Origin of the sequence: Arcobacter sp., assembly GCF_050300555.1 — a bacterium.
Classification (GTDB): Bacteria; Campylobacterota; Campylobacteria; order Campylobacterales; family Arcobacteraceae; genus Arcobacter.
Genome location: NZ_JBNKXY010000003.1, coordinates 115,343 through 173,013 on the forward strand (window position 1 = coordinate 115,343; position 57,671 = coordinate 173,013).

Below are 57,671 nucleotides of genomic sequence, written 5' to 3' on the forward strand. Positions count from 1 at the left end.
TGAAAATGCAAATAATGGCATAATAAAAAATGCAGATAAACCATGCAAGTTGTGTTCAAGTCTTATAAGTGGGTTTTGAACTTTATCATAGTTGTATGCAATATTTTCTAATGAATCTATTTGGTGATGATTTAATATTGGAATAGTATCAATATGTTTTTCAAAATTATCTATATCTTTTTTTGATTCACTTATAAAGTTATGTTCATCAATTTTTGATTTAATTGGAATTGCAAAAGCAAGTAATACTCCTGCAATGGTTGCATGAATTCCAATGGAATGAATATAAATCCATAGAGCAATTCCTAGAATTAAATATGGTAATAATTTTGTTACTCCTTTTATATTTAATGCCCAAATTAAAGCATAAATAACTCCAGCATGTAAAAAGTATTCAGTGTGAATTTCACTTGTATAAACTGTTGCTACAACTAAAACTGCACCTAAATCATCCACAACAGCAAGGGCAACTAAAAAAAGCTTAAGAGCAGGATTAACACGCTTACCTAAAAGCATCAAAATCCCTAATGCAAAAGCAATATCAGTTGCCATTGGAATACCAAATCCTAAAGGATTATTTGTATTTAGTCCAACATAAATAAGTGCTGGAATTATCATCCCACCAAGAGCAGCAACAATAGGGAAAAGTGCTTTGCTAACAGATGAAAGTTCCCCAACTAACATCTCTCTTTTAATTTCTAATCCAACCATTAGGAAAAATAGTGCCATAAGAGCATCATCAATCCAATAGGTTAAGGTCATAGAGATACTATTTTCTCCAATATTTATTCCCAATGGCAAATGCCAAAGGTCATAGTATGCTTGACCTAAGCTAGAGTTTGCAACAATTACAGCTGCAACAGTGGCTAAAAAAAGTAATATACCACTTAGAGCTTCTTTATTTATAAACTTCTCTAATGTAATTAGTTTTTGAATCATTAATAAATCCTTATAATAGGCAATTTGGACAAATTCCTTTTATGATTATATTTTCAATTTTGTGATTGATTAATTTGAAGTTTAGTTTTTCGTGTATACATTCAATTTTAGAGCAGTTAGTACATATAAAATGGGCATGTTTTATTTTTTTTATTTCAAAATATCTTTTTTTATCATTTGATTCAAAGGAATCAATAACATTTTCTTCTTCAAATTTAGAGATATTTCTATAAAAAGTCGCTTTGTCCATATTTATTGAAATTTTTATTTCTTCATAACACAGTGGTTTTGAAGAGTTTGAAAGTACTTCTAATATCTCTTTTCTTGAGCTTGTTAACTTTATATTTGTATCTTCAATTAATTCTTTTATTTTGTCCATGTGTTATTATAACATATGAAGCTTGCAACTAAGTTGCGTCAAAGCAAAAATCTATTAATATTTCAAACTGCAACTAAGTTGCAATATTATAGGAGTTATTTTGAAAAAGATTTTTTTTACAAGTTTGATATTAATTTCATCACTTTTTGCACAAAAAACAGTAACAGTTAGTATTCCACCACAAAAATATTTTATAGAAAAGATTGCAAAGGATAAGATTTTTGTAAATATTATGGTTCAGCCAGGCTTTTCACCAGCTACATATGAGCCTAAAACTTCTCAAATGAAAGATTTAATTAATTCTGATATTTATTTTTCTATTGGAGTTCCTTTTGAAGAGTCGTGGTTAAGTAAATTTAGAGATATAAATAAAAATATGCTGATAATTGATACTTCAATTGGTATTAAAAAAATTATGATTGCAAAACATAATCACGGTGAAGAAAAACATGAACACCATGAAGAGAATTTAGACCCACATATTTGGCTAGACCCAATTTTAGTAAAAGTACAAGCAAAAAACATATTTGATGCTTTGGTAAAACTTGATATTGAAAATAGAGAATTTTACTATAACAATTATAAAAAATTTTTAGTAGAGTTGGATGATTTACACTCTTTATTATCAAAAAATTTAAAAAGCCTAAAAGGTAAAAAATTTATGGTATTTCATCCATCTTGGGGTTATTTTGCTAAAAGATATGAGTTGGAGCAAGAGGCAGTTGAAAAACAGGGGAAAGAACCAAAGCCAAAAGAGATTATAAATTTAATTGATGAGGCAAAAGAAGAGGGGATAAAAGTAGTTTTTGTAGCTCCACAATTTTCAAAAAAATCAGCAGAAATTATTGCAAATGGTATTGGTGGCAAAACCATATTTATAGACCCCTTGTCTCAAAATTGGCAAGAAAATTTAATAAATGTATCTAATGATTTGGTAAAAAGTTATAATTAATGAAAGCTATAATTAGCTTAATTTTAATAGCACAAACTATTTTTGCATGTGCTTTATGTACAGTTTACTCACCAAAAACTAGAGTTGTATTGGATATAAAAACAAATGAAAGTGTGATAAGTGAGATTGATGTTAAGTGGATATTGACAAAACCATTTACAGATACATTAAAAAATGTATATGATATAAATCTTGATAATAATTTAGATAAAACAGAATTAGCTACAGTAAAAAATGTTTTTTTATCCTATGTAAAACCTAAAAATTATTTATCACATATATCTTATGGTAAAAAGATAAATAAAATAAAATAAAATCAAATCAAATCAAGGCAAGTGATTTAGATGCTTATATTGATAATGATATTTTGCATTTTAAGTATAAAATAAAATTAAACTATAAAATTGTTAAAGATAATATTTTATATTTTAGTATAGAGGATAATGAACAGTTTTTTTTAATTGAACTAGAAAAAAATGGTATAACATTTGATAAAGAAATATTTCAAGAAAATATTATTGATTTAAACAGTGTTTCTTTTTATATTATAAAAGAGTTTGTAAGTGAGAAAAAAGAAGATCCCTTAGAAGTAAAAAAAGAAAACATAATAAAAGCTGATGAAAATTTTTTAACAAAATTTAATAAAAAGATAAAAGAAAATCTTATAGAAATAAAAAATGGCAACAATATAGCTTTAATTACTTTATTATTTGTTTCTTTTTTATATGGGATAGTACATGCTTTAGGCCCTGGTCATGGAAAATCTTTAGCTTTTTCTTATTTTATGGCAACAAAAAGTTCTTATATCAAAGCTTTTGTTATTTCACAAGTAACAGCATTTATTCATATTGTTGGAGCTTTGATTTTAGTATTAATATCCATATTTATAATTGAGTCTTTTTTTAATAGTTTTGTTAATGATTCTATAAAGTTGATTACTAAATTATCTGCTTTATTTATTATGCTTTTAGCTTTATATCTTTTATATAAAAAATTTAAAAATAAAAGTTCTTCTTCTCCTTCATGTTGTTCCCATCATCATGAAGAAAAAAGTACAAAAAAACAAGATATATTTTTTGTTTTAACTGCTGGTATTATTCCTTGTCCTGGTACAGTAATACTGTTTTTATATGCTTTTATTTTAAAAACATATTTAGCAGTTATTTTAGCTTCTATTTTCATAAGTCTTGGAATGGGAATGGTGATATTTATGTCATCATTTTTTAGTATAAAAATAAATAAGTTAACAAATAACTACCAAAAGGTTAAAAATTTTATTGAGATAGCTTCACCTATTTTTATTTTTATTTTAGGGTTGTTATTATTTTTTAATACAAATATTATCTAAATGAAAGAAGTTTTAAAACCCTTTCATTTATTGGAGTATGAAAGATACTCAAAAGCTACACCACTTGAATTTTTAAACATAATGCTTAGTTATTCTTTATAAATTATACAGCACCCATTAGAGCTTTTTTTGTATTTCCCATAAGAGATAGCATCTCTTCAAAAGTTTTATTAACTGAATCTAATGGTGTTGTAAGTATCTCATCGTAAACTTTTTCAATTTTCTCTTCACTAGATAATTTTTTTAGGTCACCTTTTTCTAATGAAGTGAAATCTAAAACTTCATTCCATACTGAACTTTCATCTAACATAAATGCAGAAAACTTTACCCCTTCATATTCAAATGTTCCATTTGCATCTAAGTCAATTACATAAAGTAAATTGATAGAATCTTTATCAAAATATTCCCCATATTTTGCAAAAAATTCTTTGAAATATCCAAATGTTTCAAGTTCACATGCGAAGAATTTAATCTTTTCATTTTCACTTACCATAATCACTTGTCTAGCCTGTGATTTTGGAGGCATAATTCTTGTTTCAGATAATTTTTTACCCTCTTCAATTATTAATGCACCTCTATATCCATAAAGTGATGAGGTAATTTCTCCACTAAATGAAGGTTGCCATTCTAAATTATTTCCTTTAATGTATTCAATTGGTGTCATACTAAAATCCTTTTTTTATATATGACATATTTATATACAATAATTGTTCCGTTGATTATTTAATTAACTGTTGTTGATGTTATCATTTTTTATAAAGACTTTGTTTCTTCCATTTTCTTTTGCTTTATAAAGAGTTTTATCTGCTTGTTTATATGCTTTTTCTGCGCTTAGATTGTTACTATTAAATACAATTCCACCAATAGAAATAGTAAGTTCTTTAGAGATAAGATTACTACTTTTGTGTTCAATATGTAAGTCTTCAATATTTGTTCTTAATTTTTCTAATAGAAGATAAAAGTTTGTTTCATCTATATCTGTAACTAAAACACCAAACTCTTCTCCTCCTAATCTAAAAACATAATCACTTGCTCTATTAATTGTAGATTTAATACAATTAGCTGTTTTTATTAGTGCTTTATCTCCTTTTATGTGACCATATGTATCATTATATTGTTTAAAAAAATCAATATCCAAAATTGCAAGTCCAATCGTTTTTTTATTTCTTCTTGCCCTTAAAATCTCTTTTTGAATGATAGAGTTAAAATATCTTCTATTAAAAGTTTGTGTAAGTTCATCTGTAATAGACATCTCTTCTATACGCTTTTTATCCGTAATATCAACTGCAACTGAGGCATAACCAATAATTGTATTATTGTTATACATAGGTGAAATTTTTGCATGTACATAATAAACATCTTTGTTTTTCATCATGTTTTTAATTTCACCTTCCCAAGTTTCTCCTGAATATATTTTTTCCCAAATATTTAAATAAAATTTTCTTGTTGTATCAGGATGTTTTAGTATATTGTGGTTTTGTCCTACTATCTCTTCTTTTGAATAACCACATATTCTACAAAAAGCATCTGAAACATCTAAGATTTTTCCATTTATATCCACTTTTAAAGTAATAAGATAATCATTTATAATCTCAAGATATGTTTTATTTTCTTGGAGCTTATCTTCTATAATTTTATTATTTTTTTTAGTCTCTGTGATATCAACAAAAGATGCTATATAATAAAAATCATCTTTATCATCATCAGAGAAAATTTTTGTGATACTAAGCTCTTCTGTATAAGGTGTTCCATCCTTTTTTATATTTGTAATTTCACCTTCCCAATAGTTATAATTATTAACACTTTCCCAAATATTTTTATAGAATTGTTTAGTATGAAATCCAGATGATTTTAATATCTTTGGAGTTTTATTTAATATCTCCTCTTCACTATAACCTGTAATTTTAGTGAAAGATTTATTTACTTGAAGTATTCTATTATCTTTATTGGTAATAATTATTCCATCGTGGGAATTTTCAAATACATTATTTGATATTTTTAATCTAGATTTATTTTCTTTTTCTCTTCTTGAATATTCTGAAAAAATAAATGAGATAATTAGTGCAATTAAAAAGTATAAAATCACAATCCATGCAATTGTTTTTAAATAATTATATATCTTGTTTTTTATAATATTATTATCTATTATACTAAGTAACTTTAATTTTAAGGGCTTTATTTGATTATTTAAATTCATAAATGAAGTAAGATTTATATCTTTTACATTAAGATAGTGTTCATCATTTTTAAATGTACCTTGAAAATCTTCTCTTATAATTGAATAGATATCTTTATAAATATATTCTAATGTTTTATTTTTGTCATATACAAATCCAAAATTATGTTTACTATTTTTAGAATTTAAAATATAGTTTTCATTATTTAAAATAAGAGTTTCAAGCTCAAATTTAGAATAACTAAAAAGTTTAAAAATATCATTAAGTGAGTACTCTATGACTAAAAATCCATCATTAATATCATATTTGTCATATACAGGTGTTATTACACTTATATATGGTACATTTGGAGTTATTATTTGATTTCTATCTTGAAGTAACTTGATTGGGGATAAATATATTTCACCTCTTTTAAGTTTTTTTATATCATTTAAATAATTCTTTATGTCGTCTGTTTGAGATAAATTATTTTCATTTATATCTAAAGATTTATTTCCATCATTATTTAAAAAGTAAACTTCTAAATATGGCTCTTTTAAAGCAATTAACGATGCTATTTCATCTTTTAAAATGTATTGATTTTTATTGAGTTTGTAAATATAAGAGATATAAAGTGTATCTTTTTTTAAGATTTCAAAGTTTTCTTTTAGATTTTCTACTTTAATATCTATTTCTGCTTGGATATAGTTTGTTGTTTCTTTAGTATAAATATTATCTAAATTTTTAATATACGATATTGATACTAATAAAAATATTATGGTAAATAATACAAATGTTTCTAAAAAAGTAAAACTTATTTTTTTCAATTGAAAGATTCCTAACCTAGTAATCTTTGATTATATCATCAATTTAAAAATATTAAATTAATTTTAATGCTAGTTTTGATCTATTGAATATTTCCCTGGTCCAATTAACATGATTAATAATGATGAAAAAATATAAAAATATTGTATTTCTAAAGCTAAACCACCATGTTCACTCGTTGAAAATACTTCTGTAGGATGCACAAGATATATGGCAAAAATAATAGTTACAATAATTAAAGATGCAAAAAATCTTGTATAATAACCAATAATAAGGAAAATTGGAGCAATAACTTCTCCGATATAGACACCATAAACAAGATATTGAGTTATGTTTTTTTCTGCTAAGGTAGATTCAATAAATGAAGTTCCATATTTAAGTTTTGCATATCCATGCATTAAAAATAAAAAACCAACAAACAATCTTAAAAATAATTTTGCAAAATTTTCATTATAACTACTGTTCATAATTTTTCCTTTGGGTAATGGTATATTAAAAAAGTTAACAATTAGTTAATTAAAACTGACTATTGGTCAAGTTAAATAAAAATTAAGATTATATAGTTATACTTTCAAAAATGACCGACGGTCGGTCAAAAATTTTTAAGGAGTTAAATGAGTCCTAGAAAAGTTAATAAAGAAGAGAAAAGAAGAGAAGTAGCTTTAGCTTGTTTTGACTTGATACATGATGTAGGAATGAAAAATATAACAGTAGCACAAGTTGCTAAAGCTGCAGGAATAGGAAAAGGAACTGTATATGAGTATTTTGAAAATAAAGAAGATATTATTTTTGAAATTATTAATATGCACATTGAATATCATCATCAAATGTTTTTAGAAAAAATAAAAAATGTAAAAACTACAAAGGAAAAAGTATTTCATTTTTTTGATTTTGTAATGAATGACACAGAAGAAAATATAAAACATTTTAATGGGTATCGAGAGTATTTATCTATTGTTTTAGCAGAAGAGAACGAATCAATGTATAACTTTAACACTTCATGTTCAGATTTTTTTCAAAATCAACTTAGATTGATAATAGAAGAGGGTATTGAAAAAGATGAGTTACTACCAATAGCTAGAGATTTTGTTGATGGAATTATGTTATTTGAAAAAGGTGTTGTTTTGATGAAAATGACACAAAATGCTTTTGATGCAAAATATTCTTGTGAAAAGTTCATAAATAATTTATTTAAAGCGATAGGAAAAAAATAGTGATTTCTAAAAAATATACTAGAATAGTTTTTGCATTTTTTATGGCTTTATTTATGAGTTTTATAATGAGTGGTGTAATTACATTTATAAATCTTGGATTTATAAATGGATTTATTTTTAGGTGGTTAGAAGCATTTATAAAAGCTTTTATTTTTGCTTTTCCAATCATCTTTGTTGTTGCACCTATTGTGCAAAAAATTACAAGTAAATTAATTAAAATAGAAGGATAATGTATGTTTAAAAAGTTATTTATTTTGATGTTTTCATCTCTTGCATTATTTGCAGCAGGTGCTCCATCACTAGTTGAAACTGCAAAAATAACAAAAGGAGAAGTAAATCCTTTACAAGAGTTTGTTGGGACATTGAAATTTGATAAAAACTCAGTATTGGCAGCACAAAACTCAGGAGTTGTAAAAAATATAAATTTTGAAGTTGGAGATAAAGTAAAAAAAGGAAAAGTATTAGTTCAAATAGATGCAGATTTATTAAATGCACAAGTTGAATCGGCACGTGCAAATGCACTAAGTGCTAAAAAAGATTATGAAAGATATTCAAAATTATTAGAGACAAAATCAGTTTCTCAAAAACAATATGATGATATGAAATTAAAATCTATTACTACTCAAAGTACTTTAAATGAATTAGAAATACAAAAAGATAAAAAAAGTATAAAAGCACCATATAATGGAATAGTTGTAGATAAAAAAATCAATTTAGGTGAATGGGTAAATGCAGGAACTGCCTTGGCTACTATGGTAGATACTTCAAAAGCAGAAATAACGTTTAATGTTCCTCTTGATATTTATAATGGATTAAAAAAAGGTGATATTTATGAAATAAATGTTGGTGGAAATATTTTAAAAGGAAAGTTAAATGGAGCAATTCCAAGTGGTGATAAATTAACAAGAACTTTCCCTGTAAAATTTAAAGCAAATACCGATGATAAATTTGTTTTTGATGGTCAAGAAGCAAAAGTAAATTTGTCAAAAAATGCTAAACAAGAAGCACTTATTGTTCCAAGAGATTCTGTTATAAAAAGATTTGGACAAAATATTGTATTTATCATAGATGATAAGATGAGTGCAATGATGATACCAGTGCAAATAATTGCTTACTTAGGAGATAAAATTGCAATTCAAGGTCAAGGTTTGGCAGTGGGACAAGATGTAGTTAGTAAAGGAAATGAAAGAATATTTCCTAATTCTCCTGTAAAAATAATAAATAAATAGAGATAACTCGTTATCTCCTTTAGTGTTTGTTTCTTTAGATGGAATTTATTTCCATCGCTAAAAGAAATTAGAAATGAAAAGGTTCCCTTAAAATTGGGGAACAATTTAAAGGAATAAGTAATGGATTTAATTAAATTTTCGATTAAAAATCCTGTAACCATCATTGTTTCTGTTTTAATAGTTGTGTTATTTGGTTTTTTGTCACTATCAAAATTACCATATCAATTAACACCTTCAGTTACTAAACCTGAAATTAAAATAACAACAAAATGGCCAGGTGCAACTCCTTATGAGATTGAAAGAGAGATAATAGAAGATCAAGAAGATGCAATAAAAAGTTTAAATAACTTAATAGAGTATGAATCTTCTGCAAAAGATAATTATGGTGAGATAAAATTAACTTTCAAGTTAGGAACAGATTTAAGAGCAGCTTTACAAGATGTTTCAAATAAATTAAATGAAGTAAGTTCATATCCAGATAATGTGGATGAACCAATTATTGAAACAGCTACTGCAAGTCCAGTAATTTGGATGATGTTACAAACACAAGATGATAACCCAAGACATATTGATGAGTATAAAACTTTTTTTGAAGATGAAATAAAACCTGTTATAAAAAGAGTAAATGGTGTTGCTGGTACTATGGGTGCAGGTGGTAGAGAACAAGAGATGCAAATAGTATTTGATGTTAATAAACTTGCTTCATATGGTTTAACAATATCACAAGTAATCTCTACAATACAAAGTGAAAATATAGATGTCTCAGCAGGTATTCAAAATATAAATAGACGTGCATATAGAATAAGAACAGTTAATAAATTTACTTCTATAAAAGATATAGAAAATGTAGTATTAATCTCAACAAGAGATAAAAAAGTAACTGTAAAAGATGTAGCTAAAGTTGACTTTGGATATGAAACACCTAGCACAGTTGCTATGTTCTTAGGTAAAGATGGAATATTTTTAGGGGTTCAACCAAGTTCAGATGCAAATATAGTAAAACTTACTACAGATGTTGAAAAAGTTGTAAATAAATTAAATGCTGGAATTTTAAATGATGAAAAGCTAAAAATACAATGGATATATGACCAAAGACCATATATCGTTGGTTCAGTTGATTTAGTACAACAAAATATTTTAATAGGTGGTGTATTAGCTATCTTTATATTGATATTATTTTTAAGAAGTATTTCTCCAACTGCTGTTGTTTCTGTTGCTATTCCAATCTCTGTAATTGGTACGTTTATCATTTTAGATGCTATGGGAAGAAGTTTAAATACAATCTCTCTTGCTGGTATTTCATTTGCTGTTGGTATGCTTGTGGATTCAGCTATTGTTGTATTAGAAAATATTGATAGACATAGAAAAGAGGGTATGAGTGTGGCAGAAGCTGCATATGTTGGTACAAGTGAAGTATGGGGAGCATTAATTGCTTCTATGCTTACAACAGTAGCAGTATTTTTACCTATTGTATTTTTGGAAGATGAAGCTGGACAATTATTTAAAGATATAGCTATTGCTGTAACTGCTTCAGTAACTTTCTCATTATTTGTTTCTATTTCAGTTATTCCAATGCTTTGGAAAAAACTTGCAGGTCTTTCTAAAAAAGAGCCAAAAGATGCAGGGGCAATAGCAAACTTTGGACATAAAGTAGTTGATTTAATTATGTCTATTGTAGAAGCTTCTTTAAAAAATACTTTTACAAAAGTAGTAACAATAGTTACATTAGCTGTTTTTTCAGTAGTGACGATTTATTTATTATCTCCAAAACGTGATTATTTACCACAAGGTAATAAAAACTTGATTTTTAATATTTTAATAACACCTCCAGGACTTTCTTATCAAGAGAGATACGATATGGGTAGTTATTTGATGAAAGGAATTGAGCCATACGTAAATAAAGATGTTGGAAATGTTCCAGGATTGAATAGAGCCTTTTTTGTTTCATTTGGAGATTTTAATATTTTTGGTGGAACTTCAATACATGAAGATAGAGCAAGAGATTTAATTCCAATGTTTAGACCACTTGTGAACTCTATGCCATCAGTTTTTGGTGTTTCAATTCAATCAGGTGTATTTGAAAGTGGAGTTGGTGAAGGAAATACAGTAAATATTGATATAAGTGGCGAAAAAATAGAAGATATTGCAAATGTTGGAGGTCAACTTTTTGGAGCGACTATGGGAACGCTACAAGGAAGTCAGGTAAGACCTGTACCTTCTGTAGAGTTACTTTATCCAGAGGTAAGAATAAGACCTGATAGAGATGCAGTAAAAGCATTAAATCTTAGTTCAAATGAGCTTGGAATTGATATTGATGTTTTAATGAGTGGTAGAAAAGTAGGTGATTTTGAGCAAGATGGTAAGAAAAAAATAGATTTAGTTTTTAAAGCTGATGATAATATTATAAAAACTCCTGAAGATATTATGTCATCACAACTTTCTTTATCAAATGGAATGATTTTACCTGTTTCTTCTATGGCTACATATAGTTCAACTACAGGTATTTCAGAAATTAGACACTTAAATGGAAAAAGAACTATTACTTTACAAGTTACACCACCAAATGGGATGACTATTGATGAAGCAATGAGAACAATTTCAGGTATGTTAAGTGGAATGAAAGCAAAAGGTATGATAAGTGATAGTGTAGAAATTGGTATTTCTGGAACAGCTGATAAACTAACAGAGACTATTAAATTACTTATGGGGAATTTTATTTTAGCCTTAGCAATAGTTTATTTATTGATGGCTTCACTATTTGGTAACTTTTTATATCCTATAGTAATTATGTTTACTGTACCTTTATCAATAGCAGGTGGAGTGATTGGACTTAAACTTACAAATATGTTTATTGCTCCTCAACCAATGGATATTTTAACTATGTTAGGGTTTATTATTCTTGTTGGGATTGTTGTAAACAACGCTATTTTGATAGTGCACCAAAGTTTAAATTATATAAGAGATAAAGGAATGGAACACAAAAAAGCAGTTATTGAAGCTACAAGAACAAGGGTTAGACCTATTTATATGAGTTCATTAACTTCTGTTTTTGGTATGTTGCCACTTGTGTTAGTACCAGGTCCAGGAAGTGAATTTTATAGAGGTTTAGGTTCTGTTATTACTGGTGGTTTAGCATTTTCAACAATATTTACAATCTTTGTTACTCCTGCACTTTTGATGTTCTTTATTAAATTAGAACAAAGAATAAAAAGAGTTGGTAATGCACCAGTTGATGTTAGTAAAGCATAAGGATAAAAAATGAAAAAAATAAAATATTTAGTATTATCATCTTTAGTAGCAACTAATTTATTTGCAATATCCCTTGATGAGGTATTAAATATCTCTTTAGAGAAAAATTTAGATATTGCAATAAGTAATTATGAATATAAAGAATCAAAGGAAGATTATGACAAAACTAAATCGGCTTTTTTACCAAAAGCTGATTTGTCATACTCTTATAATAATAGAGATAAACTAATACCAAGTCAGATAAAAGAGGATTCAACTGCAAGTGCAACTATTTCTTACAATCTATTCAATGGTTTTAAAGATTATAGTGAATTGTATAGTAGTAAATATCTTAAAAATGCTTCAATGTATTATTTCAATGCAAAGAAACAAGATATTTTATTGGATACGAAAAAAGCGTATGTTGATTATTTAAATAAAAGAAAAAATTTACAAACCCAAGAAGATGCTTATAAACTATTTGAAAAACAATATTTTGATGCAAAGAGTCAATATAATCAAGGGATTATTTCAAAAAATGATTTACTTAAAGTAGAAGTAAATATGTTAAATGCAAAACAAAGTGTTATTCAAGCTAATGGTGATTTAAATATTTCATTGTATTCGCTTAGTAATATTTTGGGTGGTTATGATTTGACAAATGAAAAATTTGAAGAATTAAGTGCAAATAATGATAACAACAATAGTTATGATATAAGCCAATTAGAAAATAGAAGTGAGATAAAAGCATCAGAGCTTACTTTAAAAAGTATCAAAGAACAATCATTTGGTTCAAAAGGTGCATTTATGCCAAAAGTTGATGCAAGTCTTTCTTATAATAAATATGGTGATGATGCAGGCATAGGTGGAAGAACTTCATATCCAGATAGTCAAGAAATAGTAAATGTAACTGCTTCATGGAATTTGTATAATGGAAATAGTGATTATAGTGAAGTAATAAAGAAAAATATTCAAGTGAAAAAAGCAGTTGCTAATTTAGAAAAAGTAAGACTTAGTATTAAGTTACAATATCAAAATGCTTTATCTTATTTAAATGTTTCAAAGGCTAATTTTGAGACTTCTAAGTTAACACTTGAACAAGCTAAAGAAAACTATGAGATAGTTAAAAATAGACTTTATGAGGGATTGTCTGATAATACTGATTTAATAGATGCAAATTATTTATTAAGCTCAGCAAAACAAAACTACTATAAAGCATATTATGATAAGTTTATTTCAATGGAAACATTAAATAGAGTATTAGAAAAGTAGTTTAGAAGTTTTCCAAGATAAAATCTTGGAAAACTATTGATGATTATTTTTTTTCTTTCCAAAATAAAGGTTTGGGAGTTTCATTTCCTGTTGGTTTTACAGGTTCTACTCTTTTGGGTGCTTTGTTATTATCATATTTAAATGGATTTTTAAATTGTAAAGATGTTGGAGTTGGTCCACCACTTTTATCTACAGTTCTAGGTTTGTAATTATCTCCTAAGTTTTCCCAACTTTTTGGCATAAAAATATAAGCAACCGTTAATACAATTAAAATAATTGCAATTATTATATAAGTTCCTAGATTACTTGATTCCTTTTCCATAAAAATCCTTTATTTTTATTGTTTAAAAAAAACTGCTTTTTCATTATTTTTTTCTTCACCATCTTCTTCAAGTTTTTTTTGTATAAAAGTTGGTTTTTTAGGTGGGACATATTTATCGTATTGAAAAGGATGTCTAAATTGTAACTTTATTGGATCACTATTTACTATCGAACTATTTTTAAGACTAAACGCATTTCCTAAATTTTCCCAGTTTTTTGAACTTTGAATATAAAACATAATCAATCCCATTATTAAGATTATAATCACTATATATATCTCAATATGGTTTGATTTTTTTTCCATATAAGTTCCTTTATTTTTTTTGATTCCAAAAAAGTGAATTTTTATCTTCTTCACCATCTTCCATTCTTTGTTGCATAAATGTACTTTTTTTAGGTGGTTTATATTTATCGTATTGGAATCCATTTCTAAATTGTAATTTTATTGGTTCACCATTACTTGCCGTATTTCTTAGTTTGTAAGTATTACTATAATTATTTTGTCCAAATGGAATGAAAAAATAACCTAAAAATAGTATTATTAAAATTATGGCTATTTTAATATAAGTATTCGATTTTTTAGTAGCTTCTTTCATTTTTATCCTTTTCTTGCATTACATTATACAAAAAAAATAATAAAATCTATATAAGGAAACCATTTGCTAACATTATATCTTTCCCATCATCAGTTACTTTACTTTTATCCCAAGGTGGGTCAAATACAAGATTTACATCTACATTTTCAACTTCGTCAATTACTTTCACTGCATAAGTCACGTCATTTACTAAACTATCAGCAACTGGACATCCAGGACTTGTAAGTGTCATATCAATTTTACAATTTATTAGTTTATTTTTTTCTTCTAAGTTTATTTTATAAATCAATCCCAAATCATAAATATTTACAGGAATTTCTGGGTCAAATATATGTTTAAGTTGTGCTACTATTTTTTCTTTTATCTCTTCTAAATTATAATTACTCATTTAATTTTCCTTTGCATACTCTTTTATTTTTTTTATCATACCTTGTACACCACTTTGTCTATTTGGTGTGATTATTTCTGTTAGATTTAATTTGTCTAAGATATTTATATCTAGATTATTTATATCATCTTTTTTTTCATTTGAAAATATTGTTGTGATGATATAAACTAAACCTTTTACAATAGCAGCATTTGAATCTGCTCTAAAAATCAATTTTTCATTTTCATAATCTTTTACAAGCCAAACTTTTGAAGTACAACCTTGAACTAAGTTTTCATCAACCATATCTTTTTCATCTAAAGGATTTAGTTTTTTACCCAAATCTATGATAAATTGATATTTTTCAAGTTCATCATCAAAAAGTTCCAAATCATCTTTAAACTCTTCAATCTTTTTTTCAATACTCATCTTAATCCTTTAACATAGTTATAGCTTTTTTAAGTGAAATAATTAGTTTATCAATATCCTCTTTTTCATTGTAAAAAGCAATACTGGTTCTAATAGTTCCCTCGATAATAAGTTTTTTCATGATAGGTTGAGCACAATGATGACCCACCCTTAAAGCTATACCCATTTTATCAACTAAAATTCCCACATCTTCAGCCATAATATTTTTGAAATTAAAACTAAGTGAGCCAATAGAGTTTTTTATATCACTATAAAAAATGATATCATCTATTTTTGTTAGTTCATTATAAAGATACTCATATATCTCTTTCTCTTTTTTTTCAATATTGTTATATCCAAGTTCTTTTATAAACTCAATTGCCTTTCCAAATCCTATAACTCCTGCTATATTTTGAGTACCTGCTTCAAACTTATATGGAGAATCAAGTAATATACTTCTCTCATATGTTACGTCATTGATTGTTGCTCCTCCAGTTTGATAGGGAGCAATTTCATCTAATAAATTCTCTTTTATATAAATAGCTCCAACTCCTGTTGGTCCAAATGTTTTGTGTGATGATATTGCCAAAAAGTCTATATCTAAATCCTGTACATCAACTTTTTTATGGGTTAAAGATTGTGCCCCATCTATTAGAACTTTTGCTTTATATTTGTGAGCTAAGTTAGTGATTCTTTTTATATCATGTATTTTTCCAAAGGCATTTGAAATATGTGTTATAGATACAAATGAATTAGGATTTTCTTTTAATAGACTTTCAAAATCATCATAATCAAAATCAAGATTTTCATCGCATTTTACTACTTCTATGTCTATATTTGCTATTTGCCAAGGTACAATGTTTGAGTGATGTTCCAAACTCGAAATTATCACTTTTTTAAATCGATTTTTAGCATATGAATTTACTATAAAATTAATACTCTCTGTTACACCTTTTGTAAAAATTATTTCATGGTTTTCTTTTGCATTTATAAACTCTTTTAAAACTTCTCTAGTGTATTCAAATTTTTGTGTTGCTTTATTGGCATTTCCATGATTACTTCTATGGGTATTTGAACAATAAGATGAATAATAATTTACAATTTCATCAATTACTACTTGAGGTTTTTGAGTAGTTGCAGCATTGTCAAGATAGACAATATGGCTATTTTTAAAATAAGGAAAATAATCTTTGTACATCATATCTCCTTTATTATATTTTTAATTTGTTCATTTGATATTTTATCTAAAATGGTGTTTTCTATTGCTTCAAGCATCATTATTGAAGCTTGCTTTTTAGATAATCCCCTTGATTGTAAATAGTATAAAATATCTTCATCCAAACTACCTGTTGTAGCACCATGACTTGCAGTTAATTCATCAATAAATATCTCAAGTCTTGGATTTGCATTTATTATTGCATCATCACTTAAAAGAGTTGTTTTAGAGTTTTGGATAACAGCTGAATTATTTGCTTCATGGTTTACTCTAGCTTTTACTTCAAATATTCCATGGGAATTTTCATCTAAAATATGATTTGCTTTTACGGTACTTGAGCTATTTTTAGCATTGTGTATTGTATTTACTATATTTGCTATTTCTTGTTTTTTAGAAATATTTGTTAATGCTTCCATATTAAAAGTTGAATTTGCATATTCTAAATTTACATTAAATTGATTGTAGGCATTTGATGCTCCAAAATTAAAACTAAAGAATTTCAATTTAGCATTTTCATGTATTATTGGTCTAAATTTAATATTTAAAAAATCTTCAAAAGATAGTTTTTGTAAATAAATATACTCAACATCTATTGAGTTATTTATACTAAACTCTCTTTTTTGATTTATTAGATTTTTTTTATTATTAGAGATAAATATTTCAAATATGCTAATATTTGTTTCAACTATATATGTTAGCTCTTTTTCAAAAATGGTATTTTCATCATCATAATAGTTTAATACAAGTATTGGATTTTTGCACTCTTTATTTATAATTATTCTATTCTCTTTTAAAATTATATTATCAATTATTTTTTGCTCTTTTATTTTTTCATTTGCAAAAACTATTTTATTAAAGCCATCAAGATTTGAAAAGTCAAAATCAAAATTTGTTACATCTTTAAAGTTATTCTCTTTATATTGAAGTTCAGTGATATTTTTTACATTACACTTTCTAAACTCTTCAGTTTTTTTATTTGCAAGGGGAAAGTTTTTGATATCTAAATTTCTCATATTACACTCCTATTGCTTCGTAACCTTTTTCTTGAATACTTTCTGCCAATGAATAATCACCACTTTGTATGATTTTTCCATCTTTTAAAACATGTACAAAATCAGGTTTAATAGCTTCTAACAATCTATCATAGTGTGTAATCATTAGCACTGATCTATTTCCATCAAGAAGTGAGTTTATCCCATTTGCTACAAGTTTTATGGCATCAACATCTAGTCCTGAATCTATCTCATCAAGTAAAATCAAATCTGGTTTTAAAACCAATAGTTGCAATAATTCATTTCTTTTTTTTTCTCCACCACTAAATCCATCATTTAAATCTCTTTTTAAAATCTTATTATCAATACTAAATTGAGCTGTTATTGCTTTTATCTCTTTTAAAAAACTAGCAGCATCAAGTTCTTCTAAACCTTGATACTCTCTTTTTGCATTAAGAGCTGATTTTAAAAAGTACATATTATTAACTCCCGGAACTTCAATGGGGTTTTGGAAAGATAAAAATAGACCCTCATTTGCTCTTTGGCTGGCATCTAGTTTTAATAAATCTTTTCCTTTAAATTCTATATTTCCAGATGTTACTTCACACTCATAGTGATCACATAAAGCTTTTACTATAGTTGATTTACCCGCTCCATTTATCCCCATTAGGGCATGTACTTCACCTTTTTTTATATCTAAATTAAAATCTTTTATTATTTCATTGTTTTCTATTTTTACATTTAAATTTTTTATTTTTAACATTTTCTTTCCTTCAAAATGTTCCATTTTTAAGGGAACCTTTTCTTTTATAATTTCTTTTATCGGTATGGCAAAGCCACACCTAAAGAAACAAACTCTAAAGGAGACAACGAGTTGTCTTCTCTAAATTATCCAACACTACCTTCAAGTGAGATATTTAATAACTCTCTAGCTTCTACTGCAAACTCCATAGGAAGTTCATCAAGTACCTCTTTACAAAAACCATTTACTATTAAAGATACAGCATTTTCTTCACTTAAACCTCTTTGTCTTATGTAAAAAAGTTGTTCATCTGATATTTTTGAAGTTGTTGCTTCATGTTCTATTTTTGAACTTGCATTTCTTACCTCTTGATATGGGTAAGTGTGTGCGGAGCAACTATTCCCAATAAGCAAAGAGTCACATTGTGAAAAGTTTCTAGAATTTTTAGCATCCTTTGCGACTCTTACTAATCCCCTATAGGCATTTGAACCTTTCATTGCTGAAATACCTTTTGAGATAATTGTTGATTTTGTATTTTTACCTATGTGCATCATTTTTGTTCCTGTGTCTGCTTGTTGAGCAAGTGAAGTAAGAGCAACTGAATAAAACTCTCCTACACTATTATCTCCTTTTAGTACACACGATGGATATTTCCAAGTAATAGCTGAACCAGTTTCAACTTGTGTCCATGAAATTTTTGAATTATCACCTTTACAAATACCTCTTTTAGTTACAAAGTTTAGAATTCCACCACGTCCTTCTTTATCTCCTGGGTACCAGTTTTGGATTGTTGAATATTTTATTTGTGAATTTTTAAGTGCAACAAGTTCCACAACAGCTGCATGAAGTTGTCTATTATCTCTCATGGGTGCAGAACAGCCTTCATTGTATGACACATAAGAATCATCATCACAGATTATTAGTGTTCGCTCAAATTGTCCTGTGTTTAGTGCATTGATTCTAAAATACGTTGATAACTCCATAGGACATCTAGTTTTTGGTGGAATATATACAAAACTACCATCTGTAAAAACAGCACTGTTTAAACAAGCAAAATAGTTATCTCCTATTGGTACAACAGAAGCTAAATGTTTTTGTAGTAGTTCAGGGTGATAATTTGCAGCATCACTAATTGAGCAAAATATTATTCCAAGGTCTTCTAATTCTTTGTGAAAAGTTGTTTTAACAGATACTGAATCAAATACAGCATCAACCGCAACTCCTGCTAACATTTTTTGCTCTTCTAGGGGAATACCTAGTTTCTCATATGTTTTTAAAATATTTGGGTCAACTTCATCTAAAGAGTTTAACTCTTTTTTTGGTGCAGAATAGTATGAGATATTTTGATAATCTATTTTATCTATTTGTAAACTTGACCATTGGGGCTCTTCCATTGTAAGCCATTTTTTATATGCTTTTAACCTAAAGTCACAAAGCCATTGTGGTTCATTTTTCTTTTTTGATATGGCTTTTATAACATCTTCATTTAAACCATTTGGAAAAGTATCTGAATTTACAATGGTTTCAAAGCCCAATTTATAGTCATTTTTTATAACTTTTTGAATTTTATTATTACTCATAAATTGCTCCAATTTTTAAATAGGACTAATATTATCCTATTTAAAAATTTATCATATGTTTTTTATATTATTGTTTATTAATTTATGTAGTTATATCCTTTAATTTTAAATTAATATATGAAAATTCATAAATAAAAATAGTTAAACATTCCAATTAAGACTAATTTTATCCTATTTCTTTTATAATTCCAAAAAAAGTATAAAAAAGCTATAATTTACGGAATAGCATTTGCATATTAATAAAGAAAAAAATAGGAATTTAAACATGGAAGTTTACTTAGATAATAATGCCACTACAAAGGTTGATCCAGAAGTATTCAAAGCAATGGAACCATTTTTTTGCCACATTTATGGAAATCCAAACTCTTTACATAAATTTGGTGCTGGAACTCACCCCAAAATGGTTGAGGCATTAAATTACTTATACGATGGTATTAATGCAGCAGATGAAGATGATATTATTATCACAGCAAATGCAACTGAAAGTATTAATACTGTTATAAAAGGTATTTGGATTGATAAAATTTTAAATGGCAATAAAAATCATATAATTACTTCAGAAGTAGAACATCCAGCTGTTACTGCAACTTGTAAATTTTTAGAATCACAAGGTGTAAATGTAACATATTTACCTGTTAATGAAGAGGGAGTTCTAGAAGCTTCATCAATAAAAGAACATATCAAAGAAGATACAGCACTTGTATCAATTATGTGGGCAAATAATGAGACTGGAAAAATTTTCCCTATTAGAGAAATTGGAGCAATCTGTAAAGAAGCGGGTGTTCCTTTTCATTCAGATGCAACACAAGCAATTGGAAAAATTGCAGTTGATGTTCAAGCCTGTAATGTAAATTATATTTCATTTTCAGCTCATAAATTTCATGGACCAAAAGGTATTGGTGGATTATATGTTCAAAAAGGTTATGAATTAACTCCACTTTTACATGGTGGTGAGCAAATGGGTGGTCATAGAGCTGGAACAGTTGATGTTGCTTCTATGGTTGGTATGGGTCTTGCAATGAAACTTGCAGTTGACCATTTAGGTTATGAAAATACAGAAGTAAAAAGATTAAGAGATAAATTAGAAAATGCAATTTTAGAAATACCAGAAACAATTGTAATTGGTGGAAAAGATAATAGAACTCCAAATACTACATTAATCTCTTTTAGGGGTGTTGAAGGTGAATCTATGCTTTGGGATATGAATCAAAAAACAATAGGTGCATCTACTGGAAGTGCATGTGCAAGTGAAGACTTAGAAGCAAATCCAGTTATGAATGCTTTTGGAAGTGATAGTGAGCTAGCTCATACAGGTGTTAGATTTTCTTTAAGTAGATTTAATACTGAAGAAGAGATTGATTATGCGATTACTGTGATTAAAAATGCTGTAACAAGACTTAGAAATATTTCTAGTTCTTATGCTTATACACCAAAAGATCACGTTTCACAATTATAAAAAAAGTAGATAAAAAACAAAATGAGTCCCTTTTTTAATGGGACATTTAAAAAGGATATAAAATGGCTAAAAATGATTTAATAAGTGGTTCAATTTGGGATGAATATTCTAATCAAGTTATAAGAAGAATGGATGAACCTTTACACCAAGGCGAAATCACTGAAGAGATGGCTGCAAAAGCTGGTGGGAAATTAATCGTTGCAGATTTTGGAGCAGAATCATGTGGTGATGCAGTTAGACTTTATTGGGTTGTAAATGAAGAAACAGATGTAATTATGGATTCTAAATTTAAATCTTTTGGATGTGGAACTGCAATTGCTTCAAGTGATGTTATGGCTGAATTATGTATTGGAAAAACTGTTGATGAAGCAGTTAAAATTACAAATATTGATGTTGAAAAAGCATTAAGAGACCATCCAGATGTTCCTGCTGTTCCTCCTCAAAAAATGCACTGTTCAGTTATGGCATATGATGTTATTAAAAAAGCTGCATCAACATACAAAGGTGTAGATATTGACTCTTTTGAAACAGAAGTTATTGTTTGTGAGTGTGCTAGAGTTTCATTATCAACATTACAAGAAGTAATTAAATTAAATAATTTACAAACTGTTGAGCAAGTAACTGATTATACAAAAGCTGGAGCATTTTGTAAATCATGTATTAAGCCTGGTGGGCATGAAGAAAAAGATATTTATTTAGTTGATATTTTAAAAGATGTACACGCAGAAATGGAACATGAAAAATTAAAAGCTGCTGCTGATGCAAGTACTGCTGGACAAGCAAGCTTTGATAAAATGACTATTGTTCAAAGAATCAAGGTTATTGATGACATTTTAGATAATGATATTAGACCAATGCTTGCTATGGATGGTGGTAATATGGAGATTATTGATATTAAAGAAAATACTCCACATTATGATATCTATATTAGATACTTAGGTGCATGTTCAGGATGTGCGTCTGGGGATACTGGAACATTATACGCTATTGAGTCAGTATTAAAACAAAAAGTTGATGAAAATATCAGAGTTTTACCAATTTAATCTAAACTAGAAGAGAAAGAACTTTCTTTCTCTTTTTTGGACTTCTCTCTTTAAAATTTTAAATAGATATCTTTTATGATATAATTCGAACTTCAATCAAAAAATCATGATAATTATAGGAATATTTTTATGCAAAATAGCAATAATCAAATTTTAAAAAATACAAATGCAAAGCTTCTAGATGAATTTAATGCTTCAGTTATGTTCGATAAAGAACTTTATGCACAAGATATAAAAGGTTCAATCGCACACTCTCAAATGTTAAAAGAGCAAGGTATCTTAACTACAAAAGATCAAGAAGATATCGAAAGAGGTTTACTTCAAGTAAAAGAAGAAATCGAATCTGGAAAATTTGAGTTTAAAATTGAACATGAAGATATTCATATGGCAGTTGAGAGTAGATTAACTGAGATTATTGGAGAAGCTGGAAAAAGACTTCATACTGCAAGAAGTAGAAATGACCAAGTTGCTACTGATTTTAGACTTTATGTTCAAGATAAAAATTTATCAATCAAAGCACAATTAAAAGAGCTTGTAAATACATTTGTTGAAGTTGCAAAAAAACATACAGAGACTTTAATTCCAGGAATGACACATTTACAACATGCTCAACCTATAAACTTCGGTTATCACATGCTAGCTTATGCAAATATGTTCAAAAGAGATTTTGAAAGATTTGAAAGTTCATATGAAAGAAATAATTATTGTCCCCTTGGAAGTGCTGCATTAGCAGGAACTCCACACAATATAAATAGATTTTCAACTTCTGAAAAATTAGGCTTTAATTCTCCTACAATTTCTGCACTTGATACAGTTTCTGATAGGGATTTTGCCTTAGAAATTTTATTTAATATTAGTACATCAATGATGCACATAAGTAGAATATCTGAAGAGTTAGTAACTTGGTCATCTTATGAGTTCCAATTTGTAAGAATGAGTGACGAGTATGCAACAACTTCTTCAATTATGCCACAAAAGAAAAATCCAGATGTTCCTGAATTATTAAGAGGAAAAACAGGACGTGTATATGGAAATTTAGTTTCATTGTTAACTGTAATGAAAGGATTACCATTAGCATATAATAAAGATACTCAAGAAGATAAAGAGGGTGTTTTTGATTCTGTTAAAACTATTGAAATCTCTATTTCAATTTTAAATGAAGTTATAAAAACTATGATTGTAAATGTAGAAAAAATGGCAAATGCTTGTAAAATAGGGCATTTATCTGCTACAGATTTAGCTGATTATTTAGTTCAAAAACAAGCTATGCCTTTTAGAACTGCTTATTATATTACTAAAGATGTGGTTGCAGTTGCAAATAGTTTAAATAAAGATATTAGTGAACTAACTCTTGAGGAGATTAGATCTGCTAATGATGAGATAAAAAATATTGATGAAGAGATTTTGATGTATTTAGATTTAAAAGCTTCTATGAATGCAAGAACATCATTTGGTGGAACTTCTACAAAAACTACAAAAGAACAAATTGAGATATTTGAAAAGTGGTTAAAAAATTAGATGATTTAAATCATCTAATTTTTTTAAGCTAAATATTTTTTAGATACGTTATATAAAGATTGAATATCAGTTTTACCAATAAATCCATCTACACCGATTTGATTCATTTTATTTTTAACTGCATCCGTTGTCATTGAAGAGTTTACAATCAATGGAACATTTTCGTATTTACTACTAGATTTTACAAATTGTGCAACTTGGAAACCATCTGTTTCTGGCATTTCAATATCAGTAATTATTAAACCTATTTTTGAAGGATCTAATTCTTGAATTCTAGTAATTAGTTCTGCACCATTGTTATAAATTTCATATTTTACATCTGCTTTTTGGAAGAATTTTCTTAAAACTTCCCTTGCAACATTAGAATCTTCTGCAGCTAAAACAAGTTTTGTACTAGAAAAAGGTGCTTCAATGTATTTATTCATAACATCATCACCATCATTTGTCCAACCTAGGTCTTTTAGTAATTGCTCTGCATTAAATACAGTACATAATTCATTTTTGTCATGAACTTTTACATATGTCGTGTATGTAATTTTAGAGTTTGTTTCTTCAGTATGTCTTAATTCATCAGTAGTTTTTTCTACGATATCAAGCATATCTTTGATTAAAAAACCTATTTTTTTATGGTTAAATTCACAATAAATAATTAACTTATAATCTTCTAATTCAAGACATTTATTACCTAACCAAGCATCAAGCTTAACAAGAGTAACTGGTTCCCCTCTAATTGTCGCAATACCTGCAACAACATCCGTATCAGATGGAGTATCATTAATTGTAACTTCTTCAGTAATTACAAAAGCTTTTACTTTTGCAATATTTATTGCATAGATATTATTCTTTCCAGTATAAAATACGGCTAATTGTTGTACATTTCTAAGATGCCCTTGAGTCATTTGCTCAACACTATTTATACCACTCATGTATTCCCTTTTTTTGCAAATATTCTTATTATATTAATTTTTTTCTTATAGTTTATTGATTATTTCTTCAATTAGCAATTATTTTTTGAATTGTAATTGAAGACATCATTAAACCAAAAGAGCCAGTAACTCCTTCAAAGCTTCCTTTTTCAATACAATTTGGATTTTCTCCTGAAAAAATTACTTTGAATTTCTTTTTAAAACCTCGTTTTTTTAATTCATATCTTATTTTTCTAATAAATGGATCGTTATAAGTTTCCCAAATTGAGATATATTCAATCTTAGATGGGTCAATTCTTTTTGCACTACCACTTGTACTTATAAGTTTATCGTAATATTTTTGAATTAGTCTAACTTTTGGTTTAATATCATCAATTGCATCTAAAATATAATCAAAAGAACTAAAATCAAACTCATCAACCCATGCTTCAGTTATTTTTTCATGGATTATTTCAAGATTTGGATATTTTTCCTTTAAAGCTTCAACTTTAACTCTTCCAATATTGCCTTCACTTCCCATTTGTCTATTTAAATTTGATTCTTCATAGGTATCAAAATCAACAATAGTTATATTTGTAACTCCTGTTCTATAAAGTGAATCTAAAGCAAATGAACCAACTCCACCTACACCTAAAAGTATTATTTTTGTATTTTGAAATTTATTAAAATTATTATCTCCAAATAATTTTAAAGTTCTATCGTATTTTGACATACATATCTTCTTTCGCAAATTTATTTTTTATTTTTTATTTTTTTTGGGTATTATAGCAAATTAAAATAGAAAAAATATTTATGGAGAAATTAATGGAAAAAGAACCAATGACAAATGTTGGCTATGAAAAGATTACAAATGAATTAGATTTTTTAAAAAGTAGTGAACGACCTGAAACTGTCATTGCATTGGATGAAGCTAGACAGTTAGGTGATTTAAAAGAAAACGCCGAATATCATGCCGCAAAAGAGAAATTAAAATTAATAGATATACAAATTGCTGAACTTGGGGCAATCCTTAGTAAAGCTGTAATTATTGATCCTTCAACTTTACCACATGACAGAGTATCATTTGGTTCAACTGTAAAATTACTAAATGTCGATACAGATGAAGAGTTTGAGTATTCAATCGTAGGTGGTGTAGAGTCAAATGCAGACAAAGGGATGATTTCATTTAACTCGCCTTTAGCTAAACAGCTTATGGGAAAAGAAGAAGGTGATGAATTTTCTGCAACTCTTCCAGGTGGTGTAAAAACTTTTGAAGTATTGGAAGTATTTTATAAAGAGTTAGAATTATAGAACCTATGCCCCAGAATATAAAAGAAAATGCAATATTTATTGCTGATTCTCATTTCAATGAAAAACGAAATCAGCTTTTAATTTTTTTAAAAAAGTTAAAAATAAAGGAAATAGAAACTGAACAATTAATTTTGATGGGTGATATGTTTGATTTTATTTCCGGAGAGAGTAAGTATTTTATTAAAAGAAACAATAAGGTAATTACTCTTTTAAATGAATTATCAAAAAGTATTGAGATTATATATTTAGAAGGTAATCACGACTATAACTTAAAAGATTTATTCCCCCATATAAAAGTTTATAAAAGGGAAGCCCAACCTATTTTTATGACTTATAAAAATCAAAGTGTAGCTTTAAGCCATGGTGACATTTATGTAAATGATATTTTTTATGAAATTTACTGTAAGTTTATAAGAAATAAGATTTTTTTATTGTTTATGAATGCAATTGATTTTAATAATTTTATATCTAAAAAGATTTATTATGGACTTTTAGGTAAAAATATTTGTCATAAAATAAAAAATTTTAAAGAAATTGTTTCAAAAAGAGTTAAGCATTATGATGCAAAAATGATAATTGAAGGACATTTTCATCAAGGTAAAGAGTATACTCTTGACAAAAAGCGATATAAAAATATACAATCTTTAAATTGTAGTAATGAATATGTTGTGTTAATTGAAAATGAATTTATAGGAAAAAGTTTATGAGTTTAACTGCTTTTTTATTATCATCTATTGTGTTTCTGGCTCTTTTGTTGGTGTTATTGTTAGTTTATAAAAATAGATTAGAAAGAGGTGAGATTGTAGGTTCTTATCATAAAGAAGAGGAAAAAAAGTCTTTAAATATAAGACTTATTGAACTACCTAGTGCAATAGAATCATTAAATAATAACAGATTACGAGAAAATTCTAAAGAACTTTTTGATGTATATAAAATACTAGATTATAAAAATGATGAAAAAGAGTATCAAAACAATTCTTGGCACTCTTGGCAAGTTAGTTTTTTAGTTGCTATGTATAAAAGGGATTTAGAACTTTTTTTACCAGATATTGAAGAAGTTTTTCATAGAGAAATAATAAATGAAAGCCTTGAAAATTTAGAAGCTGAAATGAAAAAATTTATAAAAAAATATCAAGCTGAAGTGAAAATAGATAAAACAAAAGATGCTTTATGTAAAGATCTTATTTGGAATGCTCAAGAAGTGGCAACTATGATGTGTTATTTGTCTCGATATAAAAATACAACAAAGGATAACGCATAGCAGTATTTAAAGTTGAGAGTCAATATTCTCCAGCTGGAGATCAACCCCAAGCCATAGAAAAACTAAGCAATTCAATTTTAGCTGGAAACCAATACAATACCTTACTTGGAGTTACAGGTTCAGGTAAAACTTATACTATGGCAAAAGTCATAGAAAAAACACAAAAACCAACATTAATAATGACTCATAATAAAACACTTGCTGCCCAACTTTATAGTGAGTTTAAGCAGTTTTTTCCCAATAATCATGTGGAATATTTTATTTCTTATTATGATTATTATCAACCAGAAGCTTATATTCCAAGAAGTGACTTATTTATAGAAAAAGATTCTTCTATAAATGCAGAACTTGAAAGATTAAGATTAAGTGCGACAGCTTCACTTTTATCTTTTGATGATGTTATTGTTATAGCTTCTGTTTCAGCTAACTATGGTTTGGGAAACCCAGAAGAATACAAAGCTATGGTTCAAAGACTTGAAACAGGTTTTGAATATTCTCAAAAACAACTTCTTATGAAACTTGTAGATATGGGTTACAAAAGAAATGATAAGTTTTTTGATAGGGCAGATTTTAGAGTAAATGGAGATGTAATTGATATTTTTCCAGCCTATTGGGAAGATGAGTTTTTGCGAATAGAATTTTTTGGTGATGAGGTTGAATCTATAACTACACATGAATATCTAACAAATACAAAGGTAAAAGAGTTAGACGATATTACAATTTATTCAGTTAATCCTTTTGTTGTTTCAAGTGATAGATTAGCAAATGCTGTTAAAGAGATAGAAAAAGAGTTAGAAGAGAGATTGGCTTTTTTTAAAGCAGAAGATAAACTTGTAGAATACCAAAGGTTAAAACAAAGAGTAGAGTTTGATTTAGAGATGATTGAAGGAACTGGTATGTGTAAAGGAATAGAAAACTATGCCAGACTTCTTACAGGAAAAGCACCAGGAGAAACACCATATTCACTTTTAGATTATTTTGCTCAAATAGATAAAGATTTCTTGCTAATAGTTGATGAATCCCATGTCTCTTTACCTCAATTTCGTGGAATGCACGCAGCTGATAGAAGTAGAAAAGAGGTACTTGTAGAGTATGGATTTAGACTTCCAAGTGCTTTGGATAATAGACCACTTATGTTTGATGAATTTATCAATAAAGCACCATATTATCTTTTTGTAAGTGCAACTCCAAAAGAACTTGAAGTTGAGATGAGTTCAGTTGTTGCAGAACAAGTTATTAGACCAACTGGATTATTGGACCCAATTATTGAGATACAAGATAGTGAATATCAAGTTGAAAAATTGCATGATGAAATTAAAAAAATAGTTGCAAAAAATGAGAGAGTTTTAGTAACTGTTTTAACTAAAAAAATGGCAGAAGAATTGACAGCTTATTATGCAAACTTAGGTATGAAAATAAAATATATGCACTCTGAAATTGATGCTATAGAGAGAAATCAAATAATTAGAGAATTAAGACTAGGTGAGTTTGATGTACTTGTGGGAATAAATCTTTTAAGAGAAGGTTTAGATATTCCAGAAACTTCACTTGTAGCAATACTTGATGCAGATAAAGAAGGATTTTTAAGAAGTAAAACTTCACTAATCCAAACAATGGGAAGAGCAGCAAGAAATCAAAATGGAAAAGTAATACTTTTCGCTAAAAAAATAACAGAGTCCATGCAGTTTGCAATAGATACAACAAATGCTAGACGAGCAAAACAAGAAGCATATAATAAAGAACATGGAATAACTCCAAAAACTACTATTAGAACTTTAGATGAGAATTTAAAACTTGAAGAGTACGATGATTTAGCTTGGAAAAAAGATAAGCTAGAAAAAATGCCAGCAGCTGAGAGAAAGAAAATGTTGGTTGAACTAAATAAAGCCATGACAAAAGCAGCAAGGGATTTGAACTTTGAAGAGGCGATTAGACTTCGGGATGAAATAGAAAAAATCAAAAAATTATAGCTATAAAGTATCATCTTTTTCAAAATCTCTACGTTGAAGTTTGAATTTTAGTCGTCACATACTGCGTGTATGCTCCTCATAAAATTTAAACTTCGCCTTGACCTTTTAAAAAATCTAATACTTTCTAGCTATAATTAAAAGTGTAATAAAGATTTTGAATAGAGTTCAATATACTTTAAAAGTCATTGTCTATAATTTTGTTTTCATAAAAGCCTGTGAAAGTTTCAACACAAAATTTTTCTTCTTCATTGAGAGTAGTATTATTTAATGTTTGTACATCGGCTATTAATGTTTCTACATTAATAAAGTCTTTTATTGCATTATAATTAAGTTCTCTTGTTTTCTTTTCTGTATAGTCACCCATAGTTTGACTATATGAGTAATAAATAAATGTTTTAAGAAATTTTAGTAGTTTTTCATCCGTTTCAATATTATTTTTTATATATTTTAAGCAATTTTCTTCATCTATTCTTTTCCATAAATACATAATTGATAATGCTTTATCATGTTCAAATAAAAGCTTATATTTAACCCAATCATTAATTTTTTGTAATAAAATCTTTTTTAATTCTTGTAAATGTTTTAATGAAATAGTTTTATCATTTTTTTCCTCAGTTTTTTCATATTCTCCATGTTCTTTCATAAAACTTGAAACTTTTTTACATGGTATATAAAGACTTTCTCTAGATTTTTCAATAGATTCTTTAAATAGAATATATTTGTCATTTTCATTATCAAGTTGACTATATAATTGATAAAAAATTCTTGTTATTTCAAGGCTATTACCAAATGAAAACATTCCATTTCTATTTTCTGGAATGTAATCACCAATATTCATTAAAACATTAAAAATAATTTGAAAGTTTTCTTTAGGAATATCTTCTCTTGTGAAATCTTGAATTCTTTGTAAAAATATTGAGATTCTATTATCTTTTATTAACTCAACAATAGCACTACTAAAGTCATTTTCATTTGATGTTTTATTAATTATATTTTTTATTTCATAATTTGATAATGTCTCTGTTAGAGTTAAACTAAAGTAAGCATCAAAATACTCTGGACTTGAAACTTTTGATTTTTTTCTTAAATCAGATAATTCACCCACATAATGAGTATTTGAAAATGTTTCATTTACTTTTAAAAATAGTTCTTGTAATAAACTAGAAAATGAATCTTCATTAAGTTTTTGTAATTTTTCTTTACAATTATCTAATTCTTCTCTTAATTTTTTTTGATTCTCTGATTTTTGACTATAATTATAACTACTATCAGACTCTTGACCACTTAATAAATCTTTATTGTGTTTTAGAAATTCATATACTTTTGGTTCAAAAACTTGAAAAGCACTAATAACTATTAAATCAATAATATTAACTTTTTGTTTGAGTGCATTATGATTAAATCTTAAAATATTAATATATCTTATTACATCCCTTATATTTCCAAAAAAGTTTTTATAACCACTATGAAATATATTACCCCAATAGTATTGATCAAAATCTTTTTCATCAATATCTTTTATTATTTCATTTAATTTAGAAAATAGAAATCTATGTATATCTGACTTTGATAATTGTGGTATTTCAAGAGGTACATTAATAATCTTTTCTAAATATTCATTTCCATCTCCTTGTTGGACTTCTGATAATGCATTAACTACAACATCTTTATCCATTGAAGAAAGATATATAGTATTCGGAAAATTACCTAAAGATTTTATTAATTGAAATATTTGTTTTATTTCTGTATTGTTTAACCTATCTATATCATCAATAATTATTAAAATCTTTTTATCTAACTTAAGTAAATGTTTTTCAATTTCTTTTTTTGTAGTAGATAAATCTTTTTCATAAACCTCACCCATTTTCTTATAAGTCTTACCACCCCATGATAAAACATATGAAATCGCTCTACTTGTTAATGATATTGTTGGATCTGGCACTAATGTTAAAGGTTCAAAAAAACTTGCATAAGCTTCCATTTTAGTACCAATGGATTTCATATCTTCAGATTCATTTGCATTATGATTTATCTTTTTTGCAAACTCTTTAAAAAAATTACTTATTAATTGATTAGTATCTGAAAATAACCAAGGTTCAAAGTTTAAGATAATAAAACCTTTTTCTTCTTTCAAACTTTCAACAACCATATTTATTAAAGAAGTCTTACCTGAACCCCATTTACCATATAAACCAATTGTCAAACTACTTTTATTTTTATCTTCATAATTTTTAATTGCACTTGTCATGTGGTCAGCAAAATGTTTTCTATTTAAAAAATCTTCTTCTCTATTATTTATTGGTTGTTCATTTGATAACATCAATATCCCTTAGACACTAGAATAGCTATTATTGTATTATTTATTCATGTAATAACAAATAAATAGTTAAAATAAGATATTAAATTATGGATTATTTCTTGATGAGTTTTTATAAAGATGTAATGAATAAATTATCCCATCAACCTCTGAAATAAAATATCTTCTAAATTTTGTCTTGAATCAACTACAAGTAAAATATAAACTATTTGGTGTTCTATTTTATAAATGATTCTCCATCGTTTGTGAATAACTTCTCTGTATTTTGTGATACCAATTTCATTGAGTTCTGGTACTACTCTGTTTCGTTCGGGGAAATAGTGTAGTTTTGTACACTCTTCTTTTATTTGTAAGAATACTTTTTTTGCTATATTTATACTATCTGTTTTGATATATTCTATTATGTTTAAAAGGTCATTTTGGGCGATTTCTGTCCATTGGACTTCGTAGTTTTTCATTTAGTCGAATAGGGTACTTTCTAAATTATCAAACATTTCATCTTGTTTTATTAGTTTTTTATTTTCTATGTCTTTTTCACTTAGGATTATTAGTTTCAATAGATTGATTGAATTTTGCATATTTTCGTAGCTTTTAATATCTTGTACCACAGCTTTTGCTTCACCATTTTGTGTAATTATGACAGTTCTTTTATTTTCATTTACTCCATTAATCACATCAGCTGTTTTTGATTTTAGAAAACTTATTGGTTTTATATCTTGACTTAAATACATGATATTCCTTTTTGTATGTAAAATTGTACTTAATTTAGATTTAATTTAGTATTAATGATAAATATTTTTTTATCTTTTAACCCTACATTTAAAATAATCTACTAAAATTCTAGCTATGAAAAAAGCAACCAAAAAAGATATTGAAATAATAAAAGAAGCCTTTGTAGAAAAATACTCCGAGGCTGTTACTGAACTAAATTATAAAAATGATTTTGAACTACTTATTGCTATAATTTTATCTGCACAATGTACTGATAAAAGGGTAAATATAATTACACCAGCACTTTTTGAAAAGTATCCTACTCCTTTTGATTTGGCGGAAGCTAGTTTAGAAGACGTGAAGGATTTATTGAAATCATGTTCTTTTTTTAATAACAAGTCACAAAATATTATAAAGATGGCTAGAAGTGTTATTGAAAATCATGGTGGTGATATTCCACATGATACAAAAGCTTTGATGAAGTTAGCTGGAGTTGGAAATAAAACAGCTAATGTATTTATGATAGAAGCTGAGGGTGCAAACTTGATGGCTGTAGATACTCATGTTTTTAGAGTATCTCATAGATTGGGGCTTAGTGATGGTAAAACAGTTGAGCAAACGGAAGCTGATTTAGTAAAAAAACTAAAAGGGGATTTACATATTTTCCATCAAGCAATGGTTTTATTTGGGCGATATACTTGCAAGGCACTTAATCCTGATTGTGATAATTGTTTGTTTCCTCATGTGTGTAAAACCAAACAGTCATTTAAGCCAGCTTAGACTTAAGTGACTATTGTTCTTTACACTCTTCTGTCCATTTATCGAAGATATATTCATCTTGGATTTTATTAATATTTACATTATTTGCCACACATAAATACTCTTTGTTATTTTTTCTTATTATATAAGTAAATTTATATATAAAATGGTCTTTTGATGAGACTACTTTATTATTTAAAAGTTCACTTGAAAGTTTTAAAATATCGACATTTGTCTCTTTTTTATATTTTTCTTTAAAAGCATTTGGTAAAAAGTTCTTTTGATTTTTTTCATACATTGTAAAAACTAATATTACCACTACAATTATACTTATTAAAATAAGTAACTCTTTTTTTTCAAATTTATTATTTAATTTATAAATAATCGAAGCAATTAAAATAATGATTAGTATTATTGCTATAAATATTTGCATAATGATTTCCTATTTTTATGAAAGTTTACTTTGAATATTTGCTTTATAATCATTTTTTAGACTAATAGCACCTTTTATTGGCTTTTGTACATTTGATACTCTTTTTTTAATACCATTTTTTGGGATATATTTAAATGGCTTTTTTGATAAGGTACTCTCATCTACAGATATATTTGATATAAGTTCTGATTTAATACTTTTTAAAATAGTTAAAACAGTATCTAAATTTTCTTCTTCTATTTCTAACATTACTTTAGGCATATATATTCCATTTATTTTTTTAAAGTATAGCATATTACTCTTGGTATTATTATTTCTAATAAATTAATTTAAAATTAAAAATACGTATTAACACTAAATTAACAGATATATATAATAATCACTTTCAAAAATTAAGGAGAGTATATTGAAAAAATCTATTTATATATTAAGTATAGTTACATCATCTGTTTTATTGGCAAATGAAGTAGAAGTACCTACAGTTAATATATCTGAAAAGGTAAATACAAAAGTTATAAAAAGTATAAGTGACAATGAGATAAAAAGTGCTGATTTAGCAGAAGCCTTAACTCAAAATGTACCTTCTATTTCACTTGTAAGAAGAAGTGGAATTGCAAATGATATTATTTTACGAGGTCAAAAAAAAGATAATATAAATATCATAATTGATGATGCAAAAATCTATGGGGCATGTCCTAATAGAATGGATCCAGCAACTTCACATATATTATCAAACAATGTAGAAAGTGTAGAAGTTATAGAAGGTCCATATGATGTGGAAAATTTTGGAACACTTAGTGGAAAAGTAAAAATAAATACTAAAGAGCCAACAAAAGAATTACAAGGTGAAGTTAATCTAAATGCAGGAAGCTTTAACTATAGAAAAGCAAGTGCAACAATTAGTGGTGGAACTGATAGATTTAAGTTGTTGCTTTCTGCTTCAACAGAAAAAAGTGACCAATATGAAGATGGAAATGGAAATGATTTTTATGAGCAACAAGTTGCAAATGGAATAGCAAGTTCAACAACAAGTGAATACTCTTCTGATAATAGAAATCATGAAGCATATACTAAAAAAACACTTTTATCAAAAGCTATTTTTAATATAGATGATAGTTCAGAAGTAAAACTTTCATACACAGCAAATAGAAGTGATAATGTTCTTTATCCTAATACTCCAATGGATGCAGATTATGATGACTCAAATATTTATACTTTTGGTTATAGTAAAAGGGATTTAGGTAAGTACTCAAAAGAGTTAAATCTTGATTATTATTACTCAAATGTTGACCATCCAATGAGTACAAAATTAAGAGATTCTGGTAAGATGATGTATATGACTAATCATATGAAATCATCTATTTGGGGAACAAAACTTAAAAATGGTATGGATATTTCTGATTATTATATTACCTTAGGTTTAGATACAAGTGTAAGAAATTGGAAAGGTGAGAGTCATATGACTTCAGTAGCTACAGGTGCTGAATCAGCTTTTACTACAACACTAACATCAACAGACACTACAAATAAAGCTATATTTGCAAAAGTTGAAAAAGATATTGGGAAATTGAACTTAGAGTTTGGTTCAAGATATGACCATACAAATATTGATCCAGATTCAAGTGCAAAAACAAATAAAAAGTACAATTCATTAAGTGCAAATATTTTTGCTACGTATAATTTTGATAGTAGTACCAAGTATTTTGTTGGTATTGGAAAATCTTCTAGGGTTCCAGATGCTAGAGAGCTTTATTATGGAAGTACAAATAATGATTTAGACCAAACAAAAAATTATGAAGCTGATATTGGTTTTGAAAAGACTATTGGTGATTTTAATATAAAAACAAAACTTTTTTATTCAGTCTTAAAAGATTATATTTACAATAAAACTACAAGTCCTACAACAACACAATTTGAAAATATTGATGCAAAAATTTATGGTGCAGAGATAAATGGATTTTATTTAATGGGTGATTTATTCTCTTTAGATTATGGTATTGCATATCAAAGAGGGAAAAAAGATGAGCCACTTAAAGGACAAAGTGATAAAGACTTAGCAGAAATTACTCCACTAAAAGGAAATCTTGCTTTAAATTATGAGTATTCAATTCATAAATTAACCGCAGAGATGATTGCAGTTGATAATTGGGGTAATAATGATAGTGATAATGGTGAACAAGAGTTAGGTGGTTATACAATATTTAATTTAAAATATAAAAATAGCATAACTAAAAATTTTGAAATCACTTTAGGTATTGATAATATTTTCGATAAAGCATATGCTTCAACAAATACTTATAATGATATAAGATATGTGGGAAATGGGAAAACTGAGCTTTTAAATGATCCAGGTCGATATGCTTATATTAACTTAAGGTATAAATTCTAATAAAAGGAAGTGATTCTTCCTTTTATTCAAAATCCATTCTAACTTGAGTTTGTCCTGTAGTTCCAAATGCTTCATCAATTTTTGTGGCAATTTCTTTAAAATCAACATCTTGAATAGTTTTAAGAGTTTTGATAATCTCTTTTTTCCCATTAACTAACTCTTTTGATTTGATACCATGTGAGATTGATAAACTAGCTTCTATAAACGCTGATAATTTATCACATTGTTTAAGTGCTAAGCCGTCTATTGCATTGTATTTATCAACATTATATGCTGCTAAACCATCTTTTATTATTTTTATGCCATCTTCATTTATTTTATCTAAGAATTCATCTTTTACACCATCATAAAGCCCTAAAAGATAAGAAAACTCTTCTTTTATTTTTTCTGGAACATTAGGCATAATATCATCTTCAATTTTAATAATTTCATATTCACTAATAATTTCAGATAAGTCATCTACACAATATTTTACAGGGGAAATAATATCTCTAGTTAAAGCTTCTGGTAAATCATGAAATAAAGCAGTATAAAAATTATTTTGAAGTCTTTTATCACAAGCATTTACATCAAGTGAGAAAAAGTAACCAAAAAGTGCAACTGTGAGCATATGACCTAAAACTGAAGTTTCAGGGATTCTTGGAGTTTGTGCCCATCTTTTTTGAAATCTCAATCTTCCACTTAAATCTATGATTTTAGATAGCTTTTTATTTAGTGCTATTTTTCGCACCCCTATTAATTCATAATAATCTTCAATCTCTTCTTCAACACTTTTTTTAACATCTTCAATATCACTTAAAAAAGTACTTGTTTGATATACAATTGAAAACTCCCATTTTGTAGAGAGATAAGAGGCAGCTTTATTTATAAATCTCTCTTTTTTGTACATATTTGGATTTGATAGATATTCTTCAAATTTTTTTAGAAAATTACCACCATCTATATCTTTTATAGAATCATAAAGTTTTGCTATTACCCAAGCATTTATCTCTTTTGATTTTTTTTGTAGGGCATTTCTAAATACATCTGGACGTATATCAGTTACAACAACTCGTCTAAGAAACTCAAAAATTCCTGCTTCTATTAGATGAGTATAATTTATATCATCTTCTAGTTTTGCAATAAAATATGCAATTATAAATTTATGAGCTTGTTTATCAAGTTCAACAAGTTCGACCATTCTTGGATAGTCATTCCATCTTTGAATGGATGCTGAAGAGAAAATATAATCTATAATTTTATGGTTAATCATCTTTTTTAGCTCTCTTTTTTGAGTCATCATTAAAAAACATCATTTTTTTACCTATCATCATACATGTAACTACTGTTCCAACTACCATATAAGCAACCCAAGGTTCGTGCATTTTAGACTCTTAATTTTTCTTTTGATTATCCCATAATATTGATAAATAGGCACTTAGAAAAAACATTTTTAAAATTTGATGCAAAGTTTAAAATTAGATGTATAATTCCAAAAATTAACACAAGGAAAAAGAAAAATAATGTCAACTTTGACAATAAGCAACTACACGCTAAAACATTTTGATTTAAAAGCTAAAGATACAATGATGGAGTATTTAGAACTTATCAATGTAGATGTAAGTGATTATACTTTTGCAGGAAATTATATATGGTTATCAACGGCAACAGGATTTTATACTATTGTTAATGATACATTTTGTCTGTTTATTTTAAATTCGGGTGAATTATCTATGCTTTTACCTCCAATTGGTAAAAAAAATAATACCTATGATGCTATGTTACAATGTTTTGAGATTATGAATACCCATAATAGTAATAGAAATTACTCAAAAATAGAGTATGTACACGAAGAGTTATTAGAAGGGTTTGTTGATTATTTAGAAGAAGGTACTTTAGTTTATGAGATGCTAAAAGACTTTATTATTGAAAAAAAACTTGTTGATTATATTTATAAAGTTGAAGATTTAATTGATTTAAAAGGTGATGCTTATAAATCAAAAAGAAATGAAATTAATAAATTTAAAAAGATTTATCCTGACCATAGAATTGAAATTCTTGATAAACAAAAGCACGGTGCTGAGGTTTTAAGTCTATTTAATAAATGGGTAAAAGATAGAACAACATATATGCCAAAAGAGGAAGTAGAAGTCTTTTTAGATGGTATCTATTTTGAAAGATTTGCTATCAAAAGATTGATAAATGACTATGAAAATCTAGATATTATTGGTTTAGTAATTTATATTAATGATGAGTTAAAAGGGTTTACTGTTGGTGAACAAATCAATGATTTAACAGCTAGTGTAATTATAGAAAAAACAGATTTTGAAATACTAGGTTGTGCGCAATTTATTTTTAGAGAGTTTACAAAAATTTTAAAAGATAAGTTCGATGTAGAGTATATAAATGTAGGTGATGATATGGGATTTGAGAACTTGAAAAAAGTAAAAATGTCATATAGACCAAATAAATTAGTACCAAAGTATACAATTTATCAAAAATGAAAATAGAAAAAGCAAATTTAGATGATATTAAAGAGCTTCTTTTTATAGAAGAGAAGCTTTTTTTAAATGATAGTTCAGCTTTATCAAAAGCTTCTTTTTCTTATCACTTAAAAAGAAATATAATTTATAAAATAAAAATTGATAAAAAAACAGTAGCTTATATTTTATGGCTAAAAAGAAAAAACTATTATAGACTTTATTCTTTGGCTATTTTAAAAGAGTTTCAAGGAAAAGGTTTAGGTAAATCATTGCTAGAGTTTTCTTTAAATACTTTAGATAAAGATTGCTTTGAACTTGAAGTAAGAGTTAGTAATCAAACAGCAATAAATTTATATGAAAAATTTGGATTTAAAAAAGTAAAAGTTTTAGAAGAATTTTATGATGATGAAGATGGAATAAAGATGAGACTAAAGAGATAACTCTTTAGTCTTTAAGCTCTACAGCTTCCAAAAAGATTGTTGATTTTTTCAACTCTTTGTTCGTGTCTTCCACCTTGGAAAGTTGCTTTGTCCCAAGCATCAACAATAGCTTCAACCATACCATAACCAGAAACTCGCTCACCTAGGCAAATTACATTTGCATCATTGTGTTCTCTTGCCATTGTAGCACTATATTCATTGTGGCATAAAGCTGCTCTAATACCATCAAATTTATTAGCAGCCATAGACATACCAATACCAGAACCACAAATTAAAATTCCCTTTGAACCCTCATTTGCTAAAACTTCTTTACATACTTTAGCAGCAAAATCAGGATAATCAACTCTATCTTTTGTATTTGGACCTAAATCAATAACTTCATGACCTCTTGCTTCAAAAAGTTCTTTTACATATGCTTTTATATCAATACCTGCGTGGTCTGCACCAATAAAATACTTCATTAATAAATTCCTTTTTCATGGTTAATTTCAAGCTCTTTGCTATCCATTTCTTTTTCTATACTTTCAACTGTTCTAAAAACTCTATCCCATCTAACTTCATAGTTTTTATCCCAAGAAAAATAGATAAACCAAGGAGTTCCTACTATATATTTGTATGGAACTGTTCCCCAAAATCTAGAGTCATTTGAGTGTTCTCTATTGTCACCCATCATAAAATATTCATTTTCAGGTATTTTAATTGGATTCATATCAAATAGTTGTCTAAATGGAGTAGCATTTCTTGTAATTGTTGGATCATTATGAACACCTGGATGATCTTTTCTATATGGATCCATAACAAATAGTTTTCCATCCACTTCAGTTACATGATAACCTTCGTAATTTTTCTTTACGTATTCATTTCCTTCATGGGGATGTAAAAATAAATGTTTATCTTGAAGCGCAACAATATCTCCACCAACAGCCACACATCTTTTTACATAATGAATAGTCTCTTCTTTTGGATATCTAAAAACAACTATATCACCTCGACTTGGTCCATCTCCCGTTATAAGATGCCCATTATCATTAAAATCAGGAAGAACTTTTACTTCAAGCCAAGGAATTCTTGGGGTTGGAATACCATAAGTAAATTTTTTTACAAAAAGCATATCACCTATTAAAAGTGTATTTTTCATACTTCCACTTGGGATTACAAAAGCTTGAGCAACAAAAAATATGATACTAAGAACAATTACAATAGTCCCAGTCCATGAACTAGACCAGTTATATAGTTTTTTTAACATTTATTTACTTTCTCTTTTATCTCTTAACTTTGCAGCTTTAAGAGTATTTTTTAATAACATACCAATAGTCATAGGTCCAACTCCACCTGGAACTGGAGTAATAAATGAACATTTATCTTTACAATCTTCAAAGTCAGCATCACCTGTTAATTTACCTGTATCAAGTCTATTAATACCTACATCAATAACCACTGCACCATCTTTTATCATATCAGCTTTTAATAAATGTGGAACACCTACAGCAATAACCACTATATCTGCTTCTTTTGTATGAGCTTTTAAATCTTTTGTTCTTGAATTACAAACTGTAACTGTAGCTTTTGCATTGATTAAAAGTGATGCCATTGGTTTACCAACAATATCACTACTTCCAATAACTACAACATTTTTACCACTTAATTTTATTCCATACTCTTCAAACATTCTCATAACACCAAATGGTGTTGCAGGTAAAAAAGCATCAAGATTTGAGACCATTCTTCCAACATTGTAAGGGTGGAAACCATCTACATCTTTTAAAGGATTAATTGCTTCTAAAACAGTTGTAGTATCAATATGTTTTGGAAGTGGTAATTGAACTAAAATACCATCAAGTTTTGGGTTATTGTTCATTTCTTCAATTAGTGCCAATAACTCTTCTTGAGTAGTTGATTCATCTTTTGTGTGAACTTCAGAATAAATACCTACAGCTTCACATGATTTATGTTTACTATTTACATAAGTTGCACTTGCTGGGTCATTTCCTACTAATACAACTGCAAGACCTGGCGTGATTTGTTTAGTGTTTACTAGCTCTGATACTTCAACTTTAACTTCTTCTTTTATTTTTTCCGATAATGCTTTACCATCTAATATAACCATGTAGTTACCTTATAACTGTTTTAATTTTAGCTTGCTATAATACCCAAAAAGAATTTACACAAAGGTTAAGTTTGAGAATAGCCAAGTTTGCAATATTATTTTTACTTTTAAATATAAGTTTTGCAAAAGATATTATAAATAACTCATTTATCACTGAATATGAATATGGTGCAATGTTATATGAAAATCCTAGGGGAATAGGGTGTAACAAGTGTCATGATAGGGGAGATAAAAGTGTTGTTATTGCAAAATATAAAGATAAAAAAAATGAAACTAAAACTTTAAAAGCACCACCAATTAATAAGGTCTCTTATGAAAAATTTGTTGATGTCTTAACAACTAAAAGAGGAAGCTCAAATATTATGCCCTCTTATTTTTTGACTGATGATGAAATTAAATCCATATACTTCTACATAAAAAATCTTAAAAAATAAAATTCAACTTAAACTTAATTTAAATAATACTTTAGTATAATCCCCAACTTTAAATTAAAACAAGGAAGAAAAATGTTAGAGGGTATCGTAAGAGATAGTATAACTAAGCAAAATGCTAAGCAACTTAAAAGAGAAGGTTACATTTTAGCTAACATCTATGGAAAAGGTGTTGAAAATATCAACGCTGCATTTAAAAGAAATGATTTCATTAGATTTTTAAAAAACAAAACAACTGTTGCATTTGATGTAAAAGTTGGAGATACTACTTGTAAAGTAGTTGTAAAAGAGTACCAAAAACACCCTATTACTTCTGAATTATTACATGTAGATTTAATGATGGCATTACCAGGTGTAAGAGCTAATTATTTAGTACCAGTAACTGTTTCAGGAACTCCAAAAGGTTTAAAAAACAAAGGTCTTTTTGTTTTCCATAAAAAAAGAGTTGCAGTAAAATGTACAATTGAAAATTTACCAGAAAATTTCCACATTGAAATTGCTGATTTAGATACTGGTGATAACGTTTTAGTAAGAAATCTTACTATGCCAGAAGGTGTAGATTGTTATTTAGACCCAAGAGTACCAATTGTTGGTGTAATTAAAGCTAAGTAGTAAACTATGTTTTTAATAGTAGGACTTGGAAATCCAGGGACTAAATATGAAAACAACCGTCACAATGTAGGTTTTTTAGTTATCGATGAGATAGCTAAAAACCTTACAACCTCAAATATAAACAAATCAAACTTCAATGCTGATGTTTTAAAATCATCAAATCAACTTTTAGTAAAACCAACAACATATATGAATAATTCTGGACAAGCTGTTCATGCGATTAAAGAGTATTATAAATTAAATCTTGAAGATATAATTGTAATCCACGATGATTTAGATTTGCCTTTTGGAACTGTAAAGTTCAAAGTTGGTGGTGGTCATGGTGGTCATAATGGTTTAAGATCAATAGATGCTCATGTTGGAAATATGTATATTAGAGTTCGAATAGGAATTGGAAAACCTCAAGATAAAAATGATGTTGCTAATTATGTATTATCGGACTTTTCAAAAGAAGAATTAAATAAATTAGAAGGTATAATCTCTCATACTATCAAAGCTATAGAATCATTAAAAACTGATTCAATAGATGAAGTAAAATCCAAATTTACAATGAAATAGATGAGAATAATTACAAAATATTTATTACAAAAATTTATTAGAAACTTTGTCATAGTTTTAATATCTTTAGAGATATTTTTTGTAGGAATTGATTTTTTACAAAATTATGATGAAATACCAAATTCTGCAAACTTACAATTACTATATATTTTATATAATGGATTTTTTACACTAACACTTACTTTACCTTTGTCATTAGTTTTTGGTTGGATTATAACTATTGTAATCATGGTTAAAACAAATGAAATGGTTGCTTCTTTATCTTTAGGAGTAGGGAATAGACAAATTTTTATGCCAGTTGTTTGGGTATCTATGGTTTTAATTATTTTATTAATAGCTATACAAAGTACACCTTTAGCTTATGCTTATGATTATAAAGAGAAGATTTTAAAGGGCACATATTTTACAAGTTCAAAAAGTGATATCTTTGTAAAATATAATGATTATTTTGTATATTTTAAAAAGTTATACCCTTTGCAAAAGTATGCGGAAGATATTCATATTTATAAAGTTGTTGATGCTGATATAGAAGAGGGTATTGTTGCTAAAAAAGCCTATTTCCAAAATAATAGATGGTATATTATTGATGCCAAAATTACTAAAAAGCCAAAAGAGATTGATTGGAATAATTCTAAAGTTGAAATACATTATGAAAAGTTTTTATATACCCTAGAAGGATTTAAACCAAAAATTTTAGATAATGTGTACGAATCTACCTCTTCATTTTCAATAATTGATGCAGTATCTGCGCTTATACTTCTAACAGATCAAGATGTAAATACGGACAAAATCAGAGCTTCTTTATACTATGAAATTGTGGGACCATTATATTTTATTCCGTTGATTATTTTGATTTTTTCATATACATCTTTTAATAGTAGATTTTTTAATATTGGTAAATTTACTTCATTGTCAATTGCCTCAACTTTAGTAATTTGGGGTTTATTTTTTATGCTTCATAAATTTTCTTCTGGAGGAGTTTTAAATCCAGAGTTTTCAATTCTTTTACCAATTATTTTATGGTATATTATTACGTATATTTTAATAAACAAAAAAATAGGTTATAAATAATGGCAAAAAAGTATGCTTATGGTGTATGTTTATATAAGATTGATAATAATGATATAAAAATATTATTATGTAAATCAGTAAAAAGTTTAAACAAGTGGGGTTGTTTAAAAGGTGTTAAAAATAGTGGTGAAAATGCTTTGGAATGTGCTAAAAGAGAGTTTTTTGAAGAGTGCAATATAAATGTCGAGATTTCAGATTTTGAAGAGTTTTTTGATCAAAATAATTTAGAAAAAGATATTGGTGTTTGGTTAGTAAATGCAAACAAAGTTTCAAATTTGGATAGCTATTTTTTAGATGAAAAACTTTTAGATAATAACCTATCATGGGAAAATTCAAAAGTTAAATTTTTCTCAATATATAAACTACCGAAGATAAGAGCAAAGCAAGTTAAATTGATATCAAAAATTACTGATTTTTTGCGAAATAAGCATCAACTCCGTCTGCAATACCACTAGCTAAAAGTTTTTGGTAATCTTTTTCAAAAAGCCTTTTCCCTTCTTCTTTATGGGTAATATAACCAATTTCTATAAGTATTGATGGCATTTGTGCACCAACAAGTACCCAAAATGGTCCTTCTCTTACTCCACCATCAACCACATCTTTATATTTTTTTCTAGCACTATATAAAAGATGTTGTTGTACATCTATACCCAATTTTTGGCTAGAGGTAATTTTACTTTGGTTAAGAATCGTTAATAATGTATTTTGAGAACTATCGTTCATAGCATTCATATCTGAGCTATTTTCTAAAGCTGCGACCCTTTTAGCTCTTTCACTTCTTGCTGGGCTTAGGAAATAGGTTTCAATACCTTCTGCTTTATAACTAACTGATTTTGGTGCAGCATTGGCATGTATTGAGATAAAAATATCAGCCTTTTTTCTATTTGCAAGGACAGTTCTATTTTTAACCTCAATAAATTTATCTTTATTTCTTGTAAGGTAAACTTTATATCCCCTTTTCTTTAAATCGTTATAAAGATATTTACTTACAGTAAAAACAGTGTTTTTTTCATATCTATTTTTATTTCCCACTGCACCAGAATCTTTTCCCCCATGTCCTGAATCTATAACTATCACTTTGTTGTTATAATGTAATGTTTTTACTGGAAGAATTGTAGATTCTGTTTTTCTTGGTTTTTTTAAATTAAGAATTTTTATAATGATTCTTTTTTTATTTATTATATAGATTGCTTTTAAATTTTCTTTGTTGATTAGTTCTATTCTAAGTGTTTTATATTTATATTGTAGTATTCTAATTCTATCTATACCATCTATTGTAAGTTTTGTTGGAGAAGCGTCTTTAAATCTACCATATAAGTCAAATATATCGTAATATTTATCTCCTCTTTTTTCTTCAATATATTTTATATACTCTTTTTTAATATAATGTTTAAAATCTATAATAATTTGGTCATCATCAACATATACTTTATCTATGTTATAAGCACTATTTTTGTATTCAGTTTTTTCATCTTTGAGTGATTTTATTTTTTTTATTGGTTCTATTTTATCAATTTTTTGAATAGGTATTATTTTTGTATTTAATTTTGCAAGTTCTTTTTCATAAGTAGTTGTATTTTTATTTAATTTTTTACCAATTTTGATTAATTCTTGAAGATTAGTTTTTTCAGCTTTTTTGTCACTATTTAAGACAGCTCTTAAATAGTCCATTTTTACAGAGTTAAATTTTGAATTTAATTCTGTAGATGTTGCTAAAAGTGTAATTGAAAAGAGAATTGAGAGAATAAATTTTTTTAAAATTTTATTCTCCTTTTGTTAATTTTTCCATAAGTTCATGAACTGAAATTATTTTGTCAATTCTATATCCATTAGAACCTGTAAAAAACAATCCAGTATCTGTGTCCCCTTGATATGCAGCACCAAGTCTATCTGCAATACAATATCCAACAGCTTTCGCTTCTACCCCTCTATGGCAAGGTGCAACACAGTTTGATATACATACAACCTTTGGTGCAGTCCCTTCTAACATTGATTTTTGTAAGTTAGTTTGAACACCCCTTGCTGGTAAACCAACAGGTGATTTCATTAGTTTAATATCATCTTCTTTAGCATTGATTATAACTTCTTTAAATGAATCAGCTGCATCACACTCAAATGTTCCTATAAATCTTGTAGCCATTTGAACACCGGCACAACCCATTGCTAAAAATTTATCGATATCATTTTTATCCCAAATACCACCAGCAGCAATAATTGGAGGATTACCCCAGTTTTTAGCTTCTTCAATAACGGGAGGTACAATATTTTCCAATTGAAACTCTTCTTGAAAACATTGTTCATAACTAAATCCTTGATGCCCTCCACTTAATGGACCTTCTACGATTACTGCATCAGGAAGTTTATTATATCTTTTCCATTTTTTACAAATTAGTTTTAATGCTCTAGCACTTGATACAATTGGTACTAAAGCTACATCTGGATAATCTTTAGTAAATTCAGGCATATTAGTAGGAATTCCAGCACCTGTAATAATTATATCAATACCTGCTTCACAAGCATCTTGAACTATTCTTCCATAATCATTACATGCGTATAAAATATTACAAGCTAATGGTGCATCACCACAAATTTTTCTAGCATTATCAATAATCTTTTTTAGGGCATCTTTATTATAAAAATTCATAACATCAACAGGTTTTTCTTTTTTCATTTTTATTACAAGATCTTCATTCTCTTTGTAATAACCTGTACCAACCCCAGAGATTACTCCTAATCCACCTTCTAAACTTACAGTTCCAGCTAATTTATCCCAACTAATACCAACACCCATTCCACCTTGGATAATTGGATGTTTTATTTCATATTTACCTATTCTCAAAATTAGCCCTTTATTTTATTACTATCTTAGCGAAACTTTTTTTACCTTTTTGTAAAATGTATTCACCTTTTGACAAATTAAGTTTGTCATCACTTGTTTTTTCTTGATTGATTTTAACTGCACCTGCTTGTATATCTCTTCTTGCTTGTGAAGTAGAATTAACCAAATTTGTATCAACCAATGCTTGACAAATCCAAGTACCATCAGCTAATTCAAATTCTGGAATATCTGTAGGAATATCTTTTTTTGCAAAAACTTTTTTAAACTCTTCTTGTGCTTTTAAACCTTCACCTTCTCCATGAAATCTATCAACAATTTCTATTGCTAAAGAGTCTTTTACAACTTTTGGATGAAGTGTACCATTTTGGACACCATTTTTTAACTCTTCTATCTCTTTTAGTGATTTAGAAGATAGTAGTTCAAAATATCTCCACATAAGTTCATCTGAAATAGATAATACTTTTCCAAACATATTATTAGCTTCATCGGTTACACCAATATAATTATTTAAGGATTTTGACATTTTTTGAACGCCATCAAGTCCTTCTAAAATTGGCATCATTAAAACAGCTTGTTGCTTACCTACATTGTATGCTTTTTGTAAAGTTCTACCCATAAGCAAGTTGAATTTTTGGTCAGTTCCACCAATCTCTATATCTGATTTTAAATGAACAGAGTCATATCCTTGAAGTAGGGGATATGTAAATTCACTCACTGCAATTGGTGTATTTGAAGCATATCTTTTAGCAAAATCATCTCTTTCTAACATTCTTGCAACTGTTAAGTTAGAAGCTAAAGCAATAATACCTGCTGCCCCTAAATCATTTAGCCAATTTGAATTAAATACTACTTCTGTCTTATTTTCATCCAATATTTTAAAAACTTGGTCTTTATAACTTTGAGCATTTAATAAAACTTGCTCTTTTGATAAAATTTTTCTTGTTTCACTTTTACCAGTTGGATCACCAATACTTGCAGTAAAGTCACCTATTAAAAATTGAACTATTCCACCAAATTTTTGAAAAACAGATAATTTTTGAAGAAGCACTGTATGACCTAAATGTAAATCAGGAGCTGTAGGGTCAAATCCTGCTTTTACATAAAAATGTTTTCCAGTTTCATAATAATCTTTTAGTAATTTTTCAATTGATTCTATGTCAATTATTTCAGAGCTTCCTCTTTGTATCTCTGCTAATGCTTCTTTTACTTTGTTTTCCATTGTACCTCTTTAAATAATCGCTTATTATACTTTTTATTTATTAAATAAAAATTTAGTTTTTATTATAAGCATCTTTTTTTGAAAAAAACTCAATAACTTTTACTTTTTGTTCTATTAATTTACGAACTTCATCTCTATTTTTTTTATTTATTTCAAACTCTATATCACAATATTGGATATAACTATGTGGTTCTCTTCCATAACTTACAGATAAAATATAACCTTCATATTGACTCATATATGTCAATAATTTTGCTAACTCACCTTTTGTATTTGGTAAGCTTACAACCATTTTATATTGGTAAAGTTTATTATCAATCCATTTACAAAAAAGCATCTCTTTGCCAATTTTTATTTTCTTATATGCTTTGTCACACATCTTATGATGTATAATTGCTTTATTGCCCTCTTTAAAAGTGACAATATCATCTCCAAATTTAGGATGACAACAGTGCTCAAAAGAGATAGAGTTTATTGAGTAATTTGAGTAAAAAAGTATATTTTCAAATTTGTATTCTTTTATTTTTGTTGTTGGCATTTTGAACCTTGCAACAAAGTTCATATTTTCTTGAATTTTCTTTTCAATTTGTTTTTTAGTATGTTTAAAAAAATCTAATAATAAAGGAATCTTATAAACATTATCAACTTTATATAAATCAACTATATTAGGTTTATATTTTGCAAAGATTGTATTTATGATATTTTTACCACTAAATTCATTTATCTCTTTTTCTCTTTGCGTACATAAAATTTTTATTTGTTTTTTTGCTCTATTTGTTTTTACCATATCAATCCAAGAACATCTTGGTATATTATGGTCTGTAGTATTAATTGAAACGATATCACTACTTTGAAGTTCAGTTAGTAGTGGTTTTCGCACTTTATTAATAAAACAATCAACTGCTCTGTTTCCCACGTCTGTATGAATCATATAAGCATAATCATATGCAGTTGCATTTCTTGGAAGAGTAAAGGTATCTCCCCTAGGAGAATAAATTACCATATCTTCAGAATAAAGATCTTCTTTAGCTTCACTATAAAATTCTTCGATATTCTCATTTGAATATTCTAATGATTTTAGCCAATTTAGATTTGGAGAGTGTTTCATCCCACTTTTATATTTCCAGTGTGCTGCAATCCCAAACTCTGCAACTTTGTGCATATCATATGTTCTAATTTGAACTTCGTGAATTTTGGAGTTATAAAAAACTGTTGAGTGAATTGTTTGATAACCATTCTCTTTAGGTGTTGCAACATAATCTTTGAATCTAGAAATTAAAGGTTTATATTCTAAGTGAATATGTCCTAAAACTTTATAACAATCAATCTCTTTTTCCACAAGAATTCTAATTGCCATAAGGTCTAAAACTTCATCAATAGTTACACCTTTTCTTTGCATTTTCATATAGATTGAGTAGTAGTGTTTAACCCTTGAAAAAATTTTGATTTTGCTATCATCATAACCATTTTTTTCTAAAAGAATTTTAGTTGATGATATAAATTGATTAAAGCTTACTTGGATTGTTTGTTGATGCTCTTTCATAAAATCATCAATTTTTTTATATTCATCTGGATAGATATAATAAAATGCTAAATCTTCAAGTTCATTTTTAATAGTAGAAATACCAAGTCTATGAGCAATTGGAACATAAACAACTAAAGTCTCTTCTGCTATTCTAAACTGTTTATTTTCAGGTAAAGCTGAAAGGGTAAGCATATTATGAAGTCTATCACAAAGTTTTACTACTAAAACTCTTGGGTCATCTATTGATGCAATTAACATTTTTCTAAAAGAAAGAGCAGATGTTATAAGTTTTTTATTTGAAGTTGAGGGTAGTAACTCATGTTCTCTTATTTCATCAATTTTTGTTAAACCATCAACAACATGAGCAATATCTTCTCCCCATTTATCTTTTACAAAATCTAAGTCATATTTAGTATCTTCAACCACATCATGTAAAAGTGCAGCGGCTACTATTGTCTCTTCCGCTGAAAAATGTGCTGCAATACTAGCAACTAAAACTGGATGAACAGCATATGGTTCTCCACTTTTTCTATATTGCTCATCATGAGCTTTTATTGTAAAATCGACAATCTCTTTTAGTTTAGGGGTAATTTCAATTTGTGAGCTTAATTCAGCATAAGCACTTTTTATAGTGTTTATACGCTGAATTTTATTGATATATGAATCCATATAATTATTTGTGTACTAAACCTTCAATAACTAATAGTCCTTGACCAATTTCATCAATTGCAATATCTGTATATTTCATGTGTTGAGTATTTTTTTCTAAAAGTGGTTTTGCACCTTTACTTAATTCATCAGCTCTTTGACCAACTGCCAATGAAAGGATATATCTATCATTGTTTACTCTTTTTAATGCTAGCGATAATCTCTCTTCTAATCTCATACTATTCCTTTATTTATTTTACTATTGAACATTGACTTAAATCACCATTGATGATTTTAAGTAAATTACCTTTTGTGTACATATCAGCTACAACTATTGGAAGGCTATTATCTTTTGCAAGTGCAATAGCTGTATCATCCATAACTTTAATTGAATCTTCTAAAGCTCTATCATACGACAATGTATCTAATTTTACTGCATCATCATATTTTGCTGGATCTTTATCATAAACACCATCAACTTTAGTAGCTTTAATTAGCATTGAAGCACCAATTTCTGTTGCTCTTAATGTTGCTGCTGTATCAGTTGTGAAAAAAGGATTTCCCGTACCAGCACTGAAAATTACAACTCTTCCTTTTTCTAAGTGTCTTTTTGCTCGTCTAACAATAAATGGTTCAGCAATTTGTTCCATTTTAATTGCAGTTTGTAATCTTGCATTTAGACCTTTATGTTCTAGTGCTTCTTGCATAGCAATACCGTTTACTACAGTTGCTAACATACCCATATAGTCTGCACTAGTTCTTTTTATAACACCATCAGCAGCTGCAGTTACACCTCTAATAATGTTACCTCCACCAATAACGATACCAACTTCAATACCGTTATCAACTAATTCTCTTATCTCTTCTGCAATGTAATCTAGTATCTTTGTATCAATACCATATCCATCACTACCAGCTAAAGCTTCACCTGAAAACTTAACAAGTACTCTTTTGTTCATAGGTATGTGTCCTTATTATAATTTTTGGATTATATCTAAATAAAACTAAATACTCATTTAAATAAATTATTGGACTGCCCATTCATAAAAAGGTAATATATTTATTTCGATTTTTTGGTATTTTAGATTTTCACTATTTCCTGCTGTTATTATGTACACATGTTGTATATTTAATTCATCAATAAAGGAGTGAATTTTTTTGATTATAGAGCCATGAAGCATGGTATTAAAAAAGGGAATTGATAAAACTAAAGTTCTATTATCTTCAATAAAAAAATCAATTTTATCCAAATAATATATGCTTTTATATTCTTTTTGTAAGTGTAAAAAAACCATATTTGTAAACTCATTTTTAAACTTTTTATTATGGGAAATTGAACTTAAAAAAGCATGGTTATAAGCATAGATTTTTTTTGTTGATTTTTCTTGATTATATTTTTTTAGAAAAAATATAAGTTGATTTGATTCATAAAATTTACAAAGTTCATAAAATCTATCTTTAGATATTTTGATACTTTTTTTTAATATGGTAAAGAGTTGATTAATAGATTTATTTTCATCAATTGAGGATAATAATAGCTTTAAAACTTCAATTTCTGTTTTATCTTTACAAAAAAGTTTAATAATCTCTTGTAATCTATTTATCTTTTTATTCTCATCTAATACAATCATTTCTGGTAAATTACCATATTTTAAAAAATAATTAAAAGAGGCAATAGTATTTTGATGTTTTGAGTCATGGAGCAAATATTCTTCAAAATCCAAAGCATGCACAAAGATTGTTTTGAATCCATATATCTCTTTGTAATTTGAGGTACTAATAAGTACGCTATCGGTAGTAGGAATTTCAAAATCAAAATCAAAATTTTCTAAAACTAAAACTTTGATTTTTTTCTCTTTGATAAAGTCATTTAAAAAAAGAACAATTTCATCTTTTTGATTTCTAAAATCATCAAGATTTATATATAAATAATCCTTTGAATCAAAATTTGATAAATAATCATAAATCAGATAACTTTTACCTGTTTTAGGTGGTCCACAAACAATTGTTTTAGGATGAGTAATTTTTTCTTTTCTCTCTTGAAAATTTATTTTATTAAATTCTATTTCATAACATGAGTCTAAAATTTTCATCTAATTATTTACTTAAATTAATGGCTTCTTTTACTGCATTTATATAACTTTTTAAAGATACTTTATTTTTTTTGTATGCTATATCAAATGCTGTACCATGGTCAACTGATGTTCGTATAATTGGTATATTTAAACTAACATTAATACTTTCTTCAAAGTATAATGCTTTTAAAGGAGCTAAACCTTGGTCATGATACATACAAACATAATAGTTATAATTTTTTCTATTCATTGGTGAAAAGGCAGTATCAGGTACAAGTGGACCTTTAAAAATATTTTCTCCTAGTTGCTTATTTGCTTTTTTTATTGCCTTTATAATATGTATTTCTTCATCTCCTAAAACACCATTATCACTGGCATGGGGATTTAGTCCAAGAACAGCAATATTTGATTGTTTTACATTTTTATAAAAATCAAGTAAAAAATTTAATAATTTATCTTCATCTATTTTTTTTGCTACTTTTCTTAGTGCTATATGTTCAGTGTAAAGAGCGACAAAGAGTTTAGGACAACCTAACATCATAATTGCATCTTTACCAAAATAATCCCTTAATACTTCTGTATGGCCTTTATAGTGAACATCAGCCTTATTCCAAGACTCTTTATTAATAGGAAGAGTAACTATAGCATCAACTTTCTTTTTAGATGCAAGTTTAATAGCAGTAGTAAAAGAGTCAAAAGAATAAGCACCTGCTTCTTTAGTTACAGTTCCTGGCTTAATAATAAATTTACCTTTTACTTTTTCTAGTTCAAAATCTTTTGGAATATCAAGATCTAATAGTTTTGCACCTTCTTTTAATAAATCCTTATTTATGCAATATATTGGTTTACATATTTTCTTTATTTTTTCGTGTGCTTCTAGGGCTATTTGTAATCCAATACCATTTAAATCACCAATTGATATCGCTATTTTTTGCATAAATTTAATCCTTAATAAGATTTTTCATATCAATTATTGCATCTTTTAGACCTGTAAAAACAGATCTTGCAATTATGCTTTGACCAATATTTAACTCACTTATTTGTTTTATTCTTGATATCATAGTTACATTTTGATAATTTAAACCGTGACCGGCAGCAACTTTAAGATTTAATTCTTCCGCAAGTATTGCAGCTTTTTTTATCTCTTTTCTTGATTTTGTAAGAAGTTTTTTTAACTCTTCCCTTGATAGTTCTAACTCTTTTATACTGTGATGAGTATTGATTAAATTACCATGAAGCATTGCATAAATATTTGCAAAAGTTCCAGTATGAAGTTCTACCCATTCAACTTGTAGTTGTTCTGAAAGTTCTATCATATCTTTAGATGGGTCAATAAAAAGTGAAACTTCAATCTCATTTTCATGTAGTTTATCTACAGCCTTTTTTATTTTCTCAAAGTTTGATTTTAAATCTAATCCACCTTCAGTTGTAACTTCTTCTCTATTTTCTGGAACAAGTGTAGCTCGAGCTGGTTTTAATTTACACACTATATCAATTATTTTTTCATTTATTGAACACTCTAAGTTAACAGGAAGTGTAGAAAGTTTGATTATATTTTTTGCATCACTATCATGGATGTGACGTCTATCTTCTCTTAGATGTATAGTAATTTGGTCAGCACCTGAAAGTTTACAAATTCCAAGTGCATCAAGTGGGTTGGGGTCATTTATTTTTCTAGCTTCTCTTAAAACAGCGATATGGTCAATATTTACACCCAATAACATAAATAGTCCTTTAAATCTTTTTGAAATAGTATCAAAAGTTTGATAAATATGTTAAAAATACTATGTATGTTTATCTTTTACCTTTGAAAACACCGCCAATCACGTTATCTGTCATAAAGCCAATTTTGAAATCACCTCCAACAGAACTAGCATTAGTTCCATAAAATTTACCATTTCCACTTCCCCATGCAGAGCCACCTCCACTTACATTATTAAAAGAGAAACCACTAGAAGTGACACTTGAACCACTTACGTTTACACTTGTCCCATCAAAATTAAAAGTTCCTGTTACACAAGAACATCCAAAATTAATAGTAAGTGCAATTGATGAGTTTGAAGCATTGTAATTAGTACCAGTTGTATTATGTGCTAAAACATAACCATTGTAAGTTGCAACAGTGTTATTATTTATAAGTGCTTGTACTTCTGCTTCAGGTGTTTGACTACCTACTAACCATAATCCATTTAAGTTAAAAGTTGCATTACTATTATTATGGTCTATAAAAGTTGCATTCCAACTTCCCCATTGTATATCATCATTTGTATCAAATCCTGATGCGGTATTAGCTATAGAAGTATAAGTTCCAGATGAAAATGAGATATTTGTAGCATTATATAATGATTGAGTTCCTGCTGAAGACAAACTACTACTATATGAGCCACCTACAGTATATTTTGTATCTATATCATCTAGATTTAAATTAATTACATTTCCACTATCATCATAAGCCAATTTTTTCTCACTATATGTTCCTGTAATTAAAGAATTAAAATAATCTCCAGTAATATCGTACATTACTGTAGTTCCACTTAGATTTACTGGAGTCGTAGTAGTAACAGAAGGATTATCTGGATCATGGTATTGAGGTTCATTAGGTTCAATTGGATCAGTTGGGTTTGTTTCTGGATTTGTTTCAGGTTTCTTAGGTTCTTCTTCAGGCTTATCTTCTTCTAATTTAAATTTAGTTGCTTCATCATCATTTTTTATTATTTTTGCATTAAATTCTTGTTTTTCTAATTTTTCACCTTTTTTTAATTTTATAAATTCACCTGCTTTTAGAACAATTTTTTCTCCTGTGATTTTTGATATGATTTCTATTTGTCCCTCTGTACAATAAATAATATCTCCATCAATTTGTACATTACTTATTATTTGTGTTCCTCTAATACCTATTGTTGAACTTTTTGAATTAAGTTTAAATCTATCAGGAGAGATTTTTCCTATTTTCCCAGTAATTGTTCTAAAGGTACCTTTTAAGAGTCCAAAATCTGCCTTGTATTGATTGTTTTTTTCATCAAATACATAGTCACTTATAGCTAATTGTGAATTTTTACCTATGGTTATAATCGTATTATCTGTAAAAATTATTTGAATTTTTGAGTTATCTTTTGTTTTTACAATGTCATCTTTTAATATTTTTGTTAGAAGATCCAATTTAATTTCTTGTTTTCCTCTTATAATATAAGCATCACCCTTTAAGGCAACTACTTTTGCAACATTTGCATATATGTACAAATTTATAAAAAGTAATAATAATAAAATTTTTTTCATAGTTTAAATCTCCATGTATAATTTACACTTAGGATATTTCTATCATAGGTATAGGCTTTTTGATTTGAATTGTTGTTTGTATTGGTATAAGAAAATGTCACAAAATCTCTTTTTTCTATTACTTTAGTTAAACCTAGGTAAAAATTTCGTGATATATCTTTTCTTTTAGTTGTAAAAAGAACATCCTCATCTTCATAGTTTATCTGTTTGTATTGAAATTGTGTATTTAAAATTATACTTGGTTGTATGTCATAATTATAAGCAATAGAATTTGTTATAATTTTTTTATTTAGATCAGTTCTTGTTCCAAAATCTCTAGAATCTTTTTCATAACTTAGGCTATATTTTAATTTTTTATAATCCCAACTAACTCCCAAACCTTTTTTTGCATAATTTCTAGTTTTATGTTCTTGTTTTGAGTAATGAATATCTTTATATTGTGTAAAGATATCTATACTATTATCTTTATCAATAATCTTTTTGTATGCTGGCATTATAGAATATGCAATAAAGTCTAAATTATCACCAGGAAGAATATCTTCTATCCCTAGTTGTAGAGAGTATTCAGCTTTATTTTTAGAATCATTATAATATAAAGTTGGCTTATATGAAAGAAAGTTAAAATTGTATGTATCATTTACTGTTTGATTTTTATAAAAATAGTAACCTGTATGTTTTAAGAAAAGTTTAGAGTTTTTATTTAAGCTGTGTAAATGATTTATCATAAAAGATGCTATATAAGAACTACTTGATTGAGGTGGAGTTCCATTTACTTGGAAATTACCAAATCCTGGTAAGTTATAGGTGTCATAATCAATACCACTGTTAATATTATCATCATACATCATACCTAAACTTAAAGAGATAAATGTTGAACTTGAAGTATTATCAATTTGTTCTAAATATTTTTGAATATTTATTCTTACATTTTCAGGAATAGGTGACATTGAAACTTTTAAAAACTCTTTTTTAGCTTCTTCTTTAAAACCTAAAATAAGTAGAACTCTTGCATATTCTAGTCTTGCCCTATGAAAGTCAGGTTTTTTGATTAAAACTCTTTCAAATGCTGCTGTTGCATCATCATATAATTTTAAATTTATAGCATTCATAGCCAAATAATAGTTTATTTGTACATTATCTGTATGTTCTAAAAATAGTTTATTGAACATTTTATACGAAGTTATATAATTACCTAGTTTATACTGTGCTTTTGCAAGGATATAAGCGTTGGAAGTTAAAACTTTGTTATTCTCTTCAACTGTTTGTTTTTCATTTGCAAAAACTAAAGTTAGTAAGAAAAAAATATGATGAAATAAGCTTTCAAATTGTATGCCTTATGGTTATTTTTTTATTGAAGAGCCCATTATACAATAATTTGAGATTATTTAAAAGATATTTTTAATTATTTTTTTATGAAGGCAACTCTTTCAGAGTTGCTATATTAGCAGCTAGCTTATTTTCAAGGAAACTTCGCTTGTTATTAAAATATTACGCTAAATCCTTTAGCGTGGCAATGTTTGCCGCAAGCTTGTTTTCAAAAGAAATCGCTAGCACTAACTTTCGTTAGTTAACTCTTTCAGAGTTGCTATATTAGCAGCGAGCTTATTTTGAACTTCTAAGTACTCTAGTTCTGGAATAGAATCAGCTACAACTCCTGCACCAGCTTGGAAAATAACTTTGTCATGTGTTAACATTGTAGTTCTAATAGTAATTGCACTATCCATGTTTCCATCAAAACCAAAGTAAGCAATACTTCCAGAGTAAAAATTTCTTTTTATTCCTTCAAATTGTGCTATTAATTCCATGGCTCGTATTTTGGGAGCACCTGTCATTGTTCCTGCTGTGAAAGTTGCAGCAAAAAGGTCAAACATGTCATATTTATCATCAATAATAGCTTCAACATCTGATACCATGTGCATTACATGTGAATATTTTTCTACTCTCATCAAATCTGTTACTTTTACACTTCCAGGTTTTGCACATCTTCCAACATCATTTCTACCAAGATCAATCAACATTATATGTTCAGCTCTTTCTTTTATATCAGAGATAAGCTCATTTTCCATCTCCAAATCTTTGTCGATAGTTTTTCCTCTTTTTCTTGTACCAGCAATTGGACGTAAAAGTATATGCCCATCCACAAGTCTAACCATAACTTCTGGCGAACTTCCTGCAATTGAGAAATCTTCAAATTGTAGTAAAAACAGATAAGGACTTGGATTTTTACTTCTTAATGCTCTATAAAAGCTTAAGTGGTCAACAACAGCTTTTTGTGTAAATCTATTTGAAATAAGTATTTGGAAAATATCTCCACTTTTAATCATCTCTTTTGATTTTGAAACCATTTCAAAAAATTTATCTTTAGTATAGTTAAATTTCCCTTCATCTAGGAGTTTTGCTTTATTTAAAGGCAAAAATTCATATGGAGTAAAAAGTTCTTTTTCAATTAAATCCAAATCATTTTTGCATTTATCTAAAGATGTAAGAAGCACTAACTTAGATGTTTTATGTGAAAATCCTAAAATTATTTTAGGTCGTATTAAATCCAAATCAGGAATATTTAATTCATCT

61 protein-coding genes (2 of these 61 running past the window's edge) are annotated in these 57,671 nt (G+C 27.4%); 24 read left to right on the top strand and 37 right to left on the bottom strand.

Annotation, left to right across the window (positions count from 1 at the left end; all coding sequences use genetic code 11):
- Together nhaA and ACQY5W_RS03430 are read right to left on the bottom strand one after the other, a co-directional pair.
- Nucleotides 1–939, bottom strand: the 5' portion of a protein-coding gene (gene nhaA, locus ACQY5W_RS03425; protein WP_428023540.1) for a Na+/H+ antiporter NhaA. It extends 351 nt beyond the left edge of the window; the window shows 939 of its 1,290 coding nt (coding positions 1–939); it begins with the start codon at nt 937–939; its stop codon lies off the left edge, out of view.
- Between the two features lie 10 nt (nt 940–949).
- A complete protein-coding gene (locus ACQY5W_RS03430) occupies nt 950–1,318 on the bottom strand; it encodes a Fur family transcriptional regulator (protein WP_428023541.1) in 369 nt (122 codons plus the stop codon).
- Between the two features lie 100 nt (nt 1,319–1,418).
- On the opposite strand from ACQY5W_RS03430, the gene ACQY5W_RS03435 reads away from it, so the two are divergent.
- From ACQY5W_RS03435 to ACQY5W_RS03445, 3 genes are read left to right on the top strand one after another with little or no spacing between them, the layout of a single operon-like run.
- Nucleotides 1,419–2,270, top strand: coding sequence for a metal ABC transporter solute-binding protein, Zn/Mn family (locus tag ACQY5W_RS03435; RefSeq protein WP_428023542.1), 852 nt, complete (start codon nt 1,419–1,421; stop codon nt 2,268–2,270).
- Entirely contained in the window at nt 2,270–2,584 is a 315-nt protein-coding gene (locus tag ACQY5W_RS03440) for a hypothetical protein (RefSeq protein ID WP_428023543.1), read from the top strand. The genes ACQY5W_RS03435 and ACQY5W_RS03440 overlap by 1 nt, the downstream gene beginning before the upstream one ends.
- A 53-nt stretch (nt 2,585–2,637) precedes the next feature.
- The gene (locus ACQY5W_RS03445; RefSeq protein WP_428023544.1) at nt 2,638–3,618 is read left to right on the top strand and encodes a nickel/cobalt transporter; all 981 of its coding nucleotides are present in this window, start codon (nt 2,638–2,640) and stop codon (nt 3,616–3,618) included.
- A gap of 103 nt (nt 3,619–3,721) precedes the next feature.
- Here the strand turns inward: ACQY5W_RS03445 and ACQY5W_RS03450 are convergent, their stop codons facing one another.
- From ACQY5W_RS03450 to ACQY5W_RS03460, 3 genes are all read right to left on the bottom strand, one after another.
- Nucleotides 3,722–4,282, bottom strand: coding sequence for a hypothetical protein (locus ACQY5W_RS03450; RefSeq protein WP_428023545.1), 561 nt, complete (start codon nt 4,280–4,282; stop codon nt 3,722–3,724).
- Between the two features lie 63 nt (nt 4,283–4,345).
- Nucleotides 4,346–6,601: a sensor domain-containing diguanylate cyclase gene (locus ACQY5W_RS03455; protein WP_428023546.1), complete on the bottom strand. Its 2,256-nt coding sequence runs from the start codon at nt 6,599–6,601 to the stop codon at nt 4,346–4,348.
- Between the two features lie 69 nt (nt 6,602–6,670).
- Complete coding sequence (locus ACQY5W_RS03460; protein WP_428023547.1) at nt 6,671–7,066, bottom strand: DoxX family protein; 396 nt, start codon at nt 7,064–7,066, stop codon at nt 6,671–6,673.
- 147 nt (nt 7,067–7,213) lie between these two features.
- Here ACQY5W_RS03460 and ACQY5W_RS03465 point away from each other — a divergent pair, with 147 nt between their 5' ends.
- The 5 genes from ACQY5W_RS03465 to ACQY5W_RS03485 all read left to right on the top strand — a co-directional run bounded on the left by ACQY5W_RS03465 (nt 7,214) and on the right by ACQY5W_RS03485 (nt 13,542).
- Nucleotides 7,214–7,813 (top strand): TetR/AcrR family transcriptional regulator, encoded by a 600-nt coding sequence (locus tag ACQY5W_RS03465; RefSeq protein ID WP_428023548.1) that lies wholly within the window; start codon nt 7,214–7,216, stop codon nt 7,811–7,813.
- Nucleotides 7,813–8,043 (top strand): DUF2798 domain-containing protein, encoded by a 231-nt coding sequence (locus ACQY5W_RS03470; RefSeq protein ID WP_428023549.1) that lies wholly within the window; start codon nt 7,813–7,815, stop codon nt 8,041–8,043. Before ACQY5W_RS03465 ends, ACQY5W_RS03470 begins: the two co-directional genes overlap by 1 nt.
- 3 nt (nt 8,044–8,046) lie before the next feature.
- A complete protein-coding gene (locus ACQY5W_RS03475) occupies nt 8,047–9,042 on the top strand; it encodes an efflux RND transporter periplasmic adaptor subunit (RefSeq protein WP_428023550.1) in 996 nt (331 codons plus the stop codon).
- A gap of 120 nt (nt 9,043–9,162) precedes the next feature.
- On the top strand, nt 9,163–12,291 hold the full coding sequence (locus ACQY5W_RS03480) for an efflux RND transporter permease subunit (RefSeq protein WP_428023551.1): 3,129 nt from the start codon (nt 9,163–9,165) through the stop codon (nt 12,289–12,291).
- Nucleotides 12,292–12,300: 9 nt separating this feature from the next.
- Complete coding sequence (locus ACQY5W_RS03485; RefSeq protein WP_428023552.1) at nt 12,301–13,542, top strand: TolC family protein; 1,242 nt, start codon at nt 12,301–12,303, stop codon at nt 13,540–13,542.
- 43 nt (nt 13,543–13,585) lie between these two features.
- On the opposite strand, the gene ACQY5W_RS03490 is transcribed toward ACQY5W_RS03485, so the two are convergent.
- The 9 genes from ACQY5W_RS03490 to sufB all read right to left on the bottom strand — a co-directional run bounded on the left by ACQY5W_RS03490 (nt 13,586) and on the right by sufB (nt 19,764).
- Complete coding sequence (locus tag ACQY5W_RS03490) at nt 13,586–13,864, bottom strand: hypothetical protein (RefSeq protein WP_428023553.1); 279 nt, start codon at nt 13,862–13,864, stop codon at nt 13,586–13,588.
- A 15-nt stretch (nt 13,865–13,879) separates the two neighbouring features.
- Complete coding sequence (locus tag ACQY5W_RS03495) at nt 13,880–14,167, bottom strand: hypothetical protein (protein ID WP_428023554.1); 288 nt, start codon at nt 14,165–14,167, stop codon at nt 13,880–13,882.
- 10 nt (nt 14,168–14,177) lie between these two features.
- Nucleotides 14,178–14,459: a hypothetical protein gene (locus tag ACQY5W_RS03500; protein WP_428023555.1), complete on the bottom strand. Its 282-nt coding sequence runs from the start codon at nt 14,457–14,459 to the stop codon at nt 14,178–14,180.
- A gap of 46 nt (nt 14,460–14,505) precedes the next feature.
- Complete coding sequence (locus ACQY5W_RS03505; RefSeq protein WP_428023556.1) at nt 14,506–14,847, bottom strand: metal-sulfur cluster assembly factor; 342 nt, start codon at nt 14,845–14,847, stop codon at nt 14,506–14,508.
- The gene (locus ACQY5W_RS03510; RefSeq protein ID WP_428023557.1) at nt 14,848–15,255 is read right to left on the bottom strand and encodes a SufE family protein; all 408 of its coding nucleotides are present in this window, start codon (nt 15,253–15,255) and stop codon (nt 14,848–14,850) included.
- A gap of 1 nt (nt 15,256) precedes the next feature.
- Nucleotides 15,257–16,432, bottom strand: coding sequence for an aminotransferase class V-fold PLP-dependent enzyme (locus ACQY5W_RS03515; protein WP_428023558.1), 1,176 nt, complete (start codon nt 16,430–16,432; stop codon nt 15,257–15,259).
- Nucleotides 16,432–17,463, bottom strand: coding sequence for a SufD family Fe-S cluster assembly protein (locus ACQY5W_RS03520; RefSeq protein WP_428023559.1), 1,032 nt, complete (start codon nt 17,461–17,463; stop codon nt 16,432–16,434). The genes ACQY5W_RS03515 and ACQY5W_RS03520 overlap by 1 nt, the downstream gene beginning before the upstream one ends.
- Before the next feature lies 1 nt (nt 17,464).
- On the bottom strand, nt 17,465–18,205 hold the full coding sequence (gene sufC, locus ACQY5W_RS03525; protein WP_428023560.1) for a Fe-S cluster assembly ATPase SufC: 741 nt from the start codon (nt 18,203–18,205) through the stop codon (nt 17,465–17,467).
- Between the two features lie 125 nt (nt 18,206–18,330).
- A complete protein-coding gene (gene sufB, locus ACQY5W_RS03530) occupies nt 18,331–19,764 on the bottom strand; it encodes a Fe-S cluster assembly protein SufB (RefSeq protein ID WP_428023561.1) in 1,434 nt (477 codons plus the stop codon).
- 265 nt (nt 19,765–20,029) lie between these two features.
- Between sufB and ACQY5W_RS03535 the strand changes: the two genes are divergently transcribed.
- The 3 genes from ACQY5W_RS03535 (at nt 20,030) to argH (ending at nt 23,781) form a co-directional block, all read left to right on the top strand.
- Entirely contained in the window at nt 20,030–21,220 is a 1,191-nt protein-coding gene (locus ACQY5W_RS03535) for a NifS family cysteine desulfurase (RefSeq protein ID WP_428023562.1), read from the top strand.
- 62 nt (nt 21,221–21,282) lie between these two features.
- Nucleotides 21,283–22,263: an iron-sulfur cluster assembly scaffold protein gene (locus ACQY5W_RS03540; RefSeq protein ID WP_428023563.1), complete on the top strand. Its 981-nt coding sequence runs from the start codon at nt 21,283–21,285 to the stop codon at nt 22,261–22,263.
- Between the two features lie 129 nt (nt 22,264–22,392).
- Nucleotides 22,393–23,781, top strand: coding sequence for an argininosuccinate lyase (argH, locus tag ACQY5W_RS03545; protein ID WP_428023564.1), 1,389 nt, complete (start codon nt 22,393–22,395; stop codon nt 23,779–23,781).
- 23 nt (nt 23,782–23,804) lie between these two features.
- Here argH and ACQY5W_RS03550 read toward each other — a convergent pair whose 3' ends face one another.
- Nucleotides 23,805–24,707, bottom strand: a complete 903-nt coding sequence (locus ACQY5W_RS03550; protein ID WP_428023565.1) for a chemotaxis protein CheV — start codon at nt 24,705–24,707, stop codon at nt 23,805–23,807.
- A gap of 67 nt (nt 24,708–24,774) precedes the next feature.
- A complete protein-coding gene (locus tag ACQY5W_RS03555; RefSeq protein WP_428023566.1) occupies nt 24,775–25,419 on the bottom strand; it encodes a ThiF family adenylyltransferase in 645 nt (214 codons plus the stop codon).
- 92 nt (nt 25,420–25,511) lie between these two features.
- Between ACQY5W_RS03555 and greA the strand changes: the two genes are divergently transcribed.
- Genes greA through uvrB form a run of 4 tightly spaced genes read left to right on the top strand, consistent with a single transcriptional unit; the run spans nt 25,512 to nt 29,228 of the window.
- Entirely contained in the window at nt 25,512–25,997 is a 486-nt protein-coding gene (gene greA / locus ACQY5W_RS03560; RefSeq protein WP_428023567.1) for a transcription elongation factor GreA, read from the top strand.
- 5 nt (nt 25,998–26,002) lie between these two features.
- Nucleotides 26,003–26,704 (top strand): UDP-2,3-diacylglucosamine diphosphatase, encoded by a 702-nt coding sequence (locus tag ACQY5W_RS03565; RefSeq protein WP_428023568.1) that lies wholly within the window; start codon nt 26,003–26,005, stop codon nt 26,702–26,704.
- A complete protein-coding gene (locus ACQY5W_RS03570) occupies nt 26,701–27,258 on the top strand; it encodes a hypothetical protein (protein ID WP_428023569.1) in 558 nt (185 codons plus the stop codon). Before ACQY5W_RS03565 ends, ACQY5W_RS03570 begins: the two co-directional genes overlap by 4 nt.
- Nucleotides 27,255–29,228, top strand: coding sequence for an excinuclease ABC subunit UvrB (gene uvrB / locus ACQY5W_RS03575; protein WP_428023612.1), 1,974 nt, complete (start codon nt 27,255–27,257; stop codon nt 29,226–29,228). The genes ACQY5W_RS03570 and uvrB overlap by 4 nt, the downstream gene beginning before the upstream one ends.
- A gap of 175 nt (nt 29,229–29,403) precedes the next feature.
- On the opposite strand, the gene ACQY5W_RS03580 is transcribed toward uvrB, so the two are convergent.
- The 3 genes from ACQY5W_RS03580 to ACQY5W_RS03590 form a co-directional block, all read right to left on the bottom strand.
- Nucleotides 29,404–31,548, bottom strand: a complete 2,145-nt coding sequence (locus ACQY5W_RS03580; RefSeq protein ID WP_428023570.1) for a KAP family P-loop NTPase fold protein — start codon at nt 31,546–31,548, stop codon at nt 29,404–29,406.
- A 131-nt stretch (nt 31,549–31,679) separates the two neighbouring features.
- Nucleotides 31,680–32,003 carry a type II toxin-antitoxin system RelE/ParE family toxin gene (locus ACQY5W_RS03585; protein WP_428023571.1) on the bottom strand — a complete coding sequence of 108 codons (324 nt, stop codon included), beginning with the start codon at nt 32,001–32,003 and terminating at the stop codon, nt 31,680–31,682.
- Nucleotides 32,004–32,276: a type II toxin-antitoxin system Phd/YefM family antitoxin gene (locus ACQY5W_RS03590; RefSeq protein ID WP_428023572.1), complete on the bottom strand. Its 273-nt coding sequence runs from the start codon at nt 32,274–32,276 to the stop codon at nt 32,004–32,006.
- A gap of 115 nt (nt 32,277–32,391) precedes the next feature.
- On the opposite strand from ACQY5W_RS03590, the gene nth reads away from it, so the two are divergent.
- On the top strand, nt 32,392–33,036 hold the full coding sequence (gene nth / locus ACQY5W_RS03595; protein ID WP_428023573.1) for an endonuclease III: 645 nt from the start codon (nt 32,392–32,394) through the stop codon (nt 33,034–33,036).
- 10 nt (nt 33,037–33,046) lie between these two features.
- Here nth and ACQY5W_RS03600 read toward each other — a convergent pair whose 3' ends face one another.
- Complete coding sequence (locus tag ACQY5W_RS03600; protein ID WP_428023574.1) at nt 33,047–33,448, bottom strand: hypothetical protein; 402 nt, start codon at nt 33,446–33,448, stop codon at nt 33,047–33,049.
- Nucleotides 33,449–33,463: 15 nt separating this feature from the next.
- A complete protein-coding gene (locus tag ACQY5W_RS03605) occupies nt 33,464–33,709 on the bottom strand; it encodes a hypothetical protein (RefSeq protein WP_428023575.1) in 246 nt (81 codons plus the stop codon).
- Nucleotides 33,710–33,854: 145 nt separating this feature from the next.
- Between ACQY5W_RS03605 and ACQY5W_RS03610 the strand changes: the two genes are divergently transcribed.
- Nucleotides 33,855–35,837, top strand: coding sequence for a TonB-dependent receptor (locus ACQY5W_RS03610; RefSeq protein ID WP_428023576.1), 1,983 nt, complete (start codon nt 33,855–33,857; stop codon nt 35,835–35,837).
- A gap of 22 nt (nt 35,838–35,859) precedes the next feature.
- On the opposite strand, the gene ACQY5W_RS03615 is transcribed toward ACQY5W_RS03610, so the two are convergent.
- Nucleotides 35,860–37,089, bottom strand: coding sequence for an HD domain-containing protein (locus ACQY5W_RS03615; protein ID WP_428023577.1), 1,230 nt, complete (start codon nt 37,087–37,089; stop codon nt 35,860–35,862).
- A gap of 250 nt (nt 37,090–37,339) precedes the next feature.
- On the opposite strand from ACQY5W_RS03615, the gene ACQY5W_RS03620 reads away from it, so the two are divergent.
- Together ACQY5W_RS03620 and ACQY5W_RS03625 are read left to right on the top strand one after the other, a co-directional pair.
- Nucleotides 37,340–38,320, top strand: coding sequence for a DUF2156 domain-containing protein (locus tag ACQY5W_RS03620; protein ID WP_428023578.1), 981 nt, complete (start codon nt 37,340–37,342; stop codon nt 38,318–38,320).
- On the top strand, nt 38,317–38,739 hold the full coding sequence (locus tag ACQY5W_RS03625) for a GNAT family N-acetyltransferase (protein WP_428023579.1): 423 nt from the start codon (nt 38,317–38,319) through the stop codon (nt 38,737–38,739). Before ACQY5W_RS03620 ends, ACQY5W_RS03625 begins: the two co-directional genes overlap by 4 nt.
- Nucleotides 38,740–38,750: 11 nt before the next feature.
- On the opposite strand, the gene rpiB is transcribed toward ACQY5W_RS03625, so the two are convergent.
- Genes rpiB through folD form a run of 3 tightly spaced genes read right to left on the bottom strand, consistent with a single transcriptional unit; the run spans nt 38,751 to nt 40,846 of the window.
- Nucleotides 38,751–39,200, bottom strand: a complete 450-nt coding sequence (gene rpiB, locus ACQY5W_RS03630) for a ribose 5-phosphate isomerase B (protein ID WP_428023580.1) — start codon at nt 39,198–39,200, stop codon at nt 38,751–38,753.
- On the bottom strand, nt 39,200–39,985 hold the full coding sequence (lepB, locus tag ACQY5W_RS03635) for a signal peptidase I (protein ID WP_428023581.1): 786 nt from the start codon (nt 39,983–39,985) through the stop codon (nt 39,200–39,202). Before lepB ends, rpiB begins: the two co-directional genes overlap by 1 nt.
- Nucleotides 39,986–40,846, bottom strand: a complete 861-nt coding sequence (folD, locus tag ACQY5W_RS03640; protein ID WP_428023582.1) for a bifunctional methylenetetrahydrofolate dehydrogenase/methenyltetrahydrofolate cyclohydrolase FolD — start codon at nt 40,844–40,846, stop codon at nt 39,986–39,988.
- Between the two features lie 71 nt (nt 40,847–40,917).
- On the opposite strand from folD, the gene ACQY5W_RS03645 reads away from it, so the two are divergent.
- From ACQY5W_RS03645 to ACQY5W_RS03665, 5 genes are all read left to right on the top strand, one after another.
- Entirely contained in the window at nt 40,918–41,280 is a 363-nt protein-coding gene (locus ACQY5W_RS03645) for a c-type cytochrome (protein ID WP_428023583.1), read from the top strand.
- Between the two features lie 72 nt (nt 41,281–41,352).
- Nucleotides 41,353–41,889, top strand: coding sequence for a 50S ribosomal protein L25/general stress protein Ctc (locus tag ACQY5W_RS03650; protein WP_428023584.1), 537 nt, complete (start codon nt 41,353–41,355; stop codon nt 41,887–41,889).
- 6 nt (nt 41,890–41,895) lie between these two features.
- Entirely contained in the window at nt 41,896–42,447 is a 552-nt protein-coding gene (pth, locus tag ACQY5W_RS03655) for an aminoacyl-tRNA hydrolase (RefSeq protein WP_428023585.1), read from the top strand.
- The gene (locus tag ACQY5W_RS03660; protein WP_428023586.1) at nt 42,448–43,518 is read left to right on the top strand and encodes an LptF/LptG family permease; all 1,071 of its coding nucleotides are present in this window, start codon (nt 42,448–42,450) and stop codon (nt 43,516–43,518) included.
- Nucleotides 43,518–43,973 carry an NUDIX domain-containing protein gene (locus tag ACQY5W_RS03665; RefSeq protein WP_428023587.1) on the top strand — a complete coding sequence of 152 codons (456 nt, stop codon included), beginning with the start codon at nt 43,518–43,520 and terminating at the stop codon, nt 43,971–43,973. The genes ACQY5W_RS03660 and ACQY5W_RS03665 overlap by 1 nt, the downstream gene beginning before the upstream one ends.
- On the opposite strand, the gene ACQY5W_RS03670 is transcribed toward ACQY5W_RS03665, so the two are convergent.
- The 12 genes from ACQY5W_RS03670 to ACQY5W_RS03725 form a co-directional block, all read right to left on the bottom strand.
- A complete protein-coding gene (locus tag ACQY5W_RS03670; RefSeq protein WP_428023588.1) occupies nt 43,924–45,189 on the bottom strand; it encodes an N-acetylmuramoyl-L-alanine amidase family protein in 1,266 nt (421 codons plus the stop codon). The two genes, ACQY5W_RS03665 and ACQY5W_RS03670, sit on opposite strands and share 50 nt — an antisense overlap.
- A gap of 91 nt (nt 45,190–45,280) precedes the next feature.
- On the bottom strand, nt 45,281–46,357 hold the full coding sequence (locus ACQY5W_RS03675; protein ID WP_428023589.1) for a nitronate monooxygenase: 1,077 nt from the start codon (nt 46,355–46,357) through the stop codon (nt 45,281–45,283).
- A gap of 10 nt (nt 46,358–46,367) precedes the next feature.
- Entirely contained in the window at nt 46,368–47,576 is a 1,209-nt protein-coding gene (gene tyrS / locus ACQY5W_RS03680) for a tyrosine--tRNA ligase (RefSeq protein WP_428023590.1), read from the bottom strand.
- Nucleotides 47,577–47,628: 52 nt separating this feature from the next.
- Nucleotides 47,629–49,770 (bottom strand): RelA/SpoT family protein, encoded by a 2,142-nt coding sequence (locus tag ACQY5W_RS03685; RefSeq protein ID WP_428023591.1) that lies wholly within the window; start codon nt 49,768–49,770, stop codon nt 47,629–47,631.
- 4 nt (nt 49,771–49,774) lie between these two features.
- A complete protein-coding gene (locus ACQY5W_RS03690; RefSeq protein ID WP_428023592.1) occupies nt 49,775–49,987 on the bottom strand; it encodes a DNA-directed RNA polymerase subunit omega in 213 nt (70 codons plus the stop codon).
- Nucleotides 49,988–50,000: 13 nt separating this feature from the next.
- Complete coding sequence (pyrH, locus tag ACQY5W_RS03695; RefSeq protein ID WP_428023593.1) at nt 50,001–50,708, bottom strand: UMP kinase; 708 nt, start codon at nt 50,706–50,708, stop codon at nt 50,001–50,003.
- A 66-nt stretch (nt 50,709–50,774) separates the two neighbouring features.
- Nucleotides 50,775–51,842, bottom strand: a complete 1,068-nt coding sequence (locus ACQY5W_RS03700) for an ATP-binding protein (RefSeq protein WP_428023594.1) — start codon at nt 51,840–51,842, stop codon at nt 50,775–50,777.
- A 4-nt stretch (nt 51,843–51,846) separates the two neighbouring features.
- The gene (pdxA, locus tag ACQY5W_RS03705) at nt 51,847–52,761 is read right to left on the bottom strand and encodes a 4-hydroxythreonine-4-phosphate dehydrogenase (RefSeq protein ID WP_428023595.1); all 915 of its coding nucleotides are present in this window, start codon (nt 52,759–52,761) and stop codon (nt 51,847–51,849) included.
- Between the two features lie 4 nt (nt 52,762–52,765).
- Nucleotides 52,766–53,548 carry a pyridoxine 5'-phosphate synthase gene (locus tag ACQY5W_RS03710; RefSeq protein WP_428023596.1) on the bottom strand — a complete coding sequence of 261 codons (783 nt, stop codon included), beginning with the start codon at nt 53,546–53,548 and terminating at the stop codon, nt 52,766–52,768.
- Between the two features lie 70 nt (nt 53,549–53,618).
- Nucleotides 53,619–55,100 carry a FecR family protein gene (locus tag ACQY5W_RS03715; RefSeq protein WP_428023597.1) on the bottom strand — a complete coding sequence of 494 codons (1,482 nt, stop codon included), beginning with the start codon at nt 55,098–55,100 and terminating at the stop codon, nt 53,619–53,621.
- Nucleotides 55,097–56,269 (bottom strand): tetratricopeptide repeat protein, encoded by a 1,173-nt coding sequence (locus ACQY5W_RS03720; RefSeq protein WP_428023598.1) that lies wholly within the window; start codon nt 56,267–56,269, stop codon nt 55,097–55,099. The genes ACQY5W_RS03715 and ACQY5W_RS03720 overlap by 4 nt, the downstream gene beginning before the upstream one ends.
- Before the next feature lie 384 nt (nt 56,270–56,653).
- A protein-coding gene (locus tag ACQY5W_RS03725) for an anthranilate synthase component I family protein (protein WP_428023599.1) crosses the window boundary here: on the bottom strand, nt 56,654–57,671 show its 3' portion. Its footprint extends 401 nt past the window's final position; the window shows 1,018 of its 1,419 coding nt (coding positions 402–1,419); its start codon lies off the right edge, out of view; it ends in the stop codon at nt 56,654–56,656.

Excerpts from the sequence above, each read along its gene's own strand:
- ACQY5W_RS03430 (WP_428023541.1), bottom strand. The coding sequence starts at position 1,318 with ATGGACAAAATAAAAGAATTAATTGAAGATACAAATATAAAGTTAACA.
- ACQY5W_RS03440 (WP_428023543.1), top strand. The coding sequence starts at position 2,270 with ATGAAAGCTATAATTAGCTTAATTTTAATAGCACAAACTATTTTTGCA.
- ACQY5W_RS03450 (WP_428023545.1), bottom strand. The coding sequence starts at position 4,282 with ATGACACCAATTGAATACATTAAAGGAAATAATTTAGAATGGCAACCT.
- ACQY5W_RS03460 (WP_428023547.1), bottom strand. The coding sequence starts at position 7,066 with ATGAACAGTAGTTATAATGAAAATTTTGCAAAATTATTTTTAAGATTG.
- ACQY5W_RS03465 (WP_428023548.1), top strand. The coding sequence starts at position 7,214 with ATGAGTCCTAGAAAAGTTAATAAAGAAGAGAAAAGAAGAGAAGTAGCT.
- ACQY5W_RS03475 (WP_428023550.1), top strand. The coding sequence starts at position 8,047 with ATGTTTAAAAAGTTATTTATTTTGATGTTTTCATCTCTTGCATTATTT.
- ACQY5W_RS03480 (WP_428023551.1), top strand. The coding sequence starts at position 9,163 with ATGGATTTAATTAAATTTTCGATTAAAAATCCTGTAACCATCATTGTT.
- ACQY5W_RS03485 (WP_428023552.1), top strand. The coding sequence starts at position 12,301 with ATGAAAAAAATAAAATATTTAGTATTATCATCTTTAGTAGCAACTAAT.
- ACQY5W_RS03490 (WP_428023553.1), bottom strand. The coding sequence starts at position 13,864 with ATGGAAAAGGAATCAAGTAATCTAGGAACTTATATAATAATTGCAATT.
- ACQY5W_RS03495 (WP_428023554.1), bottom strand. The coding sequence starts at position 14,167 with ATGGAAAAAAAATCAAACCATATTGAGATATATATAGTGATTATAATC.
- ACQY5W_RS03500 (WP_428023555.1), bottom strand. The coding sequence starts at position 14,459 with ATGAAAGAAGCTACTAAAAAATCGAATACTTATATTAAAATAGCCATA.
- ACQY5W_RS03505 (WP_428023556.1), bottom strand. The coding sequence starts at position 14,847 with ATGAGTAATTATAATTTAGAAGAGATAAAAGAAAAAATAGTAGCACAA.
- ACQY5W_RS03510 (WP_428023557.1), bottom strand. The coding sequence starts at position 15,255 with ATGAGTATTGAAAAAAAGATTGAAGAGTTTAAAGATGATTTGGAACTT.
- ACQY5W_RS03515 (WP_428023558.1), bottom strand. The coding sequence starts at position 16,432 with ATGTACAAAGATTATTTTCCTTATTTTAAAAATAGCCATATTGTCTAT.
- ACQY5W_RS03520 (WP_428023559.1), bottom strand. The coding sequence starts at position 17,463 with ATGAGAAATTTAGATATCAAAAACTTTCCCCTTGCAAATAAAAAAACT.
- sufC (WP_428023560.1), bottom strand. The coding sequence starts at position 18,205 with ATGTTAAAAATAAAAAATTTAAATGTAAAAATAGAAAACAATGAAATA.
- sufB (WP_428023561.1), bottom strand. The coding sequence starts at position 19,764 with ATGAGTAATAATAAAATTCAAAAAGTTATAAAAAATGACTATAAATTG.
- ACQY5W_RS03535 (WP_428023562.1), top strand. The coding sequence starts at position 20,030 with ATGGAAGTTTACTTAGATAATAATGCCACTACAAAGGTTGATCCAGAA.
- ACQY5W_RS03540 (WP_428023563.1), top strand. The coding sequence starts at position 21,283 with ATGGCTAAAAATGATTTAATAAGTGGTTCAATTTGGGATGAATATTCT.
- argH (WP_428023564.1), top strand. The coding sequence starts at position 22,393 with ATGCAAAATAGCAATAATCAAATTTTAAAAAATACAAATGCAAAGCTT.
- ACQY5W_RS03550 (WP_428023565.1), bottom strand. The coding sequence starts at position 24,707 with ATGAGTGGTATAAATAGTGTTGAGCAAATGACTCAAGGGCATCTTAGA.
- ACQY5W_RS03555 (WP_428023566.1), bottom strand. The coding sequence starts at position 25,419 with ATGTCAAAATACGATAGAACTTTAAAATTATTTGGAGATAATAATTTT.
- greA (WP_428023567.1), top strand. The coding sequence starts at position 25,512 with ATGGAAAAAGAACCAATGACAAATGTTGGCTATGAAAAGATTACAAAT.
- ACQY5W_RS03565 (WP_428023568.1), top strand. The coding sequence starts at position 26,003 with ATGCCCCAGAATATAAAAGAAAATGCAATATTTATTGCTGATTCTCAT.
- ACQY5W_RS03570 (WP_428023569.1), top strand. The coding sequence starts at position 26,701 with ATGAGTTTAACTGCTTTTTTATTATCATCTATTGTGTTTCTGGCTCTT.
- ACQY5W_RS03580 (WP_428023570.1), bottom strand. The coding sequence starts at position 31,548 with ATGTTATCAAATGAACAACCAATAAATAATAGAGAAGAAGATTTTTTA.
- ACQY5W_RS03585 (WP_428023571.1), bottom strand. The coding sequence starts at position 32,003 with ATGAAAAACTACGAAGTCCAATGGACAGAAATCGCCCAAAATGACCTT.
- ACQY5W_RS03590 (WP_428023572.1), bottom strand. The coding sequence starts at position 32,276 with ATGTATTTAAGTCAAGATATAAAACCAATAAGTTTTCTAAAATCAAAA.
- nth (WP_428023573.1), top strand. The coding sequence starts at position 32,392 with ATGAAAAAAGCAACCAAAAAAGATATTGAAATAATAAAAGAAGCCTTT.
- ACQY5W_RS03600 (WP_428023574.1), bottom strand. The coding sequence starts at position 33,448 with ATGCAAATATTTATAGCAATAATACTAATCATTATTTTAATTGCTTCG.
- ACQY5W_RS03605 (WP_428023575.1), bottom strand. The coding sequence starts at position 33,709 with ATGCCTAAAGTAATGTTAGAAATAGAAGAAGAAAATTTAGATACTGTT.
- ACQY5W_RS03615 (WP_428023577.1), bottom strand. The coding sequence starts at position 37,089 with ATGATTAACCATAAAATTATAGATTATATTTTCTCTTCAGCATCCATT.
- ACQY5W_RS03620 (WP_428023578.1), top strand. The coding sequence starts at position 37,340 with ATGTCAACTTTGACAATAAGCAACTACACGCTAAAACATTTTGATTTA.
- ACQY5W_RS03625 (WP_428023579.1), top strand. The coding sequence starts at position 38,317 with ATGAAAATAGAAAAAGCAAATTTAGATGATATTAAAGAGCTTCTTTTT.
- rpiB (WP_428023580.1), bottom strand. The coding sequence starts at position 39,200 with ATGAAGTATTTTATTGGTGCAGACCACGCAGGTATTGATATAAAAGCA.
- lepB (WP_428023581.1), bottom strand. The coding sequence starts at position 39,985 with ATGTTAAAAAAACTATATAACTGGTCTAGTTCATGGACTGGGACTATT.
- folD (WP_428023582.1), bottom strand. The coding sequence starts at position 40,846 with ATGGTTATATTAGATGGTAAAGCATTATCGGAAAAAATAAAAGAAGAA.
- ACQY5W_RS03650 (WP_428023584.1), top strand. The coding sequence starts at position 41,353 with ATGTTAGAGGGTATCGTAAGAGATAGTATAACTAAGCAAAATGCTAAG.
- pth (WP_428023585.1), top strand. The coding sequence starts at position 41,896 with ATGTTTTTAATAGTAGGACTTGGAAATCCAGGGACTAAATATGAAAAC.
- ACQY5W_RS03660 (WP_428023586.1), top strand. The coding sequence starts at position 42,448 with ATGAGAATAATTACAAAATATTTATTACAAAAATTTATTAGAAACTTT.
- ACQY5W_RS03665 (WP_428023587.1), top strand. The coding sequence starts at position 43,518 with ATGGCAAAAAAGTATGCTTATGGTGTATGTTTATATAAGATTGATAAT.
- ACQY5W_RS03670 (WP_428023588.1), bottom strand. The coding sequence starts at position 45,189 with ATGGACTATTTAAGAGCTGTCTTAAATAGTGACAAAAAAGCTGAAAAA.
- tyrS (WP_428023590.1), bottom strand. The coding sequence starts at position 47,576 with ATGGAAAACAAAGTAAAAGAAGCATTAGCAGAGATACAAAGAGGAAGC.
- ACQY5W_RS03685 (WP_428023591.1), bottom strand. The coding sequence starts at position 49,770 with ATGGATTCATATATCAATAAAATTCAGCGTATAAACACTATAAAAAGT.
- ACQY5W_RS03690 (WP_428023592.1), bottom strand. The coding sequence starts at position 49,987 with ATGAGATTAGAAGAGAGATTATCGCTAGCATTAAAAAGAGTAAACAAT.
- pyrH (WP_428023593.1), bottom strand. The coding sequence starts at position 50,708 with ATGAACAAAAGAGTACTTGTTAAGTTTTCAGGTGAAGCTTTAGCTGGT.
- ACQY5W_RS03700 (WP_428023594.1), bottom strand. The coding sequence starts at position 51,842 with ATGAAAATTTTAGACTCATGTTATGAAATAGAATTTAATAAAATAAAT.
- pdxA (WP_428023595.1), bottom strand. The coding sequence starts at position 52,761 with ATGCAAAAAATAGCGATATCAATTGGTGATTTAAATGGTATTGGATTA.
- ACQY5W_RS03710 (WP_428023596.1), bottom strand. The coding sequence starts at position 53,548 with ATGTTATTGGGTGTAAATATTGACCATATCGCTGTTTTAAGAGAAGCT.
- ACQY5W_RS03715 (WP_428023597.1), bottom strand. The coding sequence starts at position 55,100 with ATGAAAAAAATTTTATTATTATTACTTTTTATAAATTTGTACATATAT.
- ACQY5W_RS03720 (WP_428023598.1), bottom strand. The coding sequence starts at position 56,269 with ATGTTCAATAAACTATTTTTAGAACATACAGATAATGTACAAATAAAC.